58 protein-coding genes and 1 riboswitch (1 of these 59 running past the window's edge) are annotated in these 55,473 nt (G+C 59.3%); of the genes, 20 read left to right on the top strand and 38 right to left on the bottom strand.

The genetic code is table 11. The features are described from left to right. Positions 1-183: 183 nt before the first annotated feature. Complete coding sequence (locus ASB65_RS13180; RefSeq protein WP_035217366.1) at positions 184-840, top strand: peroxiredoxin; 657 nt, start codon at positions 184-186, stop codon at positions 838-840. 67 nt (positions 841-907) lie between these two features. Here the strand turns inward: ASB65_RS13180 and ASB65_RS13175 are convergent, their stop codons facing one another. Continuing rightward, positions 908-1,711, bottom strand: coding sequence for a hypothetical protein (locus tag ASB65_RS13175; protein ID WP_060724175.1), 804 nt, complete (start codon positions 1,709-1,711; stop codon positions 908-910). A gap of 32 nt (positions 1,712-1,743) precedes the next feature. Further along, the gene (locus ASB65_RS13170) at positions 1,744-2,196 is read right to left on the bottom strand and encodes a DUF5680 domain-containing protein (protein WP_035212514.1); all 453 of its coding nucleotides are present in this window, start codon (positions 2,194-2,196) and stop codon (positions 1,744-1,746) included. A gap of 165 nt (positions 2,197-2,361) precedes the next feature. On the opposite strand from ASB65_RS13170, the gene ASB65_RS13165 reads away from it, so the two are divergent. Genes ASB65_RS13165 through fghA form a run of 3 tightly spaced genes read left to right on the top strand, consistent with a single transcriptional unit; the run spans position 2,362 to position 4,364 of the window. Further along, the gene (locus ASB65_RS13165; protein ID WP_060724174.1) at positions 2,362-2,817 is read left to right on the top strand and encodes a YaiI/YqxD family protein; all 456 of its coding nucleotides are present in this window, start codon (positions 2,362-2,364) and stop codon (positions 2,815-2,817) included. 25 nt (positions 2,818-2,842) lie between these two features. Then, a complete protein-coding gene (locus ASB65_RS13160) occupies positions 2,843-3,502 on the top strand; it encodes a DUF1345 domain-containing protein (RefSeq protein ID WP_060724173.1) in 660 nt (219 codons plus the stop codon). 28 nt (positions 3,503-3,530) lie between these two features. Continuing rightward, entirely contained in the window at positions 3,531-4,364 is an 834-nt protein-coding gene (fghA, locus tag ASB65_RS13155) for an S-formylglutathione hydrolase (RefSeq protein ID WP_020012491.1), read from the top strand. A gap of 60 nt (positions 4,365-4,424) precedes the next feature. Here fghA and ASB65_RS13150 read toward each other — a convergent pair whose 3' ends face one another. From ASB65_RS13150 to crcB, 6 genes are all read right to left on the bottom strand, one after another. After that, positions 4,425-4,814, bottom strand: coding sequence for a RidA family protein (locus tag ASB65_RS13150; protein ID WP_003502695.1), 390 nt, complete (start codon positions 4,812-4,814; stop codon positions 4,425-4,427). A 202-nt stretch (positions 4,815-5,016) separates the two neighbouring features. Further along, entirely contained in the window at positions 5,017-5,505 is a 489-nt protein-coding gene (locus tag ASB65_RS13145; RefSeq protein WP_003502694.1) for a hypothetical protein, read from the bottom strand. A gap of 60 nt (positions 5,506-5,565) precedes the next feature. Further along, the gene (locus ASB65_RS13140) at positions 5,566-6,360 is read right to left on the bottom strand and encodes an ATP12 family chaperone protein (protein WP_060724172.1); all 795 of its coding nucleotides are present in this window, start codon (positions 6,358-6,360) and stop codon (positions 5,566-5,568) included. A gap of 29 nt (positions 6,361-6,389) precedes the next feature. Then, positions 6,390-7,055 carry an HAD family hydrolase gene (locus ASB65_RS13135; RefSeq protein ID WP_060724171.1) on the bottom strand — a complete coding sequence of 222 codons (666 nt, stop codon included), beginning with the start codon at positions 7,053-7,055 and terminating at the stop codon, positions 6,390-6,392. A gap of 5 nt (positions 7,056-7,060) precedes the next feature. Continuing rightward, positions 7,061-8,050, bottom strand: coding sequence for an RluA family pseudouridine synthase (locus tag ASB65_RS13130; protein WP_003502691.1), 990 nt, complete (start codon positions 8,048-8,050; stop codon positions 7,061-7,063). A 65-nt stretch (positions 8,051-8,115) separates the two neighbouring features. Further along, positions 8,116-8,493: a fluoride efflux transporter CrcB gene (crcB, locus tag ASB65_RS13125; RefSeq protein ID WP_003502690.1), complete on the bottom strand. Its 378-nt coding sequence runs from the start codon at positions 8,491-8,493 to the stop codon at positions 8,116-8,118. Positions 8,494-8,694: 201 nt separating this feature from the next. Between crcB and ASB65_RS13120 the strand changes: the two genes are divergently transcribed. Continuing rightward, on the top strand, positions 8,695-9,015 hold the full coding sequence (locus ASB65_RS13120) for a hypothetical protein (protein WP_060724170.1): 321 nt from the start codon (positions 8,695-8,697) through the stop codon (positions 9,013-9,015). A gap of 223 nt (positions 9,016-9,238) precedes the next feature. Here the strand turns inward: ASB65_RS13120 and ASB65_RS13115 are convergent, their stop codons facing one another. Together ASB65_RS13115 and ASB65_RS13110 are read right to left on the bottom strand one after the other, a co-directional pair. Then, positions 9,239-10,213 (bottom strand): copper chaperone PCu(A)C, encoded by a 975-nt coding sequence (locus tag ASB65_RS13115; protein WP_060724169.1) that lies wholly within the window; start codon positions 10,211-10,213, stop codon positions 9,239-9,241. Positions 10,214-10,300: 87 nt separating this feature from the next. After that, positions 10,301-10,690: a hypothetical protein gene (locus tag ASB65_RS13110; protein ID WP_153463623.1), complete on the bottom strand. Its 390-nt coding sequence runs from the start codon at positions 10,688-10,690 to the stop codon at positions 10,301-10,303. 165 nt (positions 10,691-10,855) lie between these two features. Here ASB65_RS13110 and ASB65_RS13105 point away from each other — a divergent pair, with 165 nt between their 5' ends. The 5 genes from ASB65_RS13105 to ASB65_RS13085 all read left to right on the top strand — a co-directional run bounded on the left by ASB65_RS13105 (position 10,856) and on the right by ASB65_RS13085 (position 16,871). After that, positions 10,856-11,041, top strand: a complete 186-nt coding sequence (locus tag ASB65_RS13105; RefSeq protein ID WP_020012481.1) for a DUF3008 family protein — start codon at positions 10,856-10,858, stop codon at positions 11,039-11,041. 238 nt (positions 11,042-11,279) lie between these two features. Then, positions 11,280-11,367: riboswitch (glycine riboswitch) on the top strand. Between the two features lie 154 nt (positions 11,368-11,521). Beyond that, positions 11,522-12,661, top strand: a complete 1,140-nt coding sequence (gene gcvT / locus ASB65_RS13100; protein WP_003502680.1) for a glycine cleavage system aminomethyltransferase GcvT — start codon at positions 11,522-11,524, stop codon at positions 12,659-12,661. Positions 12,662-12,689: 28 nt separating this feature from the next. Continuing rightward, positions 12,690-13,052 carry a glycine cleavage system protein GcvH gene (gene gcvH, locus ASB65_RS13095; RefSeq protein ID WP_045016075.1) on the top strand — a complete coding sequence of 121 codons (363 nt, stop codon included), beginning with the start codon at positions 12,690-12,692 and terminating at the stop codon, positions 13,050-13,052. After that, on the top strand, positions 13,052-15,916 hold the full coding sequence (gene gcvP, locus ASB65_RS13090) for an aminomethyl-transferring glycine dehydrogenase (protein ID WP_060724167.1): 2,865 nt from the start codon (positions 13,052-13,054) through the stop codon (positions 15,914-15,916). The genes gcvH and gcvP overlap by 1 nt, the downstream gene beginning before the upstream one ends. Positions 15,917-16,067: 151 nt before the next feature. Beyond that, a complete protein-coding gene (locus ASB65_RS13085) occupies positions 16,068-16,871 on the top strand; it encodes an endonuclease/exonuclease/phosphatase family protein (protein WP_060724166.1) in 804 nt (267 codons plus the stop codon). 45 nt (positions 16,872-16,916) lie between these two features. On the opposite strand, the gene ASB65_RS13080 is transcribed toward ASB65_RS13085, so the two are convergent. Next, positions 16,917-17,420: a hypothetical protein gene (locus ASB65_RS13080; protein WP_060724165.1), complete on the bottom strand. Its 504-nt coding sequence runs from the start codon at positions 17,418-17,420 to the stop codon at positions 16,917-16,919. A 133-nt stretch (positions 17,421-17,553) separates the two neighbouring features. On the opposite strand from ASB65_RS13080, the gene ASB65_RS13075 reads away from it, so the two are divergent. Beyond that, positions 17,554-18,891 (top strand): MFS transporter, encoded by a 1,338-nt coding sequence (locus tag ASB65_RS13075; protein WP_060724164.1) that lies wholly within the window; start codon positions 17,554-17,556, stop codon positions 18,889-18,891. 71 nt (positions 18,892-18,962) lie between these two features. On the opposite strand, the gene ASB65_RS13070 is transcribed toward ASB65_RS13075, so the two are convergent. From ASB65_RS13070 to cysG, 5 genes are all read right to left on the bottom strand, one after another. Beyond that, positions 18,963-19,775, bottom strand: a complete 813-nt coding sequence (locus ASB65_RS13070; RefSeq protein ID WP_060724163.1) for a ferredoxin--NADP reductase — start codon at positions 19,773-19,775, stop codon at positions 18,963-18,965. Between the two features lie 144 nt (positions 19,776-19,919). Beyond that, positions 19,920-20,426, bottom strand: coding sequence for a DUF934 domain-containing protein (locus tag ASB65_RS13065; RefSeq protein ID WP_060724162.1), 507 nt, complete (start codon positions 20,424-20,426; stop codon positions 19,920-19,922). A 10-nt stretch (positions 20,427-20,436) separates the two neighbouring features. Then, entirely contained in the window at positions 20,437-22,107 is a 1,671-nt protein-coding gene (locus ASB65_RS13060; protein WP_060724161.1) for a nitrite/sulfite reductase, read from the bottom strand. A gap of 8 nt (positions 22,108-22,115) precedes the next feature. Next, positions 22,116-22,430 (bottom strand): DUF2849 domain-containing protein, encoded by a 315-nt coding sequence (locus ASB65_RS13055; RefSeq protein ID WP_060724160.1) that lies wholly within the window; start codon positions 22,428-22,430, stop codon positions 22,116-22,118. Continuing rightward, on the bottom strand, positions 22,423-23,886 hold the full coding sequence (cysG, locus tag ASB65_RS13050; protein WP_060724159.1) for a siroheme synthase CysG: 1,464 nt from the start codon (positions 23,884-23,886) through the stop codon (positions 22,423-22,425). Before cysG ends, ASB65_RS13055 begins: the two co-directional genes overlap by 8 nt. Positions 23,887-24,104: 218 nt before the next feature. Between cysG and ASB65_RS13045 the strand changes: the two genes are divergently transcribed. Both ASB65_RS13045 and mazG read left to right on the top strand, forming a co-directional pair. Continuing rightward, positions 24,105-24,737 carry a deaminase gene (locus ASB65_RS13045; protein ID WP_376904317.1) on the top strand — a complete coding sequence of 211 codons (633 nt, stop codon included), beginning with the start codon at positions 24,105-24,107 and terminating at the stop codon, positions 24,735-24,737. Positions 24,738-24,803: 66 nt separating this feature from the next. Next, on the top strand, positions 24,804-25,649 hold the full coding sequence (gene mazG, locus ASB65_RS13040; RefSeq protein ID WP_035212512.1) for a nucleoside triphosphate pyrophosphohydrolase: 846 nt from the start codon (positions 24,804-24,806) through the stop codon (positions 25,647-25,649). Between the two features lie 85 nt (positions 25,650-25,734). Here the strand turns inward: mazG and hflX are convergent, their stop codons facing one another. The 8 genes from hflX to dusB all read right to left on the bottom strand — a co-directional run bounded on the left by hflX (position 25,735) and on the right by dusB (position 36,490). After that, entirely contained in the window at positions 25,735-27,174 is a 1,440-nt protein-coding gene (hflX, locus tag ASB65_RS13035; protein WP_174014706.1) for a GTPase HflX, read from the bottom strand. 91 nt (positions 27,175-27,265) lie between these two features. Further along, positions 27,266-27,508, bottom strand: coding sequence for an RNA chaperone Hfq (gene hfq, locus ASB65_RS13030; RefSeq protein ID WP_003496145.1), 243 nt, complete (start codon positions 27,506-27,508; stop codon positions 27,266-27,268). 184 nt (positions 27,509-27,692) lie between these two features. Beyond that, on the bottom strand, positions 27,693-29,069 hold the full coding sequence (gene trkA, locus ASB65_RS13025; protein WP_060724158.1) for a Trk system potassium transporter TrkA: 1,377 nt from the start codon (positions 29,067-29,069) through the stop codon (positions 27,693-27,695). A gap of 48 nt (positions 29,070-29,117) precedes the next feature. Beyond that, on the bottom strand, positions 29,118-30,482 hold the full coding sequence (locus ASB65_RS13020) for a sigma-54-dependent transcriptional regulator (RefSeq protein WP_003502628.1): 1,365 nt from the start codon (positions 30,480-30,482) through the stop codon (positions 29,118-29,120). Continuing rightward, the gene (locus tag ASB65_RS13015; protein WP_003502626.1) at positions 30,472-32,733 is read right to left on the bottom strand and encodes a sensor histidine kinase NtrY-like; all 2,262 of its coding nucleotides are present in this window, start codon (positions 32,731-32,733) and stop codon (positions 30,472-30,474) included. The genes ASB65_RS13020 and ASB65_RS13015 overlap by 11 nt, the downstream gene beginning before the upstream one ends. A gap of 150 nt (positions 32,734-32,883) precedes the next feature. Further along, positions 32,884-34,335 carry a nitrogen regulation protein NR(I) gene (ntrC, locus tag ASB65_RS13010; RefSeq protein ID WP_003502624.1) on the bottom strand — a complete coding sequence of 484 codons (1,452 nt, stop codon included), beginning with the start codon at positions 34,333-34,335 and terminating at the stop codon, positions 32,884-32,886. After that, positions 34,332-35,480, bottom strand: a complete 1,149-nt coding sequence (locus ASB65_RS13005; RefSeq protein ID WP_003502622.1) for a two-component system sensor histidine kinase NtrB — start codon at positions 35,478-35,480, stop codon at positions 34,332-34,334. Before ASB65_RS13005 ends, ntrC begins: the two co-directional genes overlap by 4 nt. Further along, on the bottom strand, positions 35,477-36,490 hold the full coding sequence (dusB, locus tag ASB65_RS13000) for a tRNA dihydrouridine synthase DusB (RefSeq protein WP_060724157.1): 1,014 nt from the start codon (positions 36,488-36,490) through the stop codon (positions 35,477-35,479). The genes ASB65_RS13005 and dusB overlap by 4 nt, the downstream gene beginning before the upstream one ends. A gap of 275 nt (positions 36,491-36,765) precedes the next feature. Here dusB and ASB65_RS12995 point away from each other — a divergent pair, with 275 nt between their 5' ends. Together ASB65_RS12995 and ASB65_RS12990 are read left to right on the top strand one after the other, a co-directional pair. Continuing rightward, a complete protein-coding gene (locus ASB65_RS12995; RefSeq protein WP_060724156.1) occupies positions 36,766-37,953 on the top strand; it encodes a bifunctional 2-C-methyl-D-erythritol 4-phosphate cytidylyltransferase/2-C-methyl-D-erythritol 2,4-cyclodiphosphate synthase in 1,188 nt (395 codons plus the stop codon). Continuing rightward, positions 37,950-38,459 (top strand): CinA family protein, encoded by a 510-nt coding sequence (locus tag ASB65_RS12990; protein ID WP_060724155.1) that lies wholly within the window; start codon positions 37,950-37,952, stop codon positions 38,457-38,459. The genes ASB65_RS12995 and ASB65_RS12990 overlap by 4 nt, the downstream gene beginning before the upstream one ends. Here the strand turns inward: ASB65_RS12990 and ASB65_RS12985 are convergent. Together ASB65_RS12985 and ASB65_RS12980 are read right to left on the bottom strand one after the other, a co-directional pair. Next, positions 38,441-38,896, bottom strand: coding sequence for a type II toxin-antitoxin system RatA family toxin (locus ASB65_RS12985; RefSeq protein WP_060724154.1), 456 nt, complete (start codon positions 38,894-38,896; stop codon positions 38,441-38,443). The two genes, ASB65_RS12990 and ASB65_RS12985, sit on opposite strands and share 19 nt — an antisense overlap. Positions 38,897-38,905: 9 nt before the next feature. After that, entirely contained in the window at positions 38,906-39,475 is a 570-nt protein-coding gene (locus ASB65_RS12980; protein ID WP_060724153.1) for an AAA family ATPase, read from the bottom strand. A 249-nt stretch (positions 39,476-39,724) separates the two neighbouring features. Here ASB65_RS12980 and ASB65_RS28715 point away from each other — a divergent pair, with 249 nt between their 5' ends. From ASB65_RS28715 to ASB65_RS12970, 3 genes are all read left to right on the top strand, one after another. Then, positions 39,725-39,901: a hypothetical protein gene (locus tag ASB65_RS28715; protein ID WP_003496171.1), complete on the top strand. Its 177-nt coding sequence runs from the start codon at positions 39,725-39,727 to the stop codon at positions 39,899-39,901. Positions 39,902-40,029: 128 nt separating this feature from the next. Next, positions 40,030-40,764, top strand: coding sequence for a helix-turn-helix transcriptional regulator (locus ASB65_RS12975; RefSeq protein WP_060724152.1), 735 nt, complete (start codon positions 40,030-40,032; stop codon positions 40,762-40,764). Positions 40,765-40,857: 93 nt separating this feature from the next. Next, positions 40,858-41,787, top strand: a complete 930-nt coding sequence (locus tag ASB65_RS12970) for a DMT family transporter (protein WP_060724151.1) — start codon at positions 40,858-40,860, stop codon at positions 41,785-41,787. A gap of 199 nt (positions 41,788-41,986) precedes the next feature. Here ASB65_RS12970 and lipA read toward each other — a convergent pair whose 3' ends face one another. The 11 genes from lipA to ASB65_RS12915 form a co-directional block, all read right to left on the bottom strand. Continuing rightward, positions 41,987-42,958 (bottom strand): lipoyl synthase, encoded by a 972-nt coding sequence (gene lipA / locus ASB65_RS12965; RefSeq protein WP_060724150.1) that lies wholly within the window; start codon positions 42,956-42,958, stop codon positions 41,987-41,989. Positions 42,959-43,062: 104 nt separating this feature from the next. Beyond that, positions 43,063-43,311, bottom strand: coding sequence for a GlsB/YeaQ/YmgE family stress response membrane protein (locus ASB65_RS12960; protein ID WP_003502608.1), 249 nt, complete (start codon positions 43,309-43,311; stop codon positions 43,063-43,065). Between the two features lie 96 nt (positions 43,312-43,407). Continuing rightward, positions 43,408-44,853, bottom strand: a complete 1,446-nt coding sequence (gene lpdA / locus ASB65_RS12955) for a dihydrolipoyl dehydrogenase (protein ID WP_060724149.1) — start codon at positions 44,851-44,853, stop codon at positions 43,408-43,410. A gap of 60 nt (positions 44,854-44,913) precedes the next feature. Further along, positions 44,914-45,558: an SGNH/GDSL hydrolase family protein gene (locus ASB65_RS12950; RefSeq protein WP_003502606.1), complete on the bottom strand. Its 645-nt coding sequence runs from the start codon at positions 45,556-45,558 to the stop codon at positions 44,914-44,916. A gap of 12 nt (positions 45,559-45,570) precedes the next feature. Continuing rightward, a complete protein-coding gene (locus tag ASB65_RS12945; RefSeq protein WP_003502605.1) occupies positions 45,571-46,920 on the bottom strand; it encodes a pyruvate dehydrogenase complex dihydrolipoamide acetyltransferase in 1,350 nt (449 codons plus the stop codon). A gap of 14 nt (positions 46,921-46,934) precedes the next feature. Then, complete coding sequence (locus tag ASB65_RS12940) at positions 46,935-48,356, bottom strand: pyruvate dehydrogenase complex E1 component subunit beta (RefSeq protein ID WP_003512876.1); 1,422 nt, start codon at positions 48,354-48,356, stop codon at positions 46,935-46,937. A gap of 17 nt (positions 48,357-48,373) precedes the next feature. Beyond that, positions 48,374-49,417, bottom strand: coding sequence for a pyruvate dehydrogenase (acetyl-transferring) E1 component subunit alpha (gene pdhA, locus ASB65_RS12935; protein ID WP_060724148.1), 1,044 nt, complete (start codon positions 49,415-49,417; stop codon positions 48,374-48,376). A 153-nt stretch (positions 49,418-49,570) separates the two neighbouring features. Then, positions 49,571-49,888 carry an FtsB family cell division protein gene (locus ASB65_RS12930; RefSeq protein ID WP_003502598.1) on the bottom strand — a complete coding sequence of 106 codons (318 nt, stop codon included), beginning with the start codon at positions 49,886-49,888 and terminating at the stop codon, positions 49,571-49,573. A 304-nt stretch (positions 49,889-50,192) separates the two neighbouring features. Continuing rightward, the gene (eno, locus tag ASB65_RS12925; RefSeq protein WP_003512870.1) at positions 50,193-51,467 is read right to left on the bottom strand and encodes a phosphopyruvate hydratase; all 1,275 of its coding nucleotides are present in this window, start codon (positions 51,465-51,467) and stop codon (positions 50,193-50,195) included. A gap of 146 nt (positions 51,468-51,613) precedes the next feature. Then, positions 51,614-52,459, bottom strand: a complete 846-nt coding sequence (gene kdsA, locus ASB65_RS12920; RefSeq protein ID WP_060724147.1) for a 3-deoxy-8-phosphooctulonate synthase — start codon at positions 52,457-52,459, stop codon at positions 51,614-51,616. Continuing rightward, positions 52,459-53,340, bottom strand: coding sequence for a VOC family protein (locus tag ASB65_RS12915; RefSeq protein WP_060724146.1), 882 nt, complete (start codon positions 53,338-53,340; stop codon positions 52,459-52,461). The genes kdsA and ASB65_RS12915 overlap by 1 nt, the downstream gene beginning before the upstream one ends. A gap of 211 nt (positions 53,341-53,551) precedes the next feature. On the opposite strand from ASB65_RS12915, the gene lexA reads away from it, so the two are divergent. Together lexA and ASB65_RS12905 are read left to right on the top strand one after the other, a co-directional pair. Next, positions 53,552-54,274, top strand: a complete 723-nt coding sequence (lexA, locus tag ASB65_RS12910) for a transcriptional repressor LexA (protein ID WP_060724145.1) — start codon at positions 53,552-53,554, stop codon at positions 54,272-54,274. Between the two features lie 400 nt (positions 54,275-54,674). After that, positions 54,675-55,352: a glutathione S-transferase family protein gene (locus ASB65_RS12905; protein ID WP_003502589.1), complete on the top strand. Its 678-nt coding sequence runs from the start codon at positions 54,675-54,677 to the stop codon at positions 55,350-55,352. Between the two features lie 19 nt (positions 55,353-55,371). Here ASB65_RS12905 and ASB65_RS12900 read toward each other — a convergent pair whose 3' ends face one another. Then, on the bottom strand, positions 55,372-55,473 hold the 3' end of the coding sequence (locus tag ASB65_RS12900) for a ComEC/Rec2 family competence protein (RefSeq protein WP_060724144.1). It continues 2,331 nt past the right edge of the window; 102 of the gene's 2,433 nt are visible here — the last part of the coding sequence; the start codon falls outside the window, past its right edge; its stop codon occupies positions 55,372-55,374.

Here is a 55,473-nt window from a genome sequence, read left to right as displayed (position 1 = left end):
CGCGCAACTGCGACAAACGATGGAAATCAGGGTCATTAAATCTCTGTGGGGCTGAAGCAAACGCCACTGAGGCCGGATGAAAAGGCTGGCCATTTCATGCAAAAACTCTAAGCTCCAGCGCCGGACACGAATTGTCGAAAACCATCAGATTTTCACTTCAAATCATCAGGGAGAAAGCATCAGATGAGCCTGCGTATCAACGATATAGCACCAGACTTCACCGCCGAGACCACCCATGGTCCGGTGAGCTTTCACGACTGGATCGGCGACGGTTGGGCGGTCCTGTTTTCGCATCCGAAAAATTTCACGCCCGTCTGCACGACGGAACTTGGTGCGATGGGCGGCCTGCAGCCGGAATTCGAAAAACGCGGCGTGAAGATCATCGGCATTTCGGTCGATCCGGTTGAGAGCCATGAAAAATGGAAGAACGACATTCGCACCGCGACCGGTTTCAACGTCGATTATCCGCTGATCGGCGACAAGGACCTGAAGGTCGCGAAGCTCTACGACATGCTGCCGGCCGGTGCTGGCGACAGTTCCGAAGGCCGCACGCCTGCCGATAACGCCACCGTGCGCTCCGTCTTTGTCATCGGTCCCGACAAGAAGATCAAGCTGGTCCTCACCTACCCGATGACCACCGGCCGTAATTTTGAGGAAATTCTCCGCGCGATCGATTCCATCCAGCTCACCTCCAAACACCAGGTGGCGACACCTGCCAACTGGAAGCAGGGCGAGGATGTCATCATCACCGCAGCCGTTTCCAACGAAGATGCGATTGCTCGTTTCGGCTCCTACGACACGGTTCTTCCCTATCTGCGCAAGACCAAGCAGCCCGGCTGATTTTGAAACCTGTGATGGGGCGGTGAAAACGCATCGTCCCATCCGTTCTGGGGCATGACGGCGCGCCCTAGCCGGCTTCCTGCTTCGCGACGAGCAGCATTGGCCGATCATCGAGTTCGGCGGGGGTGAAGCGCGCAAGAAGATCGAAAGATGTTATGGCTTCACCGGCGGCGAAGCGTCGTCCGTTGACAACGAGATGTCCGAGGCCGAATATGGTGAGAAGCGCTTCCGTCGCATCTCCCGCTGGGCTATCGAAAAGCAGATTTGTCTGGCCGAAATGTTCCAGACCCGTTGTCCAGGCCCTGATCTTTTCCCCCTCTTCCGTCACAAAGGCTCCGAAGGCCAGCATCGTCGCCATTTGCTGCGGCTGATCCAGATGGCTGTTTGCATAGTTCAGATAGTCATCGAGATTGGCGCGGCCGACGATCATGTCCAGATAGTGCAACGCAACCGCCTGCATGGGGGCGAGCTGATGGATGCCGAGCAGGGTCGAGGCGATCTCGTTATGCGCGATGTCTGGATCATCTTCATCCGCCAGGATGAGAAATCTGAACTCGCATTGGTGTGTCGCACGGGTGAAATCGTCATATGCCGCTTTTGCATCGATACAAAAGGTCTTTGACCAGTCGACCCTTGCCTCTGCAACTGCCGGATATTTGGCCGGCGCAACCGGCGTCGCTACGACCGGCTCGGGAGTACCGACAAAAACCCTGGTTGCACCGCGCAGTCCGTCAAACACGCCCTTTTCGCCCAACCGCTCGCATTCATATCCCTCCTCACCCCACGCTTCTATCAGGGTCACATCCGAGATCGCGGGTTTGCTGTCGAAATAGAGTGTCGCCTTGAAAAATTGAGCGTCGCCATTTGCCATTGCAAATTCCCGTCCATGGCATTTCTTGCGCTCTATGGCTTTATGATCCCGCCATGATAGTCAAGCCGGTATGTCTCGACATGTCCGCGGTAAATGCGCTCGACGCCGGTGAAGGACCGGAATTCACCCGCATTCGTATCGACATAGACCAGATTTTCCACCGGGTGGGTGAAGCCGCCAAGAAAGCGGCCCTCCCGATAGAGCGTGGAAAGCGACTGCTGAATGACCATGCCGGCTGTCGCGCCGTCGATCATATCGGGCCGGAGGATACGGCCGTAATAACTCATCGCCCAGAGGGCCGTCCCCTGATGCCAGACGACCTCCTGACCGATGAAATCGGTTCCCCCGAAATAGCTGTCGATATAGTGCCAGTCGCCGTTCTGATAGCCGAGATCGTGCGATCCCTTGCGCGTTGGCGTCGCGGATTTGTTGCCGCCGCCAACATACGTGGCAGACTTGGCCTGCACGATGAACTCTTCCAGCATGGTATCCCTCGAAAACAAGAACATAAAGGGAACATATGCCGTTTTTACGATCGTCGCAAGTACCGCCTGCGCCCACCATCCATCCCGTATTTCAGCTGTCGTGGGCTTGGTAATCGCGGCGTTTGCGCTTAGAAGCGTGGCAGGAAATATCCGAAAAGAGTGTCCATGCCGCAGAACCCGCAAATCTATGTCGATGCCGATGCATGCCCCGTGAAGCCGGAGATTCTCAAGGTGGCGGAACGGCATGGGCTGGAAGTGACCTTTGTCGCCAATTCCGGTCTGCGCCCGTCGCGCGATCCCATGGTGAAAAACGTCATTGTTTCCGCCGGTTTCGACGCTGCGGACGACTGGATCGCCGATCATGCCGGCGAAAACGATATCGTCATCACCGCCGATGTGCCGCTGGCTGGACGCTGTGTCGCCAAGGGTGCGTTGGTCACCGGGCCTACGGGTCGCGTTTTTGACCAGTCGAATATCGGGATGGCGACGGCGATGCGCGACCTTGGTGCGCATCTGCGTGAAACCGGTGAAAGCAAGGGATATAACGCGGCTTTTTCATCGCGCGACCGCTCCGCCTTTCTGGAGACGCTTGACCGTTTCTGCCGCCGTGTCAAAAAGTGACGGTGCCAACAGAAAGATGCCACCCATGACCACGGCCAATATGAAAAGCAGCAGCTATCGCCGCCATCAACCTTTCGTCATTGCTTTTCTCGTCGGCGCCATAGGCCTTGGCCTGGCTCTGGTTCTGGCGCCACCGCTGGCGATCGAGATCGCGGCCGTTCTGTTCTTCCTGACCTATCTCACTTTGATTGGCTTTCGCCTGTCGGGCCTGACGGCGCAGCATCTGAAGGCCCATGCCGATAGTGACGATCTGCCCGCAGTCGCCATCATCGCCGTCACGCTGCTAGCCGTCGCTGTCGCTGTGGTGTCGCTGTTCCAGGCGCTCAACCACACAGGCGAGACGGTCTGGACGCTGCTCATCGCCTTTGCCTCGGTGATCTTGGGCTGGCTGACCATCCACACCATGACAGCCCTGCATTACGCCCATCTTTACTGGCGGCCGGCCACGGTGGACGGCAAGCGGCAGCATCGCGGCGGCATGGATTTTCCGGCGACCAAGGAACCCTGCGGTTACGACTTTCTCTACTTCGCCGTGGTGATCGGCATGACGGCGCAGACATCGGATGTGGGAATAACCACGACCGCCATGCGGAAGGTCACGCTGCTGCATTCCATCGTTTCTTTCTTCTTCAACACAGTTCTGGTAGCGGCGGCGGTCAATGCCGCGGTCTCGCTTGCGGGCTGAGCCGGATTTTTTCACAAGGAATGTCTTCATGAACATCATTTCGCAAAATACGGCCTTTGGCGGCATGCAGGGCGTATTTTCGCACGTATCGGAAACCCTGAAATGTGAGATGACCTTTGCGGTTTACGTGCCGCCGAAGGCGATCCATGAGCCCTGCCCCGTCCTGTGGTATCTTTCCGGCCTCACCTGCACCCATGCCAACGTCATGGAAAAAGGCGAATATCGCCGCATGGCCGCCGAACTCGGGCTCATCATCGTCTGCCCGGACACCAGCCCGCGCGGCAATGACGTGCCGGACGAACTGACCAACTGGCAGATGGGCAAGGGCGCCGGATTTTATCTCGATGCCACGCAGGAACCCTGGTCCGAGCATTACCAGATGTACAGCTATGTCACGGAAGAACTGCCCGCCCTCATCGGCCAGCATTTCCGTGCGGATATGAGCCGCCAGAGTATTTTCGGCCATTCGATGGGCGGCCATGGCGCGATGACCATGGCGCTCAAGAATCCCAGCCGTTTCAAAAGCTGCTCTGCCTTTGCACCGATCGTGGCTCCCTCGTCAGCCGACTGGTCAGAACCGGCGCTGGAAAAATATCTCGGTGCGGACAAGGCCGCGTGGCGTCAATACGACGCCTGTGCGCTGGTCGAGGATGGCGCGCGTTTTCCCGAGTTCCTGATCGACCAGGGCAAGGCCGATAGTTTCCTTGAAAAAGGCCTGCGCCCCTGGCTCTTCGAAGAGGCGATCAAGGGCACGGATATCGGCCTGACGTTGCGCATGCATGACCGCTACGACCACTCCTACTACTTCATTTCCACCTTCATGGATGACCATCTGAAATGGCATGCCGAGCGGCTTGGATAAGGGTGGAGAAGCAAGCCGGCGGCGCCCTGTGAGCGCCGCCGTTTCAGGTTTGACCCGCTATTAAGGGATACGGGCAATGACCTTGATCTCGAAATCGAAGCCCGCGAGCCAGTTGACGCCGACAGCGGTCCAGTTCGGGTAAGGCTTTTGGCTGAAAATCTCCTGCTTGACGGTCATGATCGTTCCAAACTGGTTTTCCGGATCCGTGTGGAACGTCGTGATATCCACAATGTCGTCGAAAGTGCAGCCCGCCGCCTCGAGCGTTGCCTTGAGATTTTCGAAGGCCAGCCGGACCTGCCGTTCAAAATCAGGTTCAGGCGTTCCATCGGCACGGCTGCCAACCTGGCCGGAAACGAATAGAAGATCACCGGATTTGATGGCAGCAGAGTAGCCGTGCTCTTCGTAAAGCGCGTGCCTGTGGGCGGGAAAAATTGCTTCGCGTTTACTCATTTCCATCTCTCTTTCAGCTGAGTGACGATGCCGCGCTCTATAGCGTCAGCGTCCAGTTTACATACGTTGCGTATGCGAGATAGGAACATACACTGCGTATGTCAAATAAATATACGCGATGTATGTGAGTGCGACGCGGAACCAATGGTGGCGCGACATTGAGAAACGACGCATCGTGATTGTGCCACCGCTTCCGCGGACGTTACGGGAAGAGCGCCGTCGCAAGCGTCGTCGGGCCGGATCGGCTGAGCCTGAATTCGCGGATCACCCGTTCTGCAACGCCATAGGCGAGTTCCTGCTCGATAGACTGATTGTCGAAGCTGACGACAGTGGCGGTGAATTTGGCTTCGGCGATCACTTCTCCCGTCGCCACGGCGGCGGCGCGGACGATGACCTTGGCCGACGCCCTTTCTCCGAACAGGAAGGGGCCGCGCGTAACGGATGCGAGACGGATGGTCAGCACCACGCGCGGGCGGGTCTCTCCACGCGCCGTGGTCTTGATCGCATTCTGCACCTGCGCATGAATGGACTGCATCAGCGCCGGAGCGACATCCGGGCGGGCGGCGACGAATGCGCCGCGCACATCGTAAAGCAGCCGGTCGGTATTGGTCGCTTGCGGTTCCAGCCTGAAAGACATGAGCGTGAAACACGCCAGCACAAGAATGCCAAGGCGTTTCAGCGTGGTGATCATGATCAGCGGCTCCCCTTACGTGAGGTAACCGCATATTCGGCCATCAGGGTTAGAAAAGCGTTAAGAAGCGTTCTTCAGGGACTCCAGAACATTGAGTGCCGCGCGCATGTCGACAAGCCTCACGGCGCGGCGCTCCAGCGCCTCCTCGTCCTCCCCCCATTGCTCGGCGGTCCAGTCCTCATCGAGATGGGCAAGCGCCCATGCTTCCTCCTGCGTCAGCTGCCCTTCCGCCAGCGCAAGCGCCAGAATGGCGGAGCCGGTCAGCGACGTCATGGTGTGAAGAGCGGCAAGTGCGATCGGTGTGTCATATTTCTTCAGCGTTACCGCGAAAGCCGCGATGGCTTCGCGCGGCTGGTCTTCATGCATCACGCCTTCAACGAGAATGAAGCGCGCGCCGAGCACATTGGCCGCCCAGTCCAGCACGGGATCCCAATGGTCCGTCTGCCGCGCAACCAGCGCTTCCGGGTCACCGGCGCGATAGCAGAGGAGATCGGAAGAGGAAAACCGGAGGATATCCTCGAAAACCGCCTGGGTGTCGTTGGCGACGCCATCGATGGCGGTATTCACATGGCGCGATACCGGCATGACCACCGGGTTCACCACCTCCTTCTGGGCATCCCACTCATCGCGAAGCAGTTCAGCCAGCGCGTGCGACGGGACGGTCAGCGGCTTCTTGGCGGGCGTGCGCAGCGGCTTGCCATCGAGAAGGATGGCAAAGCCGCCCTCCTCCACCTCTCCGACGGTGACATCCTTGTAGAAACGCTTCGGCAAAGGTTTCTGCATCTGGATTTGCGCGCGCAGGATCGGGTCGGGGTGGCTCAGGCCCTCCGAAAGGTCGTTCAGGAGATCACGCATGGCACGTCCTCATCAGTCGGATAGAAAGGTTAGAGATTATCGGCAGGAACATAGGCCGGAATTTCACGCGGATGGCTGACTACCGCATCTGCGCCCGCCGTCCAGAGTTCATCGGCGGAAGCATAACCCCAGGCGACGCCGATCGCTTTTGCGCCCGCAGCCTTGGCCATCTGCATGTCATAGACCGCATCGCCGATCACGATAGTATCGGCCGGAACCATGCCGGTTTCGTGGCAACACTCCATGACCATGGCCGGATGCGGCTTTGACGGGCAATCATCCGCCGTGCGCGAAACGATGAAGTGTTCGGCAAAGCCGTGGGTTTCGAGAATATGGGTGAGCCCGCGCCTTCCCTTGCCGGTCACCGCACCAATCAGCACATCGTCCCGTTTCGAAAGCGTGTCGATCAGCGGCGCGATACCGTCGAAGAGCGGCGTCGTCATTTCGGGACGCTCGCGCAGGGGATGATAAACTTCCCTGTAACGCTGCGTCATTGCCAGCGCCTCCTCATCCACATGCGCCTTGCCGAGCATGCGGGCGATGGCGATATCCAGCGTCAGCCCGATGATTGCCTTGGTCTGTGAGATATCAGGCCGCGGCTTGCCAAAATCGGCAAAGGTTTCGACCATGATCGCATGGATCAGGCCGGCGCTGTCCACCAATGTGCCGTCGCAATCGAAAAGAACGAGCTTCATAGCTTTCAGTCTTCCCTGTCGCCATCGGCCACGTCGAGGCCGAGCAGGTTCCAGGTCTGCACCATATGCGGCGGCAAAGGTGCGCTGACCCGAAGCCGGCCCCCATTCGGATGCGGAATGTCGATATGGCGCGCATGCAGATGCAGGCGCTTCTGGATGCCGCCTGGGAAATCCCAGTTCGGATCGTCGATATAATATTTGGGATCACCGATGATCGGGTGGCCCATATGCAGCGCGTGAACGCGGAGCTGATGGGTGCGGCCGGTATAGGGTTCCATCTCCAGCCAGGCGAGGTTCTGCGCGGCGGTATCGATGACACGGTAATAGGAAACGGCGTGATCGGCCCCCTCCTCGCCATGCTTGGCGATACGCATGCGGTCGCCATCCATGGTCTGTTCCTTGACCAGCCAGGTAGAAATCTTGTCCTGGTGCTTGCGCGGCACGCCCTTGACCAGCGCCCAATAGGTCTTCTTGGTGTCGCGCTCGCGGAAGGCGGCCGTCAGCTTCTGCGCAGCACCGCGGGTGCGGGCAACCACCAGCACGCCGGAGGTATCGCGGTCGAGGCGGTGCACCAGACGCGGCTTTTCGCCCTTCGGGCTGGTCCAGGCTTCCAGAAGCCCGTCGATATGGCGGTTGACGCCGGAACCGCCCTGAACGGCGATGCCGGCCGGCTTGTTGAAAACGAAAACCTTGTCGTCTTCATGCAAGAGCATGCGCGCCAGAAGTTCCGCGTCTTCCGAATGTTTGAGATCCCTTGATCCGATCGGTCCGCTTTTGACCTTGAGATCGGAATCGACCGGCGGCACGCGCACCATCTGTCCCGGCTGCACCCGCGCATCCGTCTTCACCCGGCCGCCATCCACGCGCACCTGTCCGGATCGCAACAGCTTCTGCAACTGTCCGAAACCAAGTCCCGGATAGTGAATCTTGAACCAGCGATCGAGGCGCATACCGGCCTCGTCGGCCCCGACCTTGATATGCTCGATACCTGCCATGAAATTTCCAGTCTCTCTGTCTTGATCGCGCGCCCGTTGTTCGGCGCGCCGTTTGGATCAAGCCTTTAGAACAAGTTGCGGCCCAAGGCCAGCCCGGCGAAAACCGCGGCAATGGAAACCACAAGACTTGCAAGGACGTAAACGGCCGAAAGGCCGAGCGCACCGCGTTCGAAAAGCGCCACCGCATCGAGCGAGAAGGACGAAAATGTCGTGAACCCGCCGAGCACGCCGGTGACGAGAAACAGGCGCATTTCCATCGAGGCGTTCAGCCGCCGCGCCACAAGCTCGACCAGCAGACCGATGAGGAAAGACCCGACCACATTAACCGCAAGCGTTCCCCAGGGGAAATTGGGCCCGGCCAGCCGCACGCTCCAGACGCCGACCAGATAACGAAACACGGAACCGATGGCGCCGCCTGTCGCGACAAGAGCGATATTGATCATGGGAATGGTATCTCCGGAAATTGCCGGACCTGTGAAGTCCGACGCATTTCTAGACCAAGGGCACAGCGGACGAAAGCCCTTTGGCAGGCGTCTTCGTCCACTAAAATACGATTAAATTGCAGCGTCGCGATTTAGCCTTCCAACAAGATGCGGCTGCTAATCTCGTTTTTTTAAGGGTCGGCGACAATTGCCGGGGGTTGGATGACACAGGTTCTTTCTGTTTCCGCGAATACGGCAGCCTATGCGCTGGAAGCCGTGAAGCCATCGCAGCGCGTTCCGCGCAAAAGCGAAGTGGAAGAGGCCATTCACGAATTGGCGCGCAAGGCCGAAGGTGGGGATGACTTCCAGCTGCGCGGCATGATGACGGTGATCAAGCCACCCGCCCTGACGCTCTATTTCCTGACCGTTGCCAGCCAGCGCCACGAGCCGCAGGCGACACTAGAGCAGGCCGTTGAGGCCTATGAGGAAAACAGCACCACACAAAAACCAAGAAATGACGTGTTAGATCATACCGATATATAGGTATCTTAATTTGGTTTCTCGGTCTCTTGACCACGTCGAACGGACATTCGCGTTCAGCTTGGTGTCAGCTTGATTTTCTAGATATTTTCGACCGAATTCGGAAAATCGCGATGGCAGATGCCCTCTCCCTTTTTCCATCACGGCGCTGAAGAACAAATACAATATATGAAAAATCTTGCGGCTACCGGACCTGTCACGCGTTCCGGTAGCCGCTTTTCATTGGTCAATTATGCTTGTGGTCGCTGCCGCCCTTGGCTGCGCCAGCGGAGAGCACGATCTCGACCTTGCCGGCCTTTTCGAAGATCAGCGTCACCGGCACCTTGTCGCCTTCGGCAAAGGGCTTCTTTACATCAAAGAACATCATGTGCAGACCGCCGGGCTTCAGCTCCACTGTCTGCCCTGCGGGAATGACGATGCCGTCATCCAGCTTGCGCATTTTCATGACGTCGTTGACCATGGCCATTTCATGGATTTCGGCACGACCGGCAGCCGAGGATTCAACGCCGACCAGCTTGTCGTCGCTATCGCCGGTATTCTTGATCGACACATAGCCGCCGCCCACGGGCTGGCCCGGCAACATGGCCTTGGTCGTGCCGCCAGACACTTCGAGGCTGCCGGCCTTCACGACATCCATATCCATGCTCATGCCGGCATGGTCATGGCCACCCGCATGCGCCTTGGCGGTGACCTTGATGGTCGGCGCCGGGCTTTTCAGGGAATGGGGATCGACGCCGACCGCCGCGACCTCATCCCAGGATACCTTGCCCTTGTCACCGCAAAGCTGCGTTACCTTAAAAGGCAGGTCCTGCCCCGCTGCGATACCGGAAATCTTACCCTGCACCGCGAAGGTATCGTAAAACTCGTCCGGCAGGTTGCCGCCCTTCCAGCGAATTTCTATCGGACCGCTTTTGATCTCCTTGCCGTGGTTCTTATAGGCCTTCTGGTAGTCGCCCTTGATGATCTCCAGCTCCCAGCCGGCCTTGGGCTGCGGCTTGGCGGAAATGAAGCCTTCCGGCAGCTTGATCTGGACTTCGGTGGTGGCGAGCCCGCCGTCACAGCCATGCGGCACCTGAAGGGCCGCAACGACGGTGCTGTCCTGTTCGGCCGAACCCTCAACGAATGTGGCATGGGCAAAAGCCTGTGCAGTCGAAACCGAGGCGACGAAAAGGCCGCAGGTGATGATCTTGGTGGTTTTCATTTGCTTGTCCCTGCGACTGCTACCCTCTGGGTCTGCGCAGCCGCTCCGTGCCGCCAAAGACGGCGATTATCCCGTTAAAACGAAAAATCAGGCGGACTGGGGTGGCGGGCCGCGCGCGGCGGGTTGCTGGATCGTCAGGACGGAGCGGAAGCTCCATTCCGCAGAGAGACGATTGTCGAGCCAGGCAAATTGGGTCTTCAGCCAGCCTTCCGTATCGGGCATGGGCAGAAGAATGGACGATGCCAGCAGGCACGCCTCGCAGAAGAGGATAGCGTCACCCGAATGGGCCGGGCTGTCCTTGGTGTGGGAGGCATTCAAACCACCGGCGTGGCCGAGGCAGATTTCGGCAAAGGTGCCATCCGGAAGCCGGTAGCTCTCGTCGAGAACAACCTCCGGGGCGACGGCAAGTGCTGGCCTGTGGGCAAAACCGAGCGACAACATCAGGGTCGCGCAGAAAATGCGAAGCACCTTCTCCATCCCTGTCAGCCGTCGTTTTTGATTTGCATCCATAATCCCATGCGATATCCCGCTTTCCTGCCGATTTCAAAGGGGAATTTTGCCGCAGGCTTAACAGTTGCAAGGGAACAATCGCCGCAAGGCGGCATTTCCCCGTCGGAACCACCGTTTGAAGGGAGAACCGACATGCCAGCCAAATCGAAAGCCCAGCAGAAAGCCGCCGGCGCCGCACTCGCCGCCAAAAGGGGTGAGACGAAGAAATCCAGTTTACAAGGTGCTTCAAAAAGCATGGAGAAGTCTATGACAGAAAAGGAACTTGAGGATTTCGCTTCGACGAAACGCAAGGGCCTGCCGGAGAAAAAATCCGATTAGAAACACCTTTTCTCGCCAGCCCAAATCCACTTCTCGCCAGCCCAAATCCACGCGCTAGAAAAGCCTCATCGCGCCCATGCGAGCCGCATCGACCGGGCTATTCCGACGGGTACGAAACGCGGTCTCAAAACCGTCATACCGGACAGGATAGATGTCGATGGCGCAGATGGAGCAAGAATCTGTTCAGATGCGTCATTTCGTCCTTGCCAATAACGGGCCTTCGAAGATAATGAGCGTCGCATCATCGTTGGGAGAAACCGCTTCAATGCGGTGCCGAAGGAGCAACCGCCCCGGAAACTCTCAGGCAAAAGGACCAGCGGTGACGACGGAACTCTGGAGAGAAGCCACCTTTCATAAGGACGGCTCGCCGAAGGGATAACAATCTCAGGCGACAAGGACAGAGGGGGCTCTTGAACCCGGCGCGTTTCTCGCGTCATGACCTGAGCCCGCGCGATCTTTCGCGCAACCCTGGAGGCGTCCTTGGACGATACCGCCGAGCTTGACATCACGCCATTGCATTCCCTGCATCTTTCGCTTGGCGCCCGCATGGTGCCGTTTGCCGGTTACGACATGCCGGTTCAATATCCGGCCGGCGTTCTGAAGGAACATCTTCAGACCCGCACCTCCGCCGGTCTCTTTGACGTGTCCCACATGGGCCAGGTGATCCTGAAGGCGAAATCCGGCAACAATGCCGATGCCGCACTTGCGCTCGAAAAGCTGGTGCCGGTCGACATTCTCGGCCTCAAGGAAGGTCGTCAGCGTTACGGTTTCTTCACCGATGAAAACGGCTGCATTCTGGACGACCTGATGATCACCAATCGCGGCGATCATCTTTTTGTCGTCGTCAATGCGTCCTGCAAGCACGCCGATGTCGCCCATATGAAGGCGCATCTTTCCGGCGACTGCGAGATAACCCTTCTCGACGACCGGGCGCTTATCGCGCTGCAGGGACCGCGCGCGGAAGCGGTTCTGGCAGAACTGTGGGCTGGCGTCTCCGAAATGAAGTTCATGGACGTGCTGGAAATTCCGCTGCACGACGTCCCCTGCATCGTCTCCCGCTCCGGTTATTCCGGCGAGGACGGCTTTGAAATCTCCGTGCCTGCCGAAAAGGCGGAAGAGATCGCCAAGGCCCTGCTCGAACATCCCGATTGCGAGCCGATCGGGCTCGGCGCGCGTGACAGCCTGCGTCTCGAAGCGGGCCTTTGTCTTTATGGCAACGATATCGACACCACTACCTCCCCCATCGAAGCTTCGCTCGAATGGGCGATCCAGAAGGCGCGCCGCACCGGTGGCGATCGCGAGGGCGGCTTTCCGGGTGCGGAGCGCATTCTCGGCGAACTGAAAGACGGCACATCGCGCCGCCGTGTCGGCCTGAAGCCCGAGGGCAAGGCACCGGTGCGCGGCCATTCCAAGCTTTTCGCGGATGCCGAGGGCAAGACGGAAATCGGCGAAGTGACCTCCGGCGGCTTCGGCCCGTCGGTCGAAGGTCCCGTCGCCATGGGTTACGTACCAACGGCCTACACGGCTCCCGGTACGGCGATCTTTGCGGAAGTGCGCGGCAAATATCTGCCCGTCACCGTCGCTGCCTTGCCCTTCATCAAGCCCACCTACAAACGATAATCTTCATCCCATCTCCGGAGAGAATACGATGCTGAAATTTACCGCAGAACACGAATGGCTGAAGTTCGAAGGCGATATCGCCACCGTTGGCATTACCAGCCACGCCGCTGAACAGCTTGGCGACCTCGTCTTCGTCGAATTGCCGGAAGTGGGCGCCACCTTCTCCAAGGATGGCGACGCAGCGACCGTTGAATCCGTCAAGGCGGCTTCCGATGTCTATTGTCCGCTGGATGGCGAAGTGGTGGAAATCAACCAGGCCATCGTTGACGACCCCTCGCTGGTCAATTCGGACCCGCAGGGTGCCGGCTGGTTCTTCAAGCTGAAGCTTTCCAACGTCGCGGATGCCGATACGCTGCTCGACGAGGCAGCCTACAAGGAGCTGATCGCGTAATGACGACGCCCACGGAATTTCATTTCACCGACTATCAGCCCTATGATTTCGCCAATCGGCGTCACATCGGGCCGTCGCCGTCGGAAATGGCTGACATGCTGAAGGTCGTTGGCTACAAAAGCCTCGACGCGCTCATCGACGCCACCGTTCCCTCCTCCATCCGCCAGAAGGTGCCGCTGACCTGGGGTGCCGCGTTGACCGAACGCGAGGCGCTCGACCGCCTGCGCGAAACGGCCAACAAGAACCAGGTGCTGACCTCGCTGATCGGTCAGGGTTATTACGGCACGATCACGCCGCCGGTCATCCAGCGCAACATTTTGGAAAACCCGGCCTGGTACACGGCCTATACGCCTTACCAGCCGGAAATCAGCCAGGGTCGTCTTGAGGCGCTGCTGAACTACCAGACCATGGTCTGCGACCTGACCGGCCTCGATGTCGCAAACGCATCGCTGCTCGATGAAGCAACGGCCGCTGCGGAAGCGATGGCCATGTGCCAGCGCGTCGCCAAGTCCAAGGCGACCGCCTTCTTCGTCGACGCCAATTGCCACCCGCAGACTATCGCGCTGATTGAGACCCGTGCAGCCCCGCTCGGCTGGAAGGTGATCGTTGGCAACCCGTTCACCGATCTCGATCCGGTCGACGTGTTCGGCGCGATCTTCCAGTATCCGGGCACGCACGGTCATGTCAGCGACTTCTCGGGCCTGATTTCCCGCCTGCACCAGACCGGCGCCATCGCCGCCGTCGCCGCCGATCTTCTGGCGCTGACGCTGTTGAAGTCTCCAGGTGAAATGGGCGCGGATATCGCCATCGGCACCTCGCAGCGTTTCGGCGTTCCGGTCGGTTACGGCGGTCCGCATGCCGCCTATATGGCCGTCAAGGATGCGCATAAGCGCTCCATGCCCGGCCGTCTGGTCGGCGTCTCGGTGGATGCGCGCGGCAATCGCGCCTATCGCCTGTCGCTGCAGACCCGCGAGCAGCACATCCGCCGCGAAAAGGCCACTTCCAACATCTGCACCGCGCAGGTGCTGCTTGCCGTCATGGCCTCCATGTACGGCGTCTTCCACGGCCCGCAGGGTATCAAGGCGATCGCCCAGCAGACCCACCAGAAGGCCGTGCTGATGGCCAAGGGTCTCGAAAAGCTTGGCTACGTCATCGAGCCGGAAACCTTCTTCGACACCATCACCGTCGAAGTCGGTCACATGCAGGGCGTCATCCTGCGCTCGGCCGTTGCTGAAGGCGTGAACCTGCGCAAGGTCGGCGCGACCAAGATCGGCATGAGCCTTGACGAGCGCACGCGCCCGGCAACGCTTGAGGCGGTCTGGCGCGCCTTTGGCGGCAATTTCTCGATCTCGGATTTCGAGCCGGAATATCGCCTGCCGAAGGAGCTGTTGCGCACCAGCCAGTACATGACGCATCCGATCTTCCACATGAACCGTGCCGAAAGCGAGATGACCCGTTACATCCGCCGTCTTTCGGACCGTGATCTTGCGCTCGACCGCTCGATGATCCCGCTCGGTTCCTGCACCATGAAACTGAACGCAACTGCGGAAATGCTGCCGATCACCTGGCCGGAATTTTCCGACATCCATCCCTTCGTGCCGGCCAATCAGGCGCTCGGTTACAAGGAAATGATCGACGATCTCTCCGAAAAGCTGTGCTCGGTCACCGGTTACGATGCCTTCTCCATGCAACCGAATTCCGGTGCGCAAGGGGAATATGCGGGGCTTCTGACCATCCGCAACTACCACCTCGCCAATGGCGGCACCCATCGCGATGTCTGCCTCATCCCGACGTCGGCGCATGGCACCAATCCTGCCTCAGCACAGATGGTCGGCATGAAAGTGGTGCCGGTGAAGGTGCGGGACAACGGTGACATTGACATCGAGGATTTCCGTGCAAAAGCAGAGCAGTACGCGGAAAACCTCTCGTGCTGCATGATCACCTACCCGTCCACCCACGGCGTGTTCGAGGAGACGGTTCGCGAGATCTGCGAGATCACCCACAAGCATGGTGGTCAGGTTTATCTCGATGGCGCGAACATGAACGCCATGGTCGGCCTTGCCCGTCCCGGCGATATCGGTTCGGACGTTTCCCACCTCAACTTGCACAAGACCTTCTGCATTCCGCATGGCGGCGGTGGTCCGGGCATGGGGCCGATCGGCGTCAAGGCGCATCTTGCTCCCTTCCTCCCCGGCCATCCGACGACGGACGGTCGCGAGGGCGCGGTTTCGGCTGCCCCCTTTGGCTCGCCCTCGATCCTGCCGATCTCCTGGAGCTATTGCCTGATGATGGGCGGCGAAGGGCTGACGCAGGCGACCAAGGTGGCGATCCTCAACGCCAACTATATCGCCGAGCGGCTGAAGGGCGCTTACGATGTGCTCTACAAGTCCGAAACCGGACGTGTAGCGCATGAGTGCATCATCGACACCCGGCCCTTGGCGGATAGCTGCGGCGTGACGGTGGACGATGTTGCAAAGCGCCTCATCGACTGCGGTTTCCATGCGCCGACCATGAGCTGGCCGGTTGCCGGCACGCTGATGATCGAGCCGACGGAATCCGAGACCAAGGCGGAAATCGACCGTTTCTGCGATGCCATGCTGGCGATCCGCGAGGAAGCCCGCGACATCGAGGAAGGCCGTGCGGACAAGACCAACAATCCGCTGAAGAACGCGCCGCACACGGTAGAAGATCTCGTCGGCGAGTGGGATCGTCCCTACAGCCGCGAACAGGGTTGCTTCCCGCCCGGCGCCTTCCGCATCGACAAATACTGGTCGCCTGTGAACCGCATCGACAACGTCTATGGCGACCGTAACCTCATCTGCACCTGCCCGCCGATGGAGGCCTACGCCGAAGCCGCCGAATAAGGCATTCGGTGCAAACAAACACAAAAAGGCCCGGAGCGATCCGGGCCTTTTTCGTTACGGCAACAACATTTCGCGACCTCGCTGCACACGATTGATCGTCATCCGTTCCATGCTAAAACGGGTGCCACAATCAAGCGGTGATGGAGTGTGAATGCGTCTGATTTGCCTGAATGGTTGGGGCGGAAAGCTTCATGACGAGCTTGTTCCCTATATCGCCTCATCCGATCCCGATATTCTCTGCCTGCAAGAGGTGGTGCACACGCCGACTGCCTTGCAGGACTGGCTGAGCTATCGTGATCACGGCATCGACCTGCCGCAAAGAGCGAACTTCTTCAGCGATATCGCCGAGGCCTTGCCAAATCATCTGGCGATTTTCTGCCCGGCGGCGCAGGGCGATCTCTGGCATGGTGAGATCAGGTATCCTTCCCAATGGGGGCTGGCGACCTTCGTGCGCAAATCCATCGCCATTGTTGCGCAGGCGCAGGGTTTCGTGCACGGCACCTTTTCCGCAGATGGATACGGCGATCATCCACGGTCGCGTACGGGTCACGCCATCAGGGTTTTCGATTTCACGACCGGTCAGCCGGTTGTCATTGCCCATATGCACGGGCTGCGCGACCCCAATGGCAAACACGATATCCCTGCCCGTCTGGCGCAGGCAAAACGCCTCGTGCAACTTGTCAAAAACATTGCGGAAGATGGCGACCGGATCGTCGTCTGCGGTGACTTTAATGTTCTACCCGACAGTGACACCTTCACTGTGCTGAAGGAACTGGACCTCATCGAACTCGTCACGACACGCGGTTTTACCGACACGCGGACCTCGCATTATGCCAAAGCGAACCGTTATGCGGATTACATGCTGGTCAATCCGGCTGTGAAGGTCGATCACTTCAATGTGGTGGGGCAGCCGGAAGTCTCGGACCACTGCCCTTTGCTGCTCGAGTTCAGCTAAAGACCCCGAGCAGCCTCGTCTGTCATTTTTTCACGGCCCGCTGCCTCAGCGCACCAGCCGGATATCGCTCGTCACCACCGTCTTGCCGGTCCGGCCATCCTTGTCGGTGGTGCGCAGGCGCAGGCCATTGGCGCCAACCTTTTCGATGGTCATGGCGGCGACGCGATCACCATTGATGTCGCGATTCCAGCGGACCGTGAGGTTGATCGCGTTTCCCCGCCTTTTGCCGGAAAGCGCAGACGGACGACCGGAAGGACCGGTATAGGCACCGCTATAGCGTCCACCCTTCGCCGAGAGATCGGCGGCTATTGCGCGCCTTACGACGAGCAGTCCCCGGCAAGTGCCGGACATGTTGAGCGACGAGGCCCCCGCATTGGAATTAAGCGTACAGTTCACATTGATGGGCGGCGTGCCGATGCGAGTAATCACGGTTCCCTTGCCCGCCCATGTGCCTTTCAGCGACGAAAGGAATTCGCGTTCATCCGCATGCGCGGGCTGTGCGCCGAGCAATCCGGCAGAAAATAAAATTGCGAGAGCCTTGGTCTTCATGGCGAGTATCCGGTTTTTCTTCGAAGACTAACTCGCTTGCACCGCGAAACGTTCCTCCGGCCTATTCTGCAACGAGCAAAATATCGAAGGACTTATATTTCTGTCGTGCCAATGCAACCAAACGCGGGCACAGATGTTTCTCGCCAGCCTCGATCAATTTCTGATCACCTCTTGCATATTTTTCGGAGCATATTTCATGACGATTATCGGCGTTTCGGCACCGCGCGGCAGCCTGCCTTCCGGCGGTCTGCCTCGCAGCGGTGGCATTTCAGACCGCACGCTTTTTGCCCTTGCAGCACTGAATTTTTTTCTGGCCGATGCCCGCGACGGTCTAGGGCCGTTTCTGGACGCATTTTTAGCGACACAGGGCTGGTCTTCGCTTTCATTGGGATTGATCGCCACGGTCGGCGGTCTCGTCGGTCTGCTCGCCACGCCGCTTTGCGGCGCGCTGGTGGACGGTACGACCTGGAAAAGAACGTTGATTGCCATCCCCGTCGTTTTCGTGACGGTCGGCGCGCTGATCACGCTGATCTTTCCGGATGTGTGGATCGTCTGGACAGGCCAAATCATGACGGCGGTCGTCGGTGCCGTGGTCGGGCCTGCACTTGCTGGCCTGACGCTCGGCCTTGTCGGCGAACGCCTGTTCTCCCATCAGATATCGCGCAACGAGTTCTGGAACCACGGCGGCAATTTCGCGTCGCTTTTCGCGACCTATGTGGTGGTCACCTTCTTCGGCATGAACGGCATCATCGGCCTCATGCTGCTGACCGCTGCAGGCGCCTTGGTCGCGACGGCGGCCATCGACCCCGATCGAATCGACCACAAGGTCGCGCGCGGCCTTGCTGAAGACAAGGGGGAACCCGGCCCATCCGGTATCAAAGTGCTGCTGCAGGAGCGCGGGCTGATCTTTCTCGCCATCATTCTGCTTGTCTTCCACTTCGGCAACGCGCCGATGGGCCGGTTGATCGCGCAGGATTTCGCCATCGAATTGCAGACGCCCTTCCGCACCACCGCCATCATTACCGGCGTCGCGCAATTCGCAATGATCTTCGTCGCAGCAATGGCCCCATGGCTGATACGCCGTTTCGGTCTCTCGACCGTGTTTATCGTCGCGCTGGTCGCCCTGCCCGTACGAGGCCTTCTTGCCTCGGCCTTTACGGATTTCTGGGTCATCTTCCCGGTGCAGTTTCTTGACGGCGTTGGCGCCGGCCTGCTCGGCATCGTCACCCCCGTTGCGGTGGAGAGGATTTTGAAGGGCACCGGCCGTTTTAACGTCGGTCTTGCCAGCGTCATGATGGTTCAGGGTATCGGCGCATCATTCAGCAATGTCGTTGCGGGCTGGCTGGTGACGAAGGGCGGTTATTCGCTGTCGCATCTCGTCGGTGGCGGCATTGCCGCTATCGCCATCGGGCTTTTTCTTCTCTATCGCAACGAGATCGCGCCGAAACACAATGATGACGCCGCTTCTTAACAGCGATACTGAAGTGCGCAAACAAAAAGGAGGCCTGACGGCCTCCTGAAATCTCATAGTTTGTTATGCAATCAGCCGACAAAAGCGCGCTCGATGACGAATTCGGCAGGCTTGTTGTTGGCGCCTTCGGTAAGACCAGCCTTTTCAAGCAGTTCTTTGGTGTCCTTCAGCATCGCGGAAGAACCGCAGATCATGCCGCGATCGATTTCCGGATCGAGTGCGGGCACACCGAGATCCGCAAACAGCTTGCCGTTCTCGATCAGCGTGGTGATGCGGCCCTTGAAGGGGTAATCCTCGCGGGTGACGGTGGCGTAATGCTTGAGCTTGTCGCCGACGATCTCGTTCAGGAATTCGTGGTTCTTAATTTCCTCGACCAGATCGAAACCGTATTTCAGCTCGGCCACATCGCGGCAGGTATGGGTGAGGATGACCTCTTCAAACTTTTCATAGGTGTCCGGGTCGCGGATCAGGCTTGCGAAAGGCGCAATGCCGGTGCCGGTCGAGAACATGTAAAGCCGTCTGCCGGGTGTCAGCGCGTCCAGAACCAGCGTGCCTGTCGGCTTCTTGCGCATCAGAACGGTATCGCCGGGCTTGATCGCCTGAAGATGCGAGGTCAGCGGGCCATCAGGAACCTTGATCGAGAAGAATTCCAGTTCCTCATCCCAGGCCGGGCTGGCGATGGAATAGGCGCGGTAGATCGGCTTTTCGCCGACCATCAGGCCGATCATGGCGAATTCGCCTGATCGAAAACGGAAGCCAGCCGGACGCGTCATGCGGAAACGGAACAGGTGATCCGTATAATGCTCCACCGACAAAACCGTCTCGGCGTAAACACCATCAGGTATCTTGATCGCGAAATCTTCCGTCTTGGCTGGCGCGTTCATTTCAGGTTCCGTCCATTCATTCGATAAGCGACATTCTTCGACCGGGCAATTATACCATTTTTGTCGCGGTTTGAAGGCATGAGAATATCAATACTGCCATGCGCAGAAAATATGTATCCGAAACTCATATTTCCACGCAACGCGTCATTGGGCCGCACGGCGGCGCCAGCTATAGGCCTCACCACCACTCGCCGGCCGAGCCGTCGGCTGGTAATAGACCGGGATCTCCGGCAGGCGATTTTCGGACAGACGACGGATCGCCGTGTCGTTCGTCACCGCAAAACTGTTAAAGCCGGTGCGCAGCATCAGCGGCACCTGGTCGATCAGCACATCGCCAACCGCCCTCACCTCGCCCGCAAAATCAAGACGGCTGCGCAGCAGCGAGGCATGGCTGAAACCACGGCCATCGTTGAAAGCGGGAAAGCTGATGGCGACGAGTTCGATACGGTCGAGATAGGGCTCGAGCCGGGTAACATCGTCGGCCGGCGCGATCAGAACGCCAAGGCCGATATCGTTGCTTTCGGCGGCACGGACAAGGAAATCGGCAAGCGGCAGCACCGGCTTCTGCTCGTCAGTCGCTTTCACTTCTTCCGTTTCAATCACCCAGGGATCGTTTTCCACGAAGCCGTCGCGGTTCCAGATTTTCGTCATGTCGATCTCCTCAGGCGGCTTCAGCGGCGGAACCGTAGAGCGCATCCTTGAAAGGCTGCGGTCCGACGCGGCGATAGGCTTCGAGGAAATTCTCTTCCTTCGAAAGGCGCAAGCCCAGATAGGTATCGACGATGGTTTCCACCGCGTCGGTCACTTTTTCCGGCTCGAAACCACGGCCGATGATCTCGCCGATCGAGGTATTTTCATCACCCGATCCACCAAGCGTGATCTGGTAGAGTTCCGCACCCTTCTTTTCCACGCCCAGCAGGCCGATATGGCCGACATGGTGGTGGCCGCAGGCATTGATGCAGCCGGAAATCTTGATCTTCAGCTCACCGATTTCCAACTGACGCTCATGCGCGCCGAAACGGGTGGAGATTTCCTGCGCCAGCGGAATGGAGCGCGCATTGGCGAGCGCGCAATAGTCCAGCCCGGGACAGGCAATGATATCCGTGATCAGCCCAGCATTGGCGGTGGCGAGCCCCGCACCCACCAGCGCGCGATAGACGGGCTCAAGATCAGCCAGCGCCACATGCGGCAGGATGATGTTCTGCTCGTGGCTGATGCGGATTTCATCGAAGGCATATTCCGCAGCAATGTCGGCGACGAGTTCCATCTGCTCGTCGGTCGCATCGCCGGGAATACCGCCGATCGGCTTCAGCGAGATCGTCACCATGCCGTAATCGGGATGCTTGTGCGGCGCGACGTTCTGCTCGACGAAACGGGCAAAGCCTTCGTCCGCCCGCTTCCAGCGCGCCAGACTTTCCCAGCCTTCGGGACGATCCTTCAGTGCCGGCGGCGCGAAATAGGCGGTGATGGCCGTGATATCAGCATCCGGCAGCTTCAATTCGCTGTTTTTCAGTTCCGCGAACTCGACCTCGACCTGGCGAGCCAGCTCCTCAGCACCCGTCTCGTGCACGAGGCTCTTGATGCGCGCCTTGTATTTGTTGTCGCGGCGGCCGTGCAGGTTATAAACGCGCATCACAGCCGTGGTGTAGGACAAGAGATCCTCTTCCGGCAGGAAATCGCGGATCTTCTTGGCGATCATCGGCGTGCGGCCCTGACCGCCACCGACATAAACGGCAAAACCGATCTCGCCCTTGTCGTTCTTTTTCAGGTGCAGGCCGATATCGTGAACCTGAATGGCGGCGCGGTCGCGCTCGGCACCCGTGACCGCGATCTTGAACTTGCGCGGCAGGAACGAGAATTCCGGATGTACGGAAGACCACTGACGCAGGATTTCCGCATAGGGGCGCGGATCGGCGACTTCGTCGGCGGCTGCCCCTGCGAAATGATCGGCAGTAACGTTGCGAATGCAGTTGCCTGAAGTCTGCAGCGCATGCATTTCCACGCTCGCCAGTTCGGACAGGATATCCGGCGTGTCGGAAAGGCGCGGCCAGTTGTACTGGATGTTCTGGCGGGTGGTGAAGTGGCCATAACCCCGGTCATATTTGCGGGCGATATGGGCCAGCATCCGCATCTGCTTGGAATTCAGCGTACCGTAGGGAATGGCGACGCGCAGCATGTAGGCATGGAGCTGGAGATAGACGCCGTTCATCAGGCGCAGCGGCTTGAACGCGTCCTCGGCCAGCTCGCCGGACAGCCGGCGCTCTACCTGATCGCGAAACTGTGCCACGCGGCCTTCAACAAATGCGTGATCGAATTCGTCGTAACGGTACATATTCTTCCTCAGACTGCGATAAATGCTGCATCGGCCGGCTTGAAGCCGTTGGCATAGTGCATGGTCGGGCCGGCGGCGCGAATGCGCTCGCGAAGCCGCGTCGGCCAAAGCTTGCCGTTCTCCTCAATGACATCGACGATATTCACGTCGACGACCTTGTTGGCGGAAAAATCCCGCTTGCCGATTTCCTCGAACGAGGCGACGGCCTCCGCATGGCGGGCGACGATCGCGTCCTGCAGGTTCTCCGTCCATTCGCCACTAGCGTCGAGCCAGACGGCGATACCATCACCCAGGCGGTTGGCGGTCAAAACCTTGTCAGCCATTTGCATACTCCCGTTTGAGGTTCGCTGGCTTTGAGCCAAGCGCAAGCGCCTCGGACCTGTCGAAATTGGCGCCCGCCACCGCATCGCCGATGATGACCATGACCGGACCGGTCAGTTCATCGCGATGTTCGAGGTCGGGCAGATCGTTCAATGTGCCATGCAGCAGGCGGCGATCCGCGCGGCTGGCATTTTCGATGACGGCGACGGTCGTTTCCACGCCGAGACCTGCCTCGATCAGCCTTGTCGCGACCGAAGCGGCAACGCTGCGGCCCATATAGACGGCAATCGTCGCACCAGAGACGGCAAGACGCGCCCAATCGGGCAGGACATCGCCGGTCAGATCGTGGCCGGTGGTGAAAATCAGCGACGAGGCGACACCGCGCAGCGTCAGCGGCAATTCGAAATCCGCAGCGGCGGCAAAGGCCGAAGTGATGCCGGGCACGATCTCGTAACCGATGCCAGCGTCACGCAACGCCGCCATCTCCTCGCCCGCCCGGCCATAAACCAGCGGATCACCGGATTTGAGGCGAACGACGCGCTTGCCATCCTTGCCGAGACGCACCAGCAGGCGGTTGATCTCATCCTGCGACTTCGTATGGCAGCCCTTGCGCTTGCCGACAGACAGTCTTTCGGCATCGCGGCGACCCATATCGACGATCGCCTGCGGTACCAGCGCATCATAAACGATGACGTCGGCCTCCATCAACACGCGCTGCGCGCGCAGCGTCAACAGGTCTTCCGCACCGGGGCCAGCGCCGACAAGCCAGACGCGGCCTTCACTGCGTTCGGGCGATTGCAACAGACGGTTGGCGGCATCGCGGGCGGAAAGCGTATCGCCGAGAGCGACGGCATCCGCGACAGCGCCGGAGAAAAACCGCCGCCAGAAATTGCGCCGCAACGCGCCCTTGGGAACATTCTGCTCGGCGGCATCACGATATTGCACGGCAAGGCGCGCAAGTTTGCCGAGCGACGGTGACAGCATCTGGTCGATACGCACGCGGATCATCTGGGCGAGAACCGGCCCTGCCCCTTCGGTGCCAATGGCGATGGCGACGGGCGCGCGGGCGACGAGCGCCGGGGTGAAGAAATCGCAAAATTCCGGCTGGTCCACCGCATTGGCGGGGATTTTCTTAGCGCGCGCAGCCGTAACTATCTCGCGGTCCAGCGCCTCGTCCCCGGTGGCGGCAAAAACCAGCGTCGCGCCTTCGATCAACTGGCTGGAGAAACCCAAAGCCCGATGATCAATGCCGTTCTCGCGGAGATAGCGCACAAAATCCGCTTCCGGCTTGTTGGCATAGGCAATGATATGCGCATTGGTATTGGCGAGAAGCCTCACCTTCGCGAACGCTTCATCACCATTACCGAACACAGCGACCTGCCGTCCCTCAACCCGGAAGAAGGCGGGGAAGGTAGAAAGGCGGTCGCCAGCAGCGGAAAAATCATGTTCGTTGTGCATTGGACATATATCTCGCATTGCGGTGCAAGATTGAAGAAACAGAAATTCAAGCCTTTCCGACACCTGGATTTTTATTTCTCGAAGACCCCGGTTTTGGAGGAAAACAAACCGGTAGCCCTTTTTCGCGCCTGCGCGAGGCCTGAGAATCCACTCAGAATCCCTTGACAAAGCGGGTACCCGCGCCGAACAAGGAGCAACGATTACCAGTCGATTTCTCCATGCGAAGACCGCTTTTCCTTGAGGCGGCACGAAGGATCAGACCCTTGACCAGCCACACCCTCGCCACCCGCCTTCTTGATGTCATCGAACACGATATTCTGCCCTTGACGGCGCGCGGCGTCAGCCTCGGCAACAAGGTCTTCGGTGCGGCTATCCTACGCAAATCCGATCTGTCGCTGGTGATAGCGGAGACCAATAACGAACTGGAAAACCCGCTCTGGCATGGCGAAGTGCACACGCTGAAGCGGTTTTACGAGCTGGGCGAAAAGCCGAACACCAAGGACCTGATTTTTCTTTCCACCCACGAACCCTGCACCATGTGCATGTCCGCAATCACCTGGGCCGGCTTCGACAATTTCTATTCCTTCTTCAGCCACGAGGATTCGCGCGACGCTTTCGCAATCCCGCACGATCTGAAAATCCTGAAAGAGGTTTTCGGGCTGGAGCCGGGTGGATATCGCCGCAACAACGCCTTCTGGAACTCTTTCTTCATCACCGATCTGGTGGAGGGCGAAGACGATCCGCTGAAAACCACGCTGAAGGCGCAGACGGCCCGTATCAAGGCCGCCTATGACGATCTTTCCACCAGCTATCAGTCGTCAAAGAGCGGCAACGACATTCCGTTGAATTAGAGCCCTTCCAGGCGGTTTTCCGTCAGGATAATGCGCAAAAAAGCGAAGAACGAAGGTTTGAGACATATGGAAGCCTCGAAGGATATTTCCCGCCTGATCGAGATCATGGAAGCCCTGCGCCAGCCGGAAACCGGTTGCCCGTGGGATGTTGTGCAAACCTTCGAGACGATCAAGCCCTATACCATTGAAGAGGCTTATGAAGTCGCCGACGCCATCGAGCGCAAGGACATGGACGATCTTTGCGAGGAACTGGGCGACCTTCTCTTGCAGGTGGTTTTCCACGCCCGCATTGCCGAGGAACGGGGCGAATTCGCCTTTGGCGACGTGGTTGAGGCTGTCACCTCGAAGATGATCCGCCGCCATCCGCATGTCTTTGCCGTTTCCGAGGCCGATACACCTGACAGCGTCAAGCTGCAATGGGACCGGATCAAGGCCGAGGAAAAACGCGAACGTGCAGAGCGCCGCGCCCGCCGGGGTATCACCGAGGATTTCAAGGCCGGGTTTCTGGGCGGCGTGCAGCGCAGCCAGCCGGCGCTCACCGAGGCCCTGAAGCTGCAGGAACAGGCCGCGCGCGCCGGTTTCGACTGGTCAGATCCCGCTCCCATTCTCGACAAGATCGAGGAGGAAATCGCCGAATTGCGTGAGGCGCTTGCGGAGGGGAAACCGGAGAAAGTCTCGGACGAACTCGGCGATCTGATCTTTGCCCTCGTCAATATCGGCCGGCATGTCAAAGCGGATCCGGAAGATGCGCTGCGCGGCACCAATACGAAATTCCGTAGGCGTTTCAATCACATCGAAACGTCGCTCACCGAAAATGGCGAGACGCTGGAAGAAGCGAGCCTTGAGCGGATGGAAGACCTGTGGCAGGCCGCAAAACGCATCGAGCGCTCGCTCGATACCGTTTCGTCCTAATCAACCGGATATGCCCGAAATAGGAGCGCCCGGCGCTCCCGAGACTGGTGACGTGAGGGAAGCTCGGCCATCGTTCTCGAAGCCCTCAGCGCTCCCAGTCCTCACGTTTGCGGATGGTCACTTTACCAAGCTTGCGCTCCAGCTCGGCGGCCTGCGTTTCCGACAGGCGCACATCGAGCGCCACCGATCCGTCCTCATGGTCTTCACGGGCATCCACGATGGAATTGCTGTAGACCCAGGAAATCAGCGACAGCTGCTCAACGGAAAGCACGACGGTCGTTTCCGTCAGCACACCGGAGAGGCGCTTTGAAATCTCGTCCATCAGGGCATCAACGCCCTCACCCGTGATTGCCGAAACGGCGCGAATATCCGAGCGGCCTTCGGCGCGCTGCATGATGGCGTCATGCGCTTCCGGCTCGAGACGGTCGACCTTGTTCCAGACCTCGATGATGCGCTTTTCGGCCTCCTTCTCGTCAATGCCGAGATCGCCGAGAATACGCAGCACATCCGCAGACTGTGCGGCATTATCCGGATCGGACATGTCGCGCACATGCAGAACGAGATCGGCTTCCAGCACTTCTTCCAGCGTTGCACGGAAGGCGGCGACGAGATGCGTCGGCAGGTCGGAAATAAAACCGACCGTATCGGAAAGGATGACAGTGCGGCCATGCGGCAGCTTCATCCGGCGCAATGTCGGATCGAGGGTTGCGAACAGCATGTCCTCCGCCAGAACGCCCGCGCCGGTGATACGGTTGAACAGCGTGGATTTACCGGCATTGGTGTAACCGACCAGCGCCACGATCGGATGCGGCACCTTGCGGCGCTTGGCGCGGTGAAGCTGGCGGGTGCGCACCACCTGCTCCAGCTCCTTTTCGAGCTTTACGATGCGATCCTGCAGCAATCGTCTGTCGGCCTCGATCTGAGTTTCACCCGGACCGCCCATGAAACCCGCACCACCGCGCTGGCGTTCAAGGTGGGTCCAGCTTCTGACGAGGCGGCCCTTCTGGTAGTTCAGATGCGCGAGATCAACCTGCAACGTGCCTTCCTTGGTGGAGGCGCGGCGGCCGAAGATTTCAAGGATGAGACCCGTGCGGTCGATGACCTTGGCATTCCACTGCTTTTCGAGATTTCGCTGCTGCACCGGGGTCAGCGGATGATCGACGATCACCAGGCCGGAATCCGTCTCATCGAGCAGATGGCCGATTTCCTCGATCTTGCCGGTTCCGAACAATGTCGCCGGGCGCGGCTGGTTCACCGAAACTATGAGACCCTGCGTCACCTCCAGATCGATGGCGAGCGCCAGACCCTTGGCTTCCTCAAGCTTGGCTTCAACGGAGCGGCCGGGAGCGACGGGGCCTGCCGCCGCATCGCGATTTTCGCGCTGCTGCTTGAGGACGGGCACGAGGACAACCGCGCGCATGTCGTCGCGGCGCTTTTCCTGCTCCGGAATGATCGATTCGTTCGAAGTGTCGCGCGTCGAAATGGGCTCAGCCTTATCCAGAAAGAAGATTGCGGCCGACCGCATCCGCGCGGGCGGCCATGGGAATTAACCTGACGGAACGGGAAATGTTCCCGGTCCGGGTCAGTCTATATCGAATATCCGTCGAGGGAGCCGATCAGGCCGCGCCTTCTTCGCTTTCGAACATCTGCATCGGCTGGCCGGGCATGATGGTGGAGATCGCATGCTTGTAGACCAGCTGCGAATGACCGTCACGGCGCAAAAGCACGCAGAAATTGTCGAAGGAGGTGACAACGCCCGTCAGCTTGACGCCGTTGATCAGGAAAATCGTGAGCGAAATCTTCTGCTTACGAACGGTATTGAGGAAGAGATCCTGAAGGTTTTGAGAACGTTCCGCCATAGCGCCGCTTCTTTCTTTTTTGCCGGCAGGGATACCGGAAAATAATCAATCAATAATAAGCCGGCCAAGTCTTGTCCCCCGCTTGGCTGACCTCAAACTCTGGTATCAAATCATGTTCCGTTCCGCAACGGTCAAAACAGCCTGACGGGTACGAGTATTGACCCGCATTTTCGATTCGGGACAGTCAAAAATATTGTATCGAAACACGGAAAAGTTGTTCCACGTCGCGCACCGCATCGGCGGATGCAAAGAGCACGACACGGTCCTTCGCCTTGATTTTCGTGCTGCCGTCAGGACGGATCACCACACCGTCGCGATAGATCGCGCCGATGCGCACGCCTTCGGGCATATCGATGTCGCGGAAGGATTGGCCGACCAGCGGCGATGTCTCCAGCGCCTCCGCCTCGATTACCTCCGCCGAACCGCGCTGGACGGCGTAGACAGAGCGGATGCGACCCTTGCGCACGTGCTGAAGCACGCGGGAGATCGTCACGGCCCTGGGGTTGATATAGGCATCGAGCCCCAGAGAACGGGCGACATCGTGGAATGACGTGCTGTTCAAGAGCGCCAGATTCGATTTGCAGCCGAGCTGCTTGGCAATCACGGCGGCCAGAATATTGGTCTGGTCATTGTTGGTGAGCGTGACGATCAGATCGGTATCCTGAATATCGGCCTGCATCAGGATTTTCTGATCGAGCGCCGAACCATGCATGACGATGGTGTGGCTCAACTGCTCAGATGCGGCAACCGCCCTGTCGCGGTCCGACTCGATGATCTTCACCCGCGTCTTCGGCTGCATCTCCTCGATCTTGTGCGCGACGAAATGGCCGATATTACCGGCGCCCGCAATCACGATGCGCTGCGCTTCCTGCTCCTCGTGACCGAAGAGGCTTAAGGTACGGCGGGCGTGCTGGCGCTGGCAGATGACATAGGCAAGGTCGCCCACCCGCAACTGTTCCGAAGAATGCGCCACCTTCAGAATACCATCCCGGTAAACGCCAACCACTGTGGCGATAAGGTCGGGAAAGAGGCTGGAGAGTTGCTGCAGCGGTGTGTTGATGACAGGGCAATCTTCCATGCACTCGATGGCCAGCATGTAGATCGTATCTTCCGCGAACCGCACAACGTCGGTTGCGCCCGGAAAAGCGATACGCCGCAGCACCATCTTGCCGACTTCGACTTCCGGAGAAATCGTCACATCGATGGACATGTTCTCGCGGCTGAAGAGATCGGCATATTCCGGCTTCAGATAGCTCTGGTCGCGGATGCGGGCGATCTTGGTCGGCACGCTGAAGAGCGCATGCGCCACCTCACAGGCGACGATATTGATCTCGTCATGCAGCGTAACGGCGATGATCATGTCGGCCTGGTCGGCGCCGGCCTTGGCCAGCATGTCGGGATGGGCGCCATGGCCGACATAACCGCGCACGTCCAGCGTCTCGGTTATGGCGGTAATAAGCGGCGCAGCGGTATCGATGACCGATACCTCATTATCCTCCCGCGACAATTGTTCGGCGATGCCGTAACCCACCTGCCCTGCACCGCAAATGATGACTTTCATGCTGTCTCTCTGACGGAATAATCGGTTACGGCAAAGCGCCTAGATTCCTTATACGCCGAGAGATTTCAGTTTGCGATGCAGCGCCGACCGTTCCATGCCGACAAATTCCGCCGTGCGCGAAATATTGCCGCCGAAGCGGTTGATCTGGGCCATCAGGTAGTCCCGCTCGAACATTTCACGCGCTTCGCGCAGCGGCAGGGTCATGATGTGCTGGTCGCCCTGCGCCGAAATCTTCGGCAGCATGTCGCCAATATCCGCCGGCAGCATGTCGGCCGAGATCGGCGCTTCGCCGCCTTCGGGCCGCGCCAGAATCATCAGCCGCTCGATATTGTTGCGGAGCTGGCGGATGTTGCCCGGCCAGTCATGGGTCTGGAGAACGGCCATGGCGTCATCGCCGATCTTGCGCGGACGGATGCCGGCCTGTTCGGAAATCTGCCGCATGAACATGTCGACGAGGAAAGGAATATCTTCGCGGCGCTCGGAAAGCGCCGGCACCTTCACCGGCACCACGGCGAGGCGATGATAGAGGTCCTCGCGGAACTGGCCTTCGGCGATCAGGCTTTCGAGATGGTGGGCGGTCGAGGAGATGATGCGCACATCCACCTTCACCCGCTTGCCGCCGCCGACACGCTCGAATTGCTGGTCGACCAGCACGCGCAGGATCTTGTTCTGCGTTTCGCGCGGCATTTCGCCGACTTCGTCGAGATAAAGCACGCCGCGATGGGCCTCTTCGAGCGCACCCACCTTGCGTGGCTGCCCGGGCAGGCCTTCCGTGCCGAAAAGCGCAATTTCCATGCGGTCGGGCGTGATCGTCGCGGCATTGAGCGCCACGAAAGGTCCTGTAGCGCGCGAGGATTTCTTGTGCACCATGCGCGCCACCAGCTCCTTGCCGGAGCCGGAGGGGCCGAGGATCATGATGCGGCTGTTGGTGGGGGCCACCCTGTCAATGGTCTGGCGAAGCTGCGAAACCGCAAGCGACGCGCCGACGAGTTCAACCGCGTCACCGGTGCGCTTCTTGAGTTCCTGAACCTCGCGCTTCAGCTTGGAGTTTTCCAGCGCCCGCTCGGCGATCAGGATCAGCCGGTCGGCTTTGAACGGCTTTTCGATAAAGTCGAAAGCGCCACGCTTGATGGCGTTGACGGCGGTTTCGATATTGCCGTGACCGGAAATCATGACGACAGGAATTTCGGGATGGCGGCTCTTGATTTCGTCCAGCAGCGCCAGACCGTCGAGCTTCGAACCCTGCATCCAGATATCGAGAAAGATCAGGCGCGGCACCCGTTCCGAAATGGCGGCCAGCGCGCTGTCGCTGTCGAACGCCATGCGGGTCTCGTGTCCCTCGTCGGAAAGAATGCCCGCTACGATTTCGCGAATGTCCGCCTCGTCATCCACGACCAGAATATCAGACGCCATATGCTGCTTCCTTGTTATTTTCGCTGCCGACCGCCTCGATATAGGGCAGCAGCACTCGGATCATGGCGCCATGGCCATGGTCGAATTCGGCCGGGGCATCATGGAGCTCCAGATACCCGCCATGTTCTTCGATGATTTTCTTGACGATGGCGAGGCCGAGGCCTGTGCCCTTGTCCCGCATCGTCATATAGGGTTCGAGAATGCGGTGACGGTTCTCGACGGGAAGGCCGCGGCCATTGTCGATGATGTCAGCCACGAAACGGGAATTGGCTTCGTCGAAGGAGGCGCGCACCAGGATTTTACCCGGACGCTTTTCGCCTTCCACCGCCTCGATGGCTTCCGTCGCATTCTTGATGAGATTGCCGAACGCCTGTCCCAGCATGCGGGCATCGAACATGCCCTCCAGCGGGATGTCGCCCAGTTCCGTTGAGAATTTCGTGTCGGCGGCGCTGATTTCGCGCAGGAACGCCGCGTCCTTCAAAATCGAACGCAGGTCCGATTTTTCCTTCGTTGGTTTGGGCATACGCGCAAAAGCGGAGAATTCATCCACCATCCGGCCGATATCACCGACCTGCCGGACGATGGTGTCCGTACACTGGTCGAAAATGGCGCGGTCGCTCTCATCGATCTGCTTGCCGAAACGGCGCTTGATGCGCTCGGCAGAAAGCTGGATCGGCGTCAGCGGGTTCTTGATCTCGTGGGCGATGCGCCGCGCGACGTCGGACCATGCGGTCGAGCGCTGGGCGATGACAAGATCGGTGATGTCGTCGAGCGTGATGACGTAGCTGTCGCGGCTGTCGCGGGCGTCCTCGCGGGTCACCTGCACATTGAGGGTACGCTCCTTACCGCGCCGCATGATATTGATCTGCTTGCGGAAGTTGCCGCGCGACCAGGTGTTGGCCTCGGTCACGACCTCTTCGATTTCAGGCGCAATCTCCGACAGTTGCGCACCGATCAACTGGTCGGACGAAAGCGCCACGAATTCTTCTGCCGAAGGATTGACGATGGTGATCTTGCGGTTCTCGTCAACGCCGATGACGGCGGCTGTAACGCCCGACAGCACCGCCTCGATGAAGCGGCGGCGATCGTCGATATCGTCTTTCGCCTCGATGATCTGTTCCTGCTGGCTGCGCAGTTCCGAGACCATCTTGTTGAAGGTGCGCGACAGACGCCCGACGTCGCCATCAACGGCGCGCACGGGCACCAGCACATGCATGTTGCCGGTGGCGACACTGTCTGCGGCGCTGATGAGAAGGCGGATCGGGCGCACGATACGGTCGGCGACCGCGATCGCCGTCCAGATCGCCGCCAGAAGCACGATCAGCGCAAAACCGAGATAGAGGATCGCAAAGGCGATCTGCAGCGGCGCACGGCCTGCCTCCATCGCCTTGTATTCGGCGCGGTTCTCTTCCATCAGCCGCATTGCGCCCATGACCTTGGGATCGACGGCGCGTACCGTGTAAAGGAAGGTTCCGCTAATGCCTTCGAGCTTGATAATCGCGCCAACGAGGTTGGTGATGCCAGGCGGGATCAACGTCGGCTGACCGGCGGCGGCCTTTTCAAGCGCGTCATGCGGAATGGCGGGAAGCGGTTTTTCCGTCTTGATATCGGCCTGCGCGACGGCGTCGCCATCCTCCTGCACGAGAAATGCGCCAAGCAGGCCGCGTCCCTTGGCCTGACGGGTCATGAGATCAACGAAGCCGGTGCGGTCTAGATAAAAAAGCGCGCGGTTGCGGTCGAGGTCGGTGGCCATCGACAGGGTCTGACCCTGAAGATAACCGGCATTTTCCATCATATAGGCTTGGGCGATGTTGCTCGACGAATCGACGATCGACTGCGTGCGCAGCGAAAACCAGCGGTCGAGACCGACATTCAGCGTCAGGCTGGCGAAGATGGCGACAAGCACGGCGGGCGTGATCGCCACGATGGAGAAAAGCACGACGATGCGCACGTGCAGACGCGCCGCCGCCCTGCCCTTTTTCCGGGCTTTCAGCAGGCGGTTGATTTCGCGGCCGATCAGAAAGATCAGGCCGATCACGAAGATAGAATTGATGACGACGGAAGCGATGACGACGTTGGATGTCGGCGCAATCGGGGTCACGCCGAGCAGCACGAAGAGGGTAATGATGGCGCAGACGAGGGCGACGCCGGCGAGCACCAGCCCCGGCAGAGCGAAAGACATCCTGCGATCGGCAACCACCATGCCCGCTGCTTCGTCAGCAACGGCGTTTTCGGCGGCGGGTTTCCGCATCAACTACTCCCAATCGCTGGCCAGCCAGCACCACATTCCTAAAGTCAGGCAAGATTCACCGCAGTTCGACGAATCTCTCTCCCTCCTAGTGTTTTCCAAGCAACACAATGTGGCGAAAATGCAACGACAGATGCGGCCTTGTCAACATTCTCAGCTGGGGCGGGAGCTGCGATACACGGAAACTCCAAGCTCGCGGATTTTCTTGCGCAGCGTATTACGGTTGAGGCCAAGAAGATCAGCAGCCTTGATCTGGTTGCCGCGTGTCGCCGTCAAGGCGGCGAGAATCAGCGGATATTCCAGTTCACGCAGCACGCGGTCGTAAAGACCCGGCGGCGGCAAGCCATCACCAAAGCTTGAGAAATAATCCCGCATGTTTTCCTCGACCGCCTGCGAAATGGTGAGTGAGCCGGTGCGGACCGCCATCTTGTCGAGCGGGCTGTCCGGGACATCCGACTGCAGTTCCTGCTCGATGATTTCGCGGGTGATGACTTCCTGCGGATAAAGCGCCATCAGCCGGCGGATCAGGTTTTCCAGCTCGCGCACGTTGCCCGGCCAGGCATAGGCCTTCATGACTTCCAGCGCCTCGGTCTCGAAACGCTTGCCTTCCAGACCTTCCTTTTCACCCTGCTGGATGAAATGGCGCACGAGATCGGGAATATCCTCGGCGCGGTCACGCAGCGGCGGCAGCCGAAGCGGCACGACGTTGAGGCGATAATAGAGGTCCTCGCGGAAGAGGCCCTGATTGATCGACTGCTTCAGATCCTTGTTGGTGGCGGCAACGATGCGAACATCGGTCCGGATCGGCGTGCGCCCGCCGACCGTCGTATATTCGCCCTGCTGCAACACGCGCAGCAGGCGTGTCTGGGCATCCATCGGCATATCGCCGATTTCATCGAGGAACAGCGTACCACCTTCGGCCTGTTCGAAACGGCCGGTCGAGCGGTTCTGCGCACCAGTGAAGGCGCCCTTCTCATGGCCGAAAAGTTCGGATTCGATCAGGTCGCGCGGGATTGCCGCCATGTTGATGGCGACGAAGGGACCATTGCGGCGCTTGCCGTAATCATGCAGCGCCCGCGCCACCAGCTCCTTGCCGGTGCCGGATTCGCCGGTGATCATCAGCGTCAGGTCGGTCTGCATCAGGCGGGCGAGAACGCGGTAGATTTCCTGCATCGCCGCGGAACGGCCAACGAGCGGCATGCCGTCCTGCATGTCGTCATCAAGCTTGGCCGGCTTGCGCTTCGGCTCAGACAGGGCGCGGCCGATGATCGCGATCAGTTCCGTCAGGTCGAAGGGCTTCGGCAGATAGTCGTAAGCGCCTTTTTCCGAGGCCTTGATGGCGGTCATGAAGGTGTTCTGCGCGCTCATGACAAGAACCGGCAGGTCCGGGCGGGCCTTCTTGATGCGAGGCAGAAGATCGAAGGCGTTTTCATCCGGCATCACGACATCGGTAACGACCAGATCGCCCTCGCCTGCCGAAACCCAGCGCCAGAGCGTTGCGGCATTGGAGGTGATGCGCACGTCGTAACCGGCGCGGCTCAGCGCCTGGTTCAGAACGGTGCGGATTGCGGCATCATCATCGGCGACGAGGATCGTAGCTGTCATAGGTCATTTCCTGTCGTGTTCGGCAAGGTGATGTCGTCAAGCGCCACTTCCGGCGAGACGGGCATCAATACGCGGAAAGTCGTGCGATGGTTCTGGCTGTCGCATTCGACAATGCCGCCATGGGCGCCGATGAGTTTGGCGACAAGCGCCAGGCCCAGGCCCGAACCATTCGTCTTGGTGGTGATGAAGGGGTCGAAGAGATGCGGCAGCAGATCGGCCGGAACGCCCGGGCCATTGTCATGCACGCAGAATTCGAGCGGCAGCGAGATGCGCTCGCGGCTGCCGGCGACGGAAAGCCGCATGCCGGGACGGTAGGCGGTGGTCAGCAATATCTCGCCATCCGACTGGTTGCCCACGGCTTCCGCCGCATTCTTCACCAGATTGAGGAAGACCTGAACCAGCTGGTCGCGATTGGCATAGACCGGCGGCAGCGACGGGTCATAGTTCTCGGAAATCTTGATATTGCGGGCAAAACCGGCCTTGGCGATTGCCTTCACATGATCGAGCACGGAATGGATGTTGACCGGTACGCGATCTACCGGCCGCTCGTCGGAAAACACCTCCATGCGGTCGACCAGCGAAACGATGCGGTCGGTCTCATCGCAGATCAGCCGCGTCAGCGCCCGGTCCTCATCGGCAACCGATGTCTCCAGAAGCTGGGCAGCGCCGCGAATGCCTGACAGCGGGTTCTTAATCTCATGCGCGAGCATCGAGGCAAGGCCGGTTACGGAACGGGCAGCCGCGCGATGGGTCAATTGCCGGTCGATCTTGTCGGCCATCGACCGCTCCTGAAAGACGACAACAACCGAACCCGGCTCGCTGACAACGGGCGCCACATAGAGATCGACGAGCTTGTCCTGTCCAAGCCGTGGCGAACTCAGATCGACGCGATATTCATTGACCGGCGCGCGGCGCTCCCGCACCTGATCGATCAACGCCAGAAGCGGGCTGCCGAAGGGAATAAAGGTGGAAACGCGGTAACGGGCGAGATGGGAGGCGCTTGCCCCGAAAAAGGCCTCGGCTTCCCAATTGGCGAATGCAATGAAACCTTCGGCATCCACCAGAATGACGGGGTTCTGCACCGCGTTCAGAACCGCCATGGCGAGCGGGTTTGCATCTGCCGGGCTGTGTTTGTCAGCGCTCATGCGGCCTTCCTTGCGGCTTCGCCCGCATTTTTGCAAAAGGCGGAGCGCAGCAGATCGGCCACCTCCACCGTGTCACGCGATGTCATGATTTGAGCCTTGTCGGGCGTGGCGATCTCTGGCGCGAAACGGTCGAGATACCAGCCCAGATGTTTGCGGGCATGCCGGAGACCGGCTTCCCTTCCGTAAAATTCCAGCATCATCTCGTAATGCTCGATGGCAATGGCGGGAATATCGTCGCGGTGCGGCGCTGCATGTCCGGCGAGCACTGCCGGCAGCCAGGGTTGCCCCTGTGCGCCGCGCCCGACCATGACGGCATCCGCACCCGATCGGCGCAGGATTTCGCGCACATCATCGGCCGTTTCCACATCGCCATTGGCGATGAGAGGCACGGAAATCACCTCGCGCACGGCGCGGATGGCGTTCCAGTCCGCTCGTCCCTCGTAAAACTGCATGCGGGTGCGCCCGTGAATGGTGATGAGCTGAACACCTGCCGCCTCGGCGCGGCGGGCGATATCAGGCGCATTGATGGTGTTTTCGTCCCAGCCGAGCCGCATCTTCAGCGTCACAGGCACGTCGACCGCATTGACCGTCGCCTCGATCAGCGAGAGCGCATGATCGGGATCGCGCATCAGCGCCGAGCCGGAATAACCGCCCGTTACCTTCTTGGCCGGGCATCCCATATTGATATCGATGATGCCGGCGCCGTTATCGGCCGCGATCTTCGCCGCCTCGGCCATGAAATACGCCTCACGCCCGGCAAGCTGCACCATATGCGGAACCATGCCTGCATTTTTCAGCCGCGCCCAGGATTCCCCCCTGTTAGCGACGAGCTCGCGGCTTGCGACCATCTCCGTTACAACGAGACCCGCACCATAACGCCAGGCAAGCTGCCGAAACGGCAGATCCGTCACGCCCGACATGGGCGCCAGCACGGCACGATTACGGATCGTAACTGAGCCGATGCTGAACGGTTCTGACAACTCCGGAAGATGCAATTGATGATCTTTCATGCAGAAGGGTTATTTGCATTATTTTTAGACAGTGTTTGCGCGGTTGCCAAGCACTTTTAGAGGGTTGCACCTTTTATTTGCTGGGCGACTGCCTGCCTGTTTTGCTGTCGGCAGCAATTTGTGCAGGTTCAAAGGCCAATGACGATCGATCCTGCGTCATGCAGGGGCGAATGCGCGTCTTATCGGGCTGGCCATCCGGGTTTTGAAACGCTAGAGCAGGACTGTCAACCGCTAAGGGTTGCGCGCAAAGCATATGACCAATGCAGGAAAGTACTATGAAACTCGGCATCGTCATCGTCGCCGCGGGACGCGGTGAAAGGGCAGGCTCGCCACAGGAAGGGCCGAAGCAATATCGCCCGATCGGCGGCAGGGCCGTGATCGAGCATACATTGGCGACTTTCCTCGGCTGGAATGGTGCCTCCCCCATCGTGGTCGTCAGCCATGCCGACGATGCAGCACTGCTGTCACCAGTCCTGCAGCGACTGGATGCCGGTGAGCGGATCGTCACCGTGACGGGCGGTGCGACACGTCAGCAATCGGTGCTGGCCGGGCTGGAGGCGCTCGCCTCAGAAGAGCTGACGCATGTGATGATCCATGACGCCGTGCGGCCTTTCGTCGCCGTGGACATGCTGGAACGCATCGTCGCCTTGCACCGGGCGGGTGCTGTGGGCGTTCTGCCCGCCCTGCCCGTCACCGATACGCTGAAGCGCGGCTCTGGCGATCTCGTCGTGGAGACGGTTTCCCGACAGGGACTTTATGCGGCCCAGACACCGCAGAGCTTCAATTACGGTGATATTCTTCGCGCGCATCGCGCTGCTGCTGCTTCCGGCAAAACGGATTTCACCGATGACGCATCCATCGCCGAATGGGCCGGGCTGACGGTGACGCTGACCGAAGGTTCGGTCGACAACGTAAAACTCACTCTCAAGCGGGATATCGCCATGGCCGATGAAAAGCTTTCTCACGGATTGCCCGACGTGCGCACCGGCAATGGTTACGACGTGCATCAGCTGGAGGCCGGGGATGGCGTCACGCTCTGCGGCATCTTCATCGAGCATGATCAGAGACTGAAAGGTCATTCAGATGCCGATGTGGCGCTGCATGCGCTGACCGATGCGCTGCTCGCCACCTGCGGCGCCGGCGATATCGGCGACCATTTCCCGCCCTCTGATCCGCAATGGAAGGGTGCGGCCTCCCGTATCTTCCTCGAACACGCGGCCAAGGTGGTGCGAGACAATGGCGGCACGATCATGAATGCCGACGTTTCGCTGATTGCGGAAGCGCCACGCATCGGTCCGCACCGCCAGGCCATGCGGGAAGCGCTTTCGGACATGCTCGGCATCGCGCTGGAGCGCTGCTCGGTGAAGGCGACGACCAACGAGACGATTGGCTTCGTCGGCCGCCGGGAGGGCATTGCGGCGATCGCCACCGCCACCGTTGTCTACCGGGGCAGACCGCTATGAGCCTTTTTACCGCTGACATAGAAGAACTGGCGCGGCGGATCATCGCCGATTTCACCGCCCGCGGTCTCATGGTCTCGACAGCCGAGAGCTGCACGGGCGGCCTGATCGCCGGCGCGCTGACGGAGATTGCCGGCTCCTCCGCCGTCGTCGATCGTGGTTTCGTCACCTATACCAATGAAGCCAAGATGGACATGCTGGGGGTTGGCGTCGGGACACTGGCGAATTTCGGCGCGGTATCCCGGCAGACGGCGCTGCAGATGGCGCATGGCGCGCTGTTCCGTTCACGGGCGGATTTTGCCGTGGCCGTAACCGGCATTGCAGGCCCGGGCGGCGGCTCTTCGGAAAAACCGGTGGGACTGGTGCATCTGGCGGCCAAGGCGCGCAACGGCCACAGCCTGCATAAGGAGATGCATTACGGCGATATCGGTCGCACCGAAATCCGTCTTGCGACGGTTAAGACAGCGCTCGAGATGCTGACTGCACTTAATCAGGCCGGGTCGGCATAAATCTTGTCGGCGCGGGTCTCGAAAGCTTCCGCGAACATGCGGAACGCCCGGTCGAACATCGATCCCATGACCGCGCCGAGCAGTCGGTTCTTGAATTCATAGTCGATGAAGAAATGAATGGCTGAGCCGTCCTCGTCCGAGGCCTCGAAACGCCAGCGATTTTCGAGATATTTGAACGGTCCGTCGATATATTTCACATCAATGGCGCGCTCCGCAGGGTTCAGCAGCACCTGGGTGGTGAAGGTCTCACGAATGGCCTTGTAACCAACCGTCATGTCAGCCACCAGCAGTATCTTGCCGTCGCGTTCCTTGCGCGAGCGGACGGTGAGCGCCTCGCAAAGGGGAAGAAACTGCGGATATTTCTCCACATCGGCGACGAGGTCGTACATGCGGTCGGGCGAGTGTTTGACAAGGCGATGCGTTTCGAACTGTGGCATGAGCGGCAGTTAATCCTCGATAACGAGAAGATCAAGAAGGCGGCGAAACTGTTTTCGGCTTTTCAGCTGGAATACCGGCACATCAGGACCATAAAGCGCGAAATTCTGCTCGAAAATCGGGGCATGGCGGCGTTCGAAATTCCAGATATAGCGCAGGAAATCGATGTCTATTCTTTCGGGACATCCCTCCGCCATTTCCGGACGCGCCTTGCCGTAACCCTTGATCGCCCGGCTGACGGCGCCCCACAGGCAGAGCCAGCGCGGCATGCGCACCCAGAGAACGATGTGGGACCGCGGCAGGCGTATATCGAAAGACGATGGATTGCTGCCATCCATCAGCCAGCGTTCTTCTGTGATGATGGCGGCTATCCTCTGCCGCTGCTCATCGCGGGCGCGCGCCTGCCAGCCGGGCAGCCAGAAAATCTCCCGATCCATGGAGATATAACGAAGCCCGAAATTGCCCGCGAGCTTCTGCGAAAGCGTCGACTTGCCGCCGCCGGAACAGCCAACGACCAAGATGCGCTGCGCGCCGGCGATAATCGCGGCAGCATCTTCCACCCTGTGAAGATAGTTCGGCATTTGATAGACCTCATCTAACCGCTGGATATATTTCTGCCACCCGGTCATAACCCTTGAGCGATATCGTTACCGCGCATGGCAGTTACGGAAAATTGACTATTGTAACTCCGTCGCAGGGATTGCTATTTATTTGCGACTAATATTACACCCATTGGATGCAACGGCGCTGGAAGCTCCCGATTTCACCCAGCGTATTCATCCTTGGGTTCAGACCCGATACATAACCGCTTTGAGCCACTGAGTGAGCCGATGGACGATTTTTCCAACATCATCAACCTTCTCGAATCCGCAAAACAACTCGCATCGATGAACGGCATGCCGGTGCTTGCCTATCTTATCGATGTCGCGAAATGCGAGGCGAGAGAGAACAAGCCGGTTCTGCGCAAGCGCAAACGCGGCGAATCGACCGCCAAGGAAGACTGTTAATTGCCGGCGCGCAGAGCCGACCGATAAAGCCGACTGGCCCAATCTTCAAGACGATGTCATAATCAAACAATGAAACCGGCCGCTTTTTCGAGGCGGCCATTTCTTTGCACAATGGAAACGACAGCGTCATGACAGCCGCATCCGCCGATATCAGAACCTACAGGGAGGAAAGACCGAAGGAACGGCATGGCTTCGTTCAAATCGTTCTTCCGGTCTCCGGGCGTCTGCTAATCGATGTAGCCGGACGGCAGGATGAATTGTCGACCGGGCGTGGCGTCTTCATCCATCGCGACACGCCGCATACCCAGGAAGCGACAGCGAGCAATCACTCACTGGTGGTCGATATTAATGAAAGCGCCCTTCCCGAGCAAACCCTCGAAAAATTCGCCCGTTCGCCGTTTCTCGACATAGTGCAGGATACCCGGCAATTGATCGCCTATATGCGCGGCATCATCGGAGCGGATGGGCGGCGCGACGATATTGCCGGTCTGTGGGCGCCGCTGCTGATCGACAGTCTGGCCGATGACAGAACCGATATCCGCCAACGCCTGCACAGGCTCGCCGCGGTCGTCAGGGCGGAACCGTTCTTCCCCTGGACCATCGGGATGCTTGCCTCCTGCGTGACGATCAGCGACAGCCGTTTGCATGCTCTGTTTCTCGAGGAATTCGGCCTCCCGCCTCACCGCTGGCTGGCCGGGCTGCGCATGGACAAGGTCTTTGCATTGCTCGACGATTCCGCCCTGCCAATTGCCGAGATTGCCCTACGGGCCGGCTTTTCCGACCAGACGGCACTGACGCGCGCCATGCGCAATGCGGTGGGTGAAACGCCCGCTGCCTATCGCCGAAACCGCGGCATTCATTAGAACCGTCGACACGGTCATCAGGAGTTTTTGTCAAGACAGCCGGAAAGGGCTGTGGCACATCGCAGGCAAATGCGAATGCGGATGTGACAGGACATGAACAGGACAGGTCTCGGTGTTTTTTATGGCATGCTGGCGGGAGCGATGTGGGGAGGCATCTTTCTCGCCCCCAAACTCGTGCCGGACTTTTCCGCCCTACAACTGTCGACGGCGCGTTACCTCACCTACGGGCTGATTTCCCTCATCATCATCGGACCGCGCATCAGGCGGGTTTCCGCCCGTTTTGGCATACAGGAATGGTTTGCGCTCGGCTGGCTGAGCATGATCGGCAATATCGCCTATTATGTCTTCATATCGACAGCCGTTAAACTCAGCGGTGTCGCTTTCACCTCCATCATCATCGGTTTCCTGCCCGTCGCCGTCACCATCATCGGCAGTCGCGACCACGGCGCGGTATCGCTCCGGCGGCTATGGCCGTCGCTTGTCTTCGGCGCAATCGGCATTGTCGGCATTTCCTGGCAATCGCTGGTGCAAGGCGATGGTGGGCTCGATGTTTCACGCGTCATCGGCCTTGCCTGCGCACTCGGCGCACTTGCCTCCTGGACGGCCTTCGCCGTCGGTAACGCGCGCTGGCTTTCCCGCCTTCACGATGTCAGTGCCGATGACTGGAACATGATGACGGGTGTTGTGACCGGCGCGCTGGCTCTGGCGCTGGCAATTCCGGCTTTCGGCTTTGGCGGCGCAAGCCACACTTCAGGCGACTGGCTGCATTTCGCCGCCGTTGCCGCAGGCCTCGGCGTCACCGCCTCGATCATCGGCAATGCGCTATGGAACCGCATGAGCCGGCTTCTGCCGCTCACCATGGTCGGACAGATGATCCTGTTCGAAACGCTGTTTGCGCTGCTTTACGGTTTTCTCTGGGAGGGACGTGGCCCGACGCTGGTTGAGGTCGTCGCGATCTGCTCAGTAGTGCTGAGCGTGGTGCTGTGCATGCGGGCGCATCGCCCGAAGAAGGTTGTGGCGTAATTAGCTTAAGGGCCGAAGACAGGCGATTGAGCCATTTCGTAAGGATCGCCTCCAGCTCAACGTCATCCTCGGGCCCGTCCCGAGGATCCAATCACGTATCGTAAAGTACAGAGGTTGCAGATGCTCGGGACAAGCCCGAGCATGAGAGCGTGCAAAACGTGCGATGACACGTCGTTTTGCCCAGCCTTTCCGCCCCTGATTACTCAGCAGTAGCCAGCAGCTTCTTCTCGCGGGCAGCACGCAGGCGCTCGAAATCGTCGCCGGCATGGTGCGAGGAGCGGGTCAGCGGGCTCGACGACACCATCAGGAAGCCCTTGGTATAGGCCACCGTCTCGTAGGACTTGAATTCCTCCGGCGTCACGAAGGCCTCGACCTTGTGGTGCTTGCGGGTCGGCTGCAGATATTGGCCGATGGTCAGGAAGTCCACGTCGGCGCTGCGCAGGTCGTCCATCAGCTGCAGCACTTCGTTGCGCTCTTCGCCAAGGCCAACCATGATGCCCGACTTGGTGAACATGGTGGGATCGAGTTCCTTCACCCGCTGCAGGAGGCGCACGGAGTGGAAATAGCGCGCGCCGGGGCGAACCGTCAGATAGTTGCCAGGAACGGTTTCCATATTGTGGTTGAAGACATCGGGCTTGGCGGCAACAACACGTTCCAGCGCGCCCGGCTTCTTCAGGAAGTCAGGCGTGAGGATTTCGATGGTCGTCGTCGGAGACGCGGCGCGGATCGCCCAGATCACCTTCTCGAAATGTTCGGCGCCGCCATCGGCGAGGTCATCGCGGTCGACCGAGGTGATGACGACGTGGGAAAGGCCCATCTGCTTGACGGCCTTGGCGACGTTCTCGGGCTCGTCCATGTCAAGCGGATTGGGTTTGCCGGTCGCGACGTTGCAGAAGGCGCAGGCGCGGGTGCAGATTTCACCCATGATCATGAAGGTCGCGTGCTTCTTGTCCCAGCACTCGCCGATATTCGGACAGCCAGCTTCCTCGCACACCGTGACCAGCTTGTGCGAACGCACCAGTTCGCGCGTCTCGTGATAGCCCTTGGAGGTCGGCGCCTTGACGCGGATCCATTCCGGCTTGCGCATGACCTCGGTATCGGGCTTATGCGCCTTTTCCGGGTGGCGAATACGCTTTTCTTCGGACGAAGTCCTGTCGAGAATAGTGACCATTAAAAACCTGCTTCCATCGCCTTTAGCGATCTAAACATCTGTTGGCCCGATGCTTTAGAACAATTCCAGAAAAAGCGTAAGCCCCTTCCGGTCACGAAGCCTTGTCAGCGCCGCACCAGCTTCGCCAGGAACAGCAGCAGGCTGGCGCCGAGGAAAGACGTAACGAAATAGCCGAGCCTGCTGTCCTGCACGAAAACATCGAAGGTTCTCAGCACCGCAACAGCCACCACCGAACCGACGATGCCGAGGACGATGTTCATGAAAACGCCGAAACGCATGTCCATGAGCTTGCCCGCAAGCCAGCCGGCGAGACCGCCGATGATGATTGCTGCAATCCAGCCTACACTTTCCATTCCACGCTCCCTGAAAGAACCGGCCCCTTGAGCGACCTGCATCGAGACATATGGGACACCCGGCAGGGTTAGACAATGCCGGGTATCACGGAGCACTTATGCGTTCAGAACACGCCCATAGGCGTCGAGCACGCTTTCCTTCATCGACTCCGAAATCGTCGGATGCGGGAAGATCGTGTGCATCAGGTCTTCTTCCGTCGTCTCGAGATTCATGGCGACAACGAAGCCCTGAATGAGCTCGGTCACTTCCGCACCGACCATATGCGCGCCGAGCAGTTCACCGGTCTTTTTATCGAAGATGGTCTTGACCATGCCCTGATCTTCGCCGAGTGCCACGGCCTTGCCGTTCGCAGCAAAGGAGAAGCGGCCGACGCGGATATCGCGGCCCTGTTCCTTCGCCTTGGCTTCGGTGAGGCCGACAGAAGCGACCTGCGGGTTGCAATAGGTGCAGCCAGGAATCTTGAGCTTGTCCATCGGATGGACATTCGGCAGACCTGCAATCTTTTCGACGCAGATGACGGCCTCATGCTCCGCCTTGTGGGCGAGCAGCGGCGGGCCGGCAACATCGCCGATGGCGTAGATACCAGGTACATTGGTCTTGCCGTAACCGTCGATGACGATGAAGCCGCGATCGGTCTTCACGCCGGCAGCCTCAAGCCCGATACCTTCGATATTGGCGACGACGCCGACGGCGGAAATCATGCGGTCGGCCGTGATCTTTTCGGAAGAACCATCCTTCTTCTCAAGCGTCGCGGTGATGGAGTTCGCGCCCTTCTCGACCTTGGAAACCTTGGTCTCCAGATGGATTTTCATGCCCTGCTTTTCGAGCTGCTTCTTGGCGAAGGTGGAGATTTCCGCGTCTTCAACCGGCATGACCTGGCTCATGATTTCGACGACGGTGACGTCGACGCCCATGGTGCGGTAGAAGCTGGCGAATTCGATGCCGATCGCGCCCGAGCCCATGACGAGCAGCGACTTCGGCAGTTCTTCCGGCTTCATCGCCTCGAAATAGGTCCAGATCAGCTTGCCATCGGGCTCGATGCCGGGCAGCGCACGCGGGCGCGCACCTGTCGCGACGATGATGTGCTTGGCGGTATAGGTGCCCTCGCCCAGCGTGTTTTTCGGCACGGGACCCTGCGGCTGAACCACCGGCTTGGTGGACTTTCCGACAACGATTTCGCCCCGCTTGGTGATCTTGGCTTCACCCCAGATGATATCGACCTTGTTCTTCTTGAACAGGAAACCGACGCCATTGTTCATGCGCGCAGCAATGCCGCGCGAGCGTGCCACAATCGCCTTGACGTCAGGCTTGATCGAGCCTTCCAGCGTCAGACCGTAATCCTTGGCGTGGGTGGCGGTGTGCATGACATCGGCGGTGCGCAGCAGCGCCTTGGTGGGAATGCAGCCCCAGTTGGAGCAGATGCCGGCCAGATGCTCGCGCTCCACGACGGCAACCTTCATGCCGAGCTGGGCTGCGCGGATCGCGGCAATGTAACCGCCCGGTCCCGAACCGATGATGATGACGTCATAAGATTGAGCCATTGGAAATCCTGCCTTGTCTTATTCGGGTGACGGCAAACCGCCCCGAAACGAGAATGAGTGTCAAAGTCCGAGCATCATGCGGACGACAGGCTCCAGCCCGCGCCCGATGGCCCGCGTGTTTTCAGCATCGAGATGGACGCCGTCCACCGGCGTCGTGCGGGCGACAGACCCGGCATCGAAAAATCCGCAGTCGAGGTCGTCGGCAAGGTCCCGGTAAACGGAAGCCAGCATCGCCGACTCATCGATTGCATCGCGAAAGATCGCGCCCATGACAGGGTTTGCCGTCTCACTGAGTTGCGGTGGCGCGACGATCAGCACGTCAGGCGCTTCCCAGTCCGTAACTTGCCAGACATGGTTGCGCGTGAGCTTCACCAGCCGCTCGATACCCTTCATGGCGACAATCGCCGAGCCGTGGATCGACGGTTTCATGTCGTTGGTGCCGAGCATGATGATGACGAGATCAAGCGGCGCATGGCTGTGCAGCAGCGTCGGCAGAAGCCGCGCGCCGTTGCGGTCGCAATCGGCCGTCAGGTCGTCATAGGCGGTGGTGCGGCCGCCAAGACCCTCATGGATCACATGCACGTCGGAACCGAGCGCCTTCTGCAAGACGCTCGGCCAAAGATCGTCATGGCTGTGCCGGCCACCCGTTTCCGCATCAGATCCCCAGGTCAGGGAATCGCCAAAGCAGAGGACCGACTTCACCATGTTATTCTCCGATCAAACCAGCATGCCCATCGGGTTTTCGATGTAGCGCTTGAAGGCGCCGATCAGTTCGGCTCCGAGCGCGCCATCGACGCAGCGGTGGTCAGTGGAAAGCGTGACCGTCATGACATTGGCGATCTTGATCTCGCCGTTCTTCACGACAGCGCGCTGTTCGCCCGCACCGACAGCCAGGATGGTGGCATGCGGCGGGTTGATGACGGCGGAGAAGCTCTTGACGCCCATCATGCCCATGTTGGACACGGCCGTTGTGCCGCCCTGATACTCCTCGGGCTTCAGCTTGCGCTCTTTCGCGCGCTTGCCGTAGTCCTTCATCTCGTTGGAGATGGTGGAGAGCGACTTCTCTTCCGCCTTGCGGATGATCGGCGTAATCAGGCCACCCGGAATGGAAACGGCAACGCCGACATCCGAATGCTTGTGCTTGACCATGTTGCTTTCCGTCCAGGAGACGTTGGCATCAGGCACGTCGCGCAGCGCGAGAGCCAGCGCCTTGATGACCATGTCGTTGACCGAAAGCTTGTAGGCGGGCTTGCCGTCCTTTTCGGGAGCGGCGGCGTTGAGCTGGGCGCGCAGCGCCAGAAGCGTATCCAGTTCGCAATCCACGGAAACGTAGAAATGCGGAACGGTCTGCTTGGATTCGACCAGACGCTTGGCAATGACCTTGCGCATGCCGTCATGCGGCACCAGCTCGTAGGAACCCGGCTCGAACAGCTTGAGAACGGCTTCGTCGGACGGACCCTTGGCAAGTGCCGGAGCCGGTGCGCCTGCGGATGCTGCGGCGGCAGGAGCTGCCTTCGCACCACCGGAAGCGGCAGCCTTTTCCACGTCGGTCTTGACGATGCGGCCATGCGGGCCGGACCCGGAGACGGCCGTGAGGTCGAGACCGGCTTCCTTGGCAAGACGACGGGCAAGCGGCGAAGCGAAAATGCGCTCACCAGACTTTGCCACCGGAGCCGGTGTGGAAGCTGCGGCTGCCTGATCGGCTACAGGCTTTTCAGCTTTGACTGGCGCAGCTTCGCTCTTCTCTTCCTTCGGTGCCTCGGCTTTGGCCTGAGACGGAGCAGGCGCGGCATTGCCGCCCTGTGCCGCCTCGGCGACATCTTCGCCTTCCGCAGCGAGGATGGCGATCAGGGCGTTGACCTTGACCGCTTCAGTGCCGGCGGGAACGACCAGCTTGGCGACCGTGCCCTCATCGACGGCTTCCACTTCCATGGTCGCCTTGTCGGTCTCGATCTCGGCAATCACGTCACCGGGTGCGACCTTGTCGCCTTCCTTGACCAGCCACTTGGCCAGATTGCCCTCTTCCATGGTGGGAGAAAGGGCAGGCATGGTGATGTTTATCGGCATCGAAACGCCTCCCCTTACTTGTAGCAGACGGTTTTGACGGCCTGAACGACTTCATCGACGTTGGGCAGAGCCAGCTTTTCGAGGTTTGCCGCGTAAGGCATTGGAACGTCCTTGCCGGCGATCGTCAGGATCGGCGCATCGAGATAGTCGAAAGCGGCGCGCATGACCTGGTTGGCGATGAAGTCACCGACCGATGACTGCGGGAAACCTTCCTCGACCGTGACCAGACGACCGGTCTTCTTGACCGATTCGATGACGGTGGGCAGATCCATCGGACGGATGGTGCGAAGGTCGATCAGTTCGACGTCGATGCCGAGCTTTTCGAGTTCCGCAACCGCCTTGATTGCGTAGGTCATGCCGATGCCGAAGGAAACGATCGTCGCATCCTTGCCCTTGCGGTGAATGCGCGCCTTGCCGATAGGCAGCACGAAATCGTCGAGCTTCGGCACTTCGAAGCTCTGGCCGTAGAGAATTTCATTCTCAAGGAAGATGACCGGGTTCGGGTCACGGATGGCTGCCTTCAGGAGACCCTTGGCGTCCGCTGCCGTGTAGGGCATGACGACCTTGAGGCCCGGAATATGGCTGTACCATGCGGCGTAACATTGCGAATGCTGAGCGCCAACGCGGGCAGCAGCACCCGAGGGGCCACGGAACACCATCGGCGCACCCATCTGGCCGCCCGACATGTAAAGCGTCTTCGCAGCCGAGTTGACGATCTGGTCGATCGCCTGCATGGCGAAGTTGAAGGTCATGAATTCGACGATGGGCCGCAGGCCCGTCATTGCCGCACCGACGCCGATACCGGCAAAACCGTGCTCGGTGATCGGGGTGTCGATGACGCGGCGCTCGCCGAATTCCTGCAACAGGCCTTGGGTAATCTTGTAGGCGCCCTGATATTCGGCGACTTCCTCACCCATGACGAAGACTTTTTCGTCGGCGCGCATTTCTTCGGCCATGGCGTCGCGCAGCGCTTCACGCACCGTCGTCATCACCATTTCGGTGCCTTCAGGAATATCCGGATCGGCAGCGACTTCGATCTTAGGTGCTGCCGGAACCTTTGCGGCTTCCTTGGCAGCGCTCGGCTCCTCGGATGCTTCGCGGGTCTTGCCGCCTGCGGCATCCGAATCGGAATTTGCAGCTTCAGCCTTCGGCTCTTCCTTCTTGGCGGAAGAAGAGATGTCGGCAGCGCTTTCGCCTTCCTGGATGAGAACGGCGATCGGCGTGTTGACCTTGACGCCTTCGGTGCCGGCGTCGATCAGCAGCTTGCCGATAACACCTTCATCCACAGCTTCCACTTCCATGGTCGCCTTGTCGGTCTCGATCTCGGCAATCACGTCACCGGAAGTGACCTTGTCGCCTTCCTTTTTAAGCCATTTGGAAAGCGTGCCTTCCTCCATGGTCGGGGAAAGGGCGGGCATAAGAATTTCTACTGGCATGGGTTTCCCTTTCCCGATCAGAGCAGAATGTCGGTGTAGAGCTCGGATACATCCGGCTCTGGGTCGTTCTGGGCGAAGTCTGCGCTATCGGCGACGATATCACGGACATCCTTGTCGATGGCCTTGAGTTCGTCTTCGCTTGCCCAGCCCTGCTCCAGAAGCCGTGCCTTGACCTGCTCAATCGGGTCATGTTCGGAGCGCATCTTCTGCACTTCGTCTTTCGAACGGTATTTCGCCGGGTCGGACATGGAGTGACCACGGTAACGGTAGGTCAGCATTTCCAGAATGATCGGACCCTTGCCGGAGCGGCAATGTTCCAGCGCCTGATCGGCGGCTGCCTTTACGGCGCGCACATCCATGCCATCCACCTGGATGCCGGGAATGCCGAAGGACTGGCCGCGCAGCGAATAGTTCGACTGGGCGGTGGCGCGGGCGGTCGAGGTGCCCATGGCGTAACGGTTGTTTTCAACGATATAGATGATCGGCAGTTTCCAGAGAGCGGCCATGTTGAAGCTCTCGTAGACCTGACCCTGGTTGGCGGCGCCGTCACCGAAATAGGTCACGGAGACATTGTCGTTGCCGCGATATTTATTGGCGAAGGCAAGACCGGTTCCGAGCGAAACCTGCGCACCGACGATGCCGTGACCGCCGTAGAAATGCTTCTCCTTGGAGAACATGTGCATGGAGCCGCCCTTGCCTTTCGACAAGCCGCCCCTGCGGCCGGTCAACTCGGCCATGACGCCACGCGCGCTCATGCCCAGAGCGAGCATGTGGCCGTGGTCACGGTAAGCGGTGATGACCTGATCGCCTTCCTTCTGCGACATCTGCATGCCAACAACAACGGCTTCCTGACCGATGTAGAGGTGACAGAAACCACCGATGAAGCCCATGCCATAAAGCTGGCCGGCCTTTTCTTCGAAACGGCGGATAAGAAGCATTTCACGATAAGCGTGAAGCTCTTCTTCCTTCGAGAAGTCCGGGCTGTTCTTGCCGGTAAATTCGGTTGCAGCCTTTGCCGTTGTCTTGCGGCCGGATACGGTCGCTGGTTTTCGCGGCGCCATTCATCCCTCCCTGAGTTGCCGTTTGAATGGATAGAGTGGCGCGTACCATATGCAAGAAAATGCCATGCAGCAATGCTTTAAACGCATGGCACATATTCACGCTAAAGTGCTGTGAATAAATCACAAATCATTAATTAACTTGATTTCGGTTAATTAGAAGTAGGTATTCATGATGACAATTTCGTCCGTACGGGACATATTGAGCTGATAGCGCGAAATCTCGTCGATCATGTCCCGCTCAAGCGAGCCGTCGCTCATCAATTCCACCTGCCGCTCAAGCGCCACGCGCGCCTGCGTGAGCTTTGCGAGCTCCGCGGTGCGGGTAATGCGCTGCCGCTCCAGCCGCTCCGTCGCCTGCAGGCCGAAGTCGCCATGAATGGAATGATACCCGAAATAGGAAAGAAAAGCGATCGTGATGGCCGGAACGATCAAACGGCCGAATCGTCTCTTTTTATGATGTCTGGTCCACATGCCGGAGAGAAGCCTTAAAACGCACAACGTGATTCTGAGACTAAGCCGGATTGTTTAACTATCCGTTGACCTTAAATTTCGCGTCTGCGAATAGGCACAAAAAAGCCCGCCGGAAGGCGGGCTCGGTTTGCAAAGAGAGCTTTCCTCTCCACTGCGTCATCCTCGCCCTTGAGGCGAGGATCCATAAGTGGTTTGGAAGGTGGATTCTCTGGTCAGGCCCAAGGATGACGTCTCATGCGTGGACACGTCTTTCACCAACCTCAGCCGCCAAGCGGCGGGCCACGTCACCAAACCTGAACGCGGATTACCCGCGCAGGATCGAACGACCCGCGTAAGCAGCCTGCGGGCCCAGCATTTCTTCAATGCGGATAAGCTGGTTGTACTTTGCGAGCCGGTCGGAACGGGCAAGCGAGCCGGTCTTGATCTGACCGCAGTTGGTTGCGACCGCGAGATCGGCGATGGTGGAATCTTCCGTTTCGCCCGAACGGTGCGACATGACGGCGGTATAACCTGCCTTGTGCGCCGTTTCGACTGCGTCCAGCGTCTCGGAAAGCGAACCGATCTGGTTGACCTTGACGAGGATGGAGTTGGCGACACCCATCTTGATACCGTCGCGAAGGCGGGCGGAGTTGGTGACGAAAAGATCGTCGCCCACCAGCTGGCACTTGTTGCCAATGAGATCGGTCAGCGCCTTCCAGCCATCCCAGTCGTCTTCAGCCATGCCGTCTTCAACGGAGATGATCGGATATTTCGCCACGAGTTCGGCCAGGTATTCGGCCTGCTCGATCGGCGAACGGGTCTTGCCTTCGCCTTCATAAACGTAATTGCCGTTCTTGAAGAATTCGGTCGCCGCACAGTCGAGACCGATGAACATGTCGTCGCCTGGACGGTAGCCAGCCTTTTCGATCGACTTCATGATGAAATCGAGTGCTGCCGGCGCGCTTTCGAGACCCGGTGCAAAACCGCCCTCATCGCCGACATTGGTGTTGTGGCCCTGTGCGGACAGTTCTTTTTTCAGCGTATGGAAGACTTCGGAGCCCATGCGCACGGCTTCGCGAATGTTTTCTGCGCCGACCGGCAGGATCATGAATTCCTGGAAATCGATGGGGTTATCGGCATGCGCGCCGCCGTTGATGATGTTCATCATCGGAACCGGCAGCAGATGCGCGTTCGGGCCGCCGACATAACGGTAAAGCGGCAGGCCGGAGGCTTCAGCGGCAGCCTTCGCAACGGCGAGCGACACGCCGAGGATGGCGTTGGCGCCGATGCGCGACTTGTTCGGCGTGCCGTCGAGCGCGATCATCATCTGGTCGATCTGGATCTGGTTTTCAGCGTCGAAACCGCCGATGGCGTCGAAGATTTCTGTATTGACGGCTTCGACCGCCTTCTCCACGCCCTTGCCGAGATAACGCTTGCCGCCATCGCGCAGCTCAACCGCCTCATGCGCGCCGGTGGAGGCGCCGGAGGGAACGGCGGCACGGCCCATGGAGCCGTCTTCGAGATAAACGTCGACTTCAACGGTCGGATTGCCGCGGCTGTCGAGAATTTCGCGCGCGATGATATCGGTAATGGCAGTCATGGTCTCTCCCTTGGGAATGGAACAGATATTTTCCGTCGCCTGTCTTAGACGATGGCGAAAAAATTACAATGACGGGGGGCAGCGGAACGGCCCGCCCGCCATTAAAATCGATTGGCACAAAAGTGCCCGCCGTCACGGTCAGCCGATCAGGCTTTCGTAATCGCGTCGAAAGCCAGAAGCTTTTCGAGCAGTTTCGGCATGTCCTTCAAGTGGACCATGTTAGGGCCGTCTGACGGCGCATTGTCCGGATCCTCATGGGTCTCGATGAAGAGGCCGGCCACGCCAACCGCAACGGCCGCACGCGCCAACGTCTCGACGAATTCGCGCTGGCCACCTGTGGAGCCGCCCTGCCCGCCCGGTTGCTGCACCGAATGGGTGGCATCGAACACGACAGGTGCGCCGAGCGCTGCCATGATCGGCAAAGAGCGCATGTCGGAAACCAGCGTGTTGTAACCGAAGGACGCGCCGCGCTCGCACAACATCACATTCGGATTGCCGCTCTCATTGAGCTTGGCAAGCACGTTCTTCATGTCCCAAGGCGCCAGAAACTGGCCTTTCTTGACGTTGATGACGCGGCCGGTTTTGGCGGCAGCAACGAGAAGATCGGTCTGGCGGCTGAGGAACGCCGGGATCTGCAGCACGTCCACCACCTCGGAAACGATGGCGCATTGCTCTTCCGTGTGGATGTCGGTCAGAACAGGAAAACCGAATTCCTTCTTGAGATCGGCAAAAACCTGCATCGCGTTATCCAAACCGATGCCGCGTTTTCCGGAAAGCGAAGTGCGGTTCGCCTTGTCGAAAGAGGACTTGTAGACAAGCCCTATTCCCAGCTTGTCGCAAAGCTCCTTCAGGACGCCAGCGATCATGAAGGCATGTTCGCGGCTTTCCATCTGGCACGGACCGGCAATCAGCGAAAACCGCTCGGCATTCGAGAATGAAACCTTGCTGGCGCCATCGCCGGCGGTGACTTTAAGATTGTTCGTAACGCTCATCATTTTTCCTCGAAGGCGAAGGCAACACCCTGACCGGGTGCTGCGGGCACCACCAGACGGCCGTCCGCTTTTGCGCAGGACACGCCATTAGCAGCAAGCACCGCCTCTGTCACGGCAAGATCGTGTGACGAAAAGACAATGCCCGCGCCGCGCAATCCGCCTTCGTTGCCATCCTGAGCATTCAGGGCTTGCCCGCTGAAAGCCGGTTTTCCGGTCAATCTGATGCTGGCATTGTCGGTCGCGAAAACCATATCACCGCCCGGAGACCATTTGCCTTCACAGCCAAACACCGTCTCGATCAGGCCCGCCACCTTCGCATCGCCGCCGGTAAACAGGACGATTTCACTGAGGCCGGTGACACCATTGGCGTGGCGCTCCAGCATGGTGCGATCGCCCGGAAGGGCTTGAAGCCGTTGACAACTGAACAAAAAGAAATCCGCGGCCGCCCCGCTTGCCGCAAAAGCCAGCCGGAACGCCGCCTCGCCTTGCGAGCCATCCGGCATCCGAACAGGCCGCGAAAACTCGAAAACATCGCCAGCCGAAAGGCCGGCTGCCCGAAACCGCTCATGGTCAACCAAGGCGTCTTCAGTCCTGGCGACAAGAGCCGAAAAACCCTCCTGCCCGTCCCGTTGCCGGAAGGCCACATCCCTGCCGGTGAACACATCACCCCTCTCTATTGACACATTATATTTAGCCGGATCAGCAATTGCGAGCGGCTCCAGATAGGTGCCATCGGCGAAAAATACGCAGGCATTTTGGGTGCCGAAAGGGTGCAGAGCCTCCGGCGCAACCGTAAAGCCAAGACTGACGAGGCGCTTCACGGCGACGCCTATGACTTCCACGGGCAAAACGAGATGGTCAACGCTATAGGGTTTCGTCATGAAAATGTATCCTGCTGGCCTTCCGCCCGGAGCATGCCGGGACGGTTTTGACCGCACAAAAGCACAATTGCGTGCTATGAGGCAAATCATCACAGCAACAGATAGCACCTTCACGAAATTTTAGGGGATTGCAGAACACATATGGAACATATAGTGTTCGTTCTGTATTTGTTTCGCGACTTCCACTACGATTCTAAAGGGTGTTTTCCTCATGCTCACGCGCAAACAGCAGGAATTGCTTCTCTTCATTCATGAACGAATGAAAGAGTCCGGCGTGCCGCCATCCTTCGATGAAATGAAGGACGCACTCGATCTTGCCTCGAAATCTGGCATCCACCGCCTGATCACCGCCCTCGAAGAGCGCGGGTTTATTCGCCGGCTACCAAATAGAGCGCGAGCGCTGGAAGTCATCAAGCTGCCTGAGGCCTATACGCCGGGTGCAAGGCCGCAGCGCGGCTTTTCGCCGAGCGTCATCGAAGGCAGCCTTGGCAAGGCCAAGGCGCCGGAAGCGGCCCCTGCCCCCAAGACGCCGGCCAATGATCTCGTCGGGGCCGTCACCGTGCCGGTCATGGGCCGCATTGCCGCCGGTGTGCCGATTTCCGCCATCCAGAACAATACCCACGATGTGGCCGTGCCTGTTGATATGCTCGGTTCGGGCGAACATTACGCTCTTGAGGTCAAGGGCGACTCGATGATCGAGGCCGGCATTTTTGATGGCGATACCGTCATCATCCGCAATGGCAATACGGCGAATCCGGGTGATATCGTCGTAGCGCTGGTGGATGATGAGGAAGCCACCCTGAAGCGTTTCCGTCGCAAGGGCGCCTCCATTGCGCTCGAGGCGGCAAACCCAGCCTATGAAACGCGTATTTTTGGACCGGACCGGGTGAAAATCCAGGGCAAGCTGGTAGGGCTGATCCGCCGTTACCATTGATTCAAGGCATGGGGCCGCAATTCCTTTTGCTGCGGGCACCATCAAGATTATGGCGCTCCCCTTATGGAGCATTGCAGCTTGCTCCTTGGAACGATGCGGCTCTGCATAAGTGAGAAACGACATCGTCTGGCAGGTCCGCACATCTTTTATCGCGAAGGCCAGCAGGCAGCGGTAAGAAACAGATGATTGAAAATGGGCATCCTTAATTTCGTTGAGAAAGGATGCAGGTCATCAGTCTCGCCGCGATGTGTTTCGCCGTCATCTCCGAATGGTGACGTACAGGTGCTTCTTTTCTTCCTGCCCCACTCATCAATGCGGCTTATGGGAGCCATGGATTATTTGCAATATTCCTGGGCCCATCCGCCGGTATAGAAATGCGCATCATATCGGGGAACACGCCATGTACGATCTTTATATCGCCAACAAGAACTATTCCTCATGGTCACTGCGGCCATGGGTATTGATGCGCACGCTCGGCATTGCTTTCGATGAAAAACTCGTTCCCTTCGGCGAAGGCGTTTCCTTCTCCACCTTTTCGCCAACCGGCAAGGTGCCTTGCCTCGTTGATGAAGGCGTGACGGTTTGGGAATCGTTGTCGATCGCCGAATATCTGGCGGAGCGACATCAGGGTGTCTGGGCGAGCGATAAGCAGGCAAGAGCCTGGTCGCGTTCGGCTGCGAGCGAAATGCATGCGGGCTTTTTCTCGCTGCGCAATCTCTACCCCATGTCGGTCGGCATTCGCGTAAAACCGAAGGGTGGTGATACCGGGCTAGCGGCCGACATAAAGCGCGTTGATGCGCTGTGGAGCGAAGGCTTGGCAAAATTTGGCGGGCCCTTTCTTGCCGGCCAGAAATTTACGGCGGTCGATGCCTTCTTCTGCCCGGTGGCTTTCCGTTTCCAGACCTATGGCGCGGAACTTTCGCCCGCAGCGAAAGCCTATTGTGACCGGCTGCTCGCCCTGCCCGCCATGCGCGAATGGTACGAGGCCGGACTGAAGGAAACCTGGCGCGACGCGGCGCATGAAGAGGAAATCGGCGGGATCGGCGAATTGACGACGGATCTGCGCATCAAGGCCTGACGATCCAGGCTGGCGGCCCTCATTGTGGTGCCGCCAGCAACCGCGTGACGGCATCAGGGACCTCATGGTCAAAACGGCCGCTTTTCCAGTCGTAATAGCGATGTTCGCTCCAGGGCCTGTC

It is taken from the genome of Agrobacterium tumefaciens str. B6, assembly GCF_001541315.1.
In the GTDB taxonomy this organism is placed as follows: Bacteria; Pseudomonadota; Alphaproteobacteria; order Rhizobiales; family Rhizobiaceae; genus Agrobacterium; species Agrobacterium radiobacter.
This window is presented reverse-complemented; position numbering and strand designations above follow the sequence as displayed.

Coding starts and splice junctions, on each gene's coding strand:
- ASB65_RS13180 (WP_035217366.1), top strand. CDS start 184: ATGAGCCTGCGTATCAACGATATAGCACCAGACTTCACCGCCGAGACC.
- ASB65_RS13175 (WP_060724175.1), bottom strand. CDS start 1,711: ATGGCAAATGGCGACGCTCAATTTTTCAAGGCGACACTCTATTTCGAC.
- ASB65_RS13170 (WP_035212514.1), bottom strand. CDS start 2,196: ATGCTGGAAGAGTTCATCGTGCAGGCCAAGTCTGCCACGTATGTTGGC.
- ASB65_RS13165 (WP_060724174.1), top strand. CDS start 2,362: ATGCCGCAGAACCCGCAAATCTATGTCGATGCCGATGCATGCCCCGTG.
- ASB65_RS13160 (WP_060724173.1), top strand. CDS start 2,843: ATGACCACGGCCAATATGAAAAGCAGCAGCTATCGCCGCCATCAACCT.
- fghA (WP_020012491.1), top strand. CDS start 3,531: ATGAACATCATTTCGCAAAATACGGCCTTTGGCGGCATGCAGGGCGTA.
- ASB65_RS13150 (WP_003502695.1), bottom strand. CDS start 4,814: ATGAGTAAACGCGAAGCAATTTTTCCCGCCCACAGGCACGCGCTTTAC.
- ASB65_RS13145 (WP_003502694.1), bottom strand. CDS start 5,505: ATGATCACCACGCTGAAACGCCTTGGCATTCTTGTGCTGGCGTGTTTC.
- ASB65_RS13140 (WP_060724172.1), bottom strand. CDS start 6,360: ATGCGTGATCTCCTGAACGACCTTTCGGAGGGCCTGAGCCACCCCGAC.
- ASB65_RS13135 (WP_060724171.1), bottom strand. CDS start 7,055: ATGAAGCTCGTTCTTTTCGATTGCGACGGCACATTGGTGGACAGCGCC.
- ASB65_RS13130 (WP_003502691.1), bottom strand. CDS start 8,050: ATGGCAGGTATCGAGCATATCAAGGTCGGGGCCGACGAGGCCGGTATG.
- crcB (WP_003502690.1), bottom strand. CDS start 8,493: ATGATCAATATCGCTCTTGTCGCGACAGGCGGCGCCATCGGTTCCGTG.
- ASB65_RS13120 (WP_060724170.1), top strand. CDS start 8,695: ATGACACAGGTTCTTTCTGTTTCCGCGAATACGGCAGCCTATGCGCTG.
- ASB65_RS13115 (WP_060724169.1), bottom strand. CDS start 10,213: ATGAAAACCACCAAGATCATCACCTGCGGCCTTTTCGTCGCCTCGGTT.
- ASB65_RS13110 (WP_153463623.1), bottom strand. CDS start 10,690: ATGGAGAAGGTGCTTCGCATTTTCTGCGCGACCCTGATGTTGTCGCTC.
- ASB65_RS13105 (WP_020012481.1), top strand. CDS start 10,856: ATGCCAGCCAAATCGAAAGCCCAGCAGAAAGCCGCCGGCGCCGCACTC.
- gcvH (WP_045016075.1), top strand. CDS start 12,690: ATGCTGAAATTTACCGCAGAACACGAATGGCTGAAGTTCGAAGGCGAT.
- gcvP (WP_060724167.1), top strand. CDS start 13,052: ATGACGACGCCCACGGAATTTCATTTCACCGACTATCAGCCCTATGAT.
- ASB65_RS13085 (WP_060724166.1), top strand. CDS start 16,068: ATGCGTCTGATTTGCCTGAATGGTTGGGGCGGAAAGCTTCATGACGAG.
- ASB65_RS13080 (WP_060724165.1), bottom strand. CDS start 17,420: ATGAAGACCAAGGCTCTCGCAATTTTATTTTCTGCCGGATTGCTCGGC.
- ASB65_RS13075 (WP_060724164.1), top strand. CDS start 17,554: ATGTTTCTCGCCAGCCTCGATCAATTTCTGATCACCTCTTGCATATTT.
- ASB65_RS13070 (WP_060724163.1), bottom strand. CDS start 19,775: ATGAACGCGCCAGCCAAGACGGAAGATTTCGCGATCAAGATACCTGAT.
- ASB65_RS13065 (WP_060724162.1), bottom strand. CDS start 20,426: ATGACGAAAATCTGGAACCGCGACGGCTTCGTGGAAAACGATCCCTGG.
- ASB65_RS13060 (WP_060724161.1), bottom strand. CDS start 22,107: ATGTACCGTTACGACGAATTCGATCACGCATTTGTTGAAGGCCGCGTG.
- ASB65_RS13055 (WP_060724160.1), bottom strand. CDS start 22,430: ATGGCTGACAAGGTTTTGACCGCCAACCGCCTGGGTGATGGTATCGCC.
- cysG (WP_060724159.1), bottom strand. CDS start 23,886: ATGCACAACGAACATGATTTTTCCGCTGCTGGCGACCGCCTTTCTACC.
- ASB65_RS13045 (WP_376904317.1), top strand. CDS start 24,105: ATGCGAAGACCGCTTTTCCTTGAGGCGGCACGAAGGATCAGACCCTTG.
- mazG (WP_035212512.1), top strand. CDS start 24,804: ATGGAAGCCTCGAAGGATATTTCCCGCCTGATCGAGATCATGGAAGCC.
- hflX (WP_174014706.1), bottom strand. CDS start 27,174: ATGCGGTCGGCCGCAATCTTCTTTCTGGATAAGGCTGAGCCCATTTCG.
- hfq (WP_003496145.1), bottom strand. CDS start 27,508: ATGGCGGAACGTTCTCAAAACCTTCAGGATCTCTTCCTCAATACCGTT.
- trkA (WP_060724158.1), bottom strand. CDS start 29,069: ATGAAAGTCATCATTTGCGGTGCAGGGCAGGTGGGTTACGGCATCGCC.
- ASB65_RS13020 (WP_003502628.1), bottom strand. CDS start 30,482: ATGGCGTCTGATATTCTGGTCGTGGATGACGAGGCGGACATTCGCGAA.
- ASB65_RS13015 (WP_003502626.1), bottom strand. CDS start 32,733: ATGCGGAAACCCGCCGCCGAAAACGCCGTTGCTGACGAAGCAGCGGGC.
- ntrC (WP_003502624.1), bottom strand. CDS start 34,335: ATGACAGCTACGATCCTCGTCGCCGATGATGATGCCGCAATCCGCACC.
- ASB65_RS13005 (WP_003502622.1), bottom strand. CDS start 35,480: ATGAGCGCTGACAAACACAGCCCGGCAGATGCAAACCCGCTCGCCATG.
- dusB (WP_060724157.1), bottom strand. CDS start 36,490: ATGAAAGATCATCAATTGCATCTTCCGGAGTTGTCAGAACCGTTCAGC.
- ASB65_RS12995 (WP_060724156.1), top strand. CDS start 36,766: ATGAAACTCGGCATCGTCATCGTCGCCGCGGGACGCGGTGAAAGGGCA.
- ASB65_RS12990 (WP_060724155.1), top strand. CDS start 37,950: ATGAGCCTTTTTACCGCTGACATAGAAGAACTGGCGCGGCGGATCATC.
- ASB65_RS12985 (WP_060724154.1), bottom strand. CDS start 38,896: ATGCCACAGTTCGAAACGCATCGCCTTGTCAAACACTCGCCCGACCGC.
- ASB65_RS12980 (WP_060724153.1), bottom strand. CDS start 39,475: ATGCCGAACTATCTTCACAGGGTGGAAGATGCTGCCGCGATTATCGCC.
- ASB65_RS28715 (WP_003496171.1), top strand. CDS start 39,725: ATGGACGATTTTTCCAACATCATCAACCTTCTCGAATCCGCAAAACAA.
- ASB65_RS12975 (WP_060724152.1), top strand. CDS start 40,030: ATGACAGCCGCATCCGCCGATATCAGAACCTACAGGGAGGAAAGACCG.
- ASB65_RS12970 (WP_060724151.1), top strand. CDS start 40,858: ATGAACAGGACAGGTCTCGGTGTTTTTTATGGCATGCTGGCGGGAGCG.
- lipA (WP_060724150.1), bottom strand. CDS start 42,958: ATGGTCACTATTCTCGACAGGACTTCGTCCGAAGAAAAGCGTATTCGC.
- ASB65_RS12960 (WP_003502608.1), bottom strand. CDS start 43,311: ATGGAAAGTGTAGGCTGGATTGCAGCAATCATCATCGGCGGTCTCGCC.
- lpdA (WP_060724149.1), bottom strand. CDS start 44,853: ATGGCTCAATCTTATGACGTCATCATCATCGGTTCGGGACCGGGCGGT.
- ASB65_RS12950 (WP_003502606.1), bottom strand. CDS start 45,558: ATGGTGAAGTCGGTCCTCTGCTTTGGCGATTCCCTGACCTGGGGATCT.
- ASB65_RS12945 (WP_003502605.1), bottom strand. CDS start 46,920: ATGCCGATAAACATCACCATGCCTGCCCTTTCTCCCACCATGGAAGAG.
- ASB65_RS12940 (WP_003512876.1), bottom strand. CDS start 48,356: ATGCCAGTAGAAATTCTTATGCCCGCCCTTTCCCCGACCATGGAGGAA.
- pdhA (WP_060724148.1), bottom strand. CDS start 49,417: ATGGCGCCGCGAAAACCAGCGACCGTATCCGGCCGCAAGACAACGGCA.
- ASB65_RS12930 (WP_003502598.1), bottom strand. CDS start 49,888: ATGTGGACCAGACATCATAAAAAGAGACGATTCGGCCGTTTGATCGTT.
- eno (WP_003512870.1), bottom strand. CDS start 51,467: ATGACTGCCATTACCGATATCATCGCGCGCGAAATTCTCGACAGCCGC.
- kdsA (WP_060724147.1), bottom strand. CDS start 52,459: ATGAGCGTTACGAACAATCTTAAAGTCACCGCCGGCGATGGCGCCAGC.
- ASB65_RS12915 (WP_060724146.1), bottom strand. CDS start 53,340: ATGACGAAACCCTATAGCGTTGACCATCTCGTTTTGCCCGTGGAAGTC.
- lexA (WP_060724145.1), top strand. CDS start 53,552: ATGCTCACGCGCAAACAGCAGGAATTGCTTCTCTTCATTCATGAACGA.
- ASB65_RS12905 (WP_003502589.1), top strand. CDS start 54,675: ATGTACGATCTTTATATCGCCAACAAGAACTATTCCTCATGGTCACTG.